This window comes from Rhizobium leucaenae USDA 9039 (genome assembly GCF_000426285.1).
Lineage (GTDB): Bacteria > Pseudomonadota > Alphaproteobacteria > Rhizobiales > Rhizobiaceae > Rhizobium > Rhizobium leucaenae.
The window spans coordinates 228,822-276,595 of sequence record NZ_AUFB01000008.1 but is presented as its reverse complement, the minus strand read 5'-3'; the positions used below and the strand labels follow the sequence as shown (position 1 = coordinate 276,595).

Genomic DNA, 47,774 nt, shown 5'->3' with positions numbered 1-47,774 from the left:
CTAAAGAGGCATCATAACGGGCTTGCTGAAGTTCCAGCTCGATCATCCGCTGTTGCTCTGCCTGACCTTCCATGTACGTCCTCTCCGCCGTAAGCGCCGCTTCGACCGCCATGGGCTCGACGGCACGGATGAGCTCAGAAGCGATCACTCTATCGGTACGTTGCCCCGCAAAACTCATACAGCGCGTCGAGTTGTAGACATCCGCGCCGAAGCATTGGTAGATGGGGTAAGGATAGCGCCCTCTATACCCAACCTTCAAGCGGCGTCCGCATCGACCGCAAGCCATTAATCCAATCAGTAAGGATCGCCCACCTCTACCGGACTTCGGCCCACCCCGACGGCCGAAATCGTTGAGGGAAAGCTGCTTCTGGTTGCGTTCGTACTCGGACCAATCGATGTAGCCCTCATGGTGGCCCTTTAGAAGAATCTCGCAATCGCTGAGGGCGCGAGGATGTTTATAGGTTTTGTGGGCGCGTCCGTCGATGATCTCAGTGCGTTTCTCAGTCTTCCCGTAGGCATAGGCTCCCGCATAAAATGGGTTCTTCAAAACCGAGATGACGTTACGATAGCGGATCGGCGTCCAATCAAACGACACTGACCGCTTACCGTCGGATGGGCGGGGGAAGTGAACTCGCTCCGCGCTGAGAGCGCGGTAGACCTGGCGACCACTTCCCTGTTGGCGAAAGCGCTCGAATATTTGACGAATGGCTTCTTGAACCCGAAGGTCAGGATCAAAACCGAGGCCAACTTCCCGGTGCCAGATGTAGCCGATTGGCACCGGAATACGCAGTTCGCCGCGACGCGCCTTGGATCGAGCCGCATCGAGCATCCTTGATCGCAAGATACCAAGTTCAAACTCGCTGATGCTGCCCTTCATTCCCAGAAGCAGCCTATCGTTCGGGCGGCAAGGGTTGTACACGCCTTCAAGATCAATGACCCTTGCCTCAACCAGCCCGCAGAGCTCAAGTAAATGATGCCAGTCACGCCCATTGCGAGCCAAACGCGACGCATCCAGGCAGAGAACGGCGCCCACATTGCCGGCACATAGCCCAGCGACGAGTTTATCAAATCCTGGGCGAGCGACCGTTCCGCTAGCAGAACGGCCAAGGTCATCGTCGATAACTTCAACGTCTCGGAATCCGCGCCGGCGGGCCTCATCGACCAGCTCATACTGCCGCCGCTGGCTCTCAAGGTTGTTTTGGACCTGGGCTTGCGTCGATTGGCGAACATAAACCACGGCTTTGCGCTTCAATATCGAAGGCGGCAAAATATCGACGTCAGTCATTGCCGCTCTCCACCGTTATCGCGCCGGCGGCCTCCATGAGAAGCCGCGCCAACCTTACGGTGACCGCGCTTCGTTCGATGGCCTTGATCCCCTTCAGCTCCGGCGGGTCCAACAAGATGCAGAGCTGGCGCGGCCGGCGGGGCGTTAACATCAGGTCGAATGACTTCCTCATGACGGTCCTCCTGGACGACGGTGCTGTCGTCTGAAGAACTTCGCCTGAGTCTATGCCCTTCAAGCAAGCGACATAGATCTGCGAGACCCTCAATGTTTACGTGGGGCTCCCCGATCTGCATGACCGCACAAATTATCGGATCGAAGATCCAAGCCGGCAAGCAAAGCGCCACCCCAGGCGCCACTTCGGCGACGATCGTCTCCATACCTCGCCGCGTCTCATCATAAAACCGCCGCACACGACGCCCGTAAAGCGCGTGCCAGCGATAATGGACTACAAGCTCTTGCTCGATATGGGCAGAATGTCCGCCCGACCGCTATCGTCGTCTCCTTACCGGCGATTACCGGCTTTACGAGCCGTGACGGCACCGTCAATGCCCGCTTCGCTATCGTCAACGCCCCCATCGACGGCGTGATTGCGGGAGAGCCCGCCAAAGTCGGAGTTCCCGTTAAAGAGGGCCAGACGCTTGCGGAAATCAGCAATCCGCGCGTCAACAGGGCAATCCTTGCGTCTCTCGAGGCGGATCGCAACACAGCGCGCGACCGCGTCGTGGCGCTGAAGGCGGAGCGAGACGCGCTGACCGCTCTTCGCGAGCAGCTATCCAAACGCTTGGATATTTTCCGAGAAGCCACAATTTCCAATCTGGAACGCGAAGTGGAGATTCTGAAAAAGAAGGTCCAAGTTTCGCAAGCTCAGGATCTTGCCGCCCAGGTCGACCTGAGCCGCCGGATGGACCTGGAGTCAAAAGGCATTCTCACGCAGCGCATGGTCGATGCCGCTCGAGCCGCAGGAGCCGCGACTGGCGGCGAGGTCGAAATCAGCAATTTGACTGTCGATCAGTTGGAACAACGGCTCACTGCGCTTCGCCAGGGCATTTTCGCGTTCGGCGACGGACAAAACGACGTGCCTTATTCGCGGCAACGCCAGGACGAGGTCATCGTCCGGATCGGTGACTTGAACTCGCGCATAGCGGAAAATCAGACACGAGCTGCCGAAGTTGAAAAACAATTGATCGTAGAACGGAGTCGCGTCGACACCCTTGAATCCGCAACCGCGACAGCGCCATTCGACGGTGTGGTTTGGAGCAGGACGATCGTCAACGGCTCGAATGTCGTGCTCAACAGCGAGCTGATGCGTCTCCTCGACTGCCGGGAAATGTTTGTCGATATTCTCGTTCCCGAGGTCGACTATGACGAGATTTATCCTGGGCTTTCTGCGCAGGTGCGGCTGTTCGGGCGCAGCGACGTCTTCAATGGCACGGTAGCGTCTGTAAAAGGCAGCTCAGCGGCGGTCGAAAGCGATTCCTTTGCGGCCAGTCTACCGGCTTCGTCCCAACGCAATGCCCGCATTCGGGTTCGCCTGGAGCCATCCTTCATGAACGACGATTTTGCGAACTTTTGCCAGGTCGGTCGAACGGTCCAGGTACGATTTCCCAAACACGGTATTGGCTTGTCGAATTGGGTTAAAAGCCTGTGGTTCAGTATCTTCTAGCGCTGGCGCCGACCTTTGTCGTTTTCGCCCTTTTTCTGCTGGGGCCCTTCAATTGGTCGCGTCACCATACTTGGACACGGGCAATTACCTGCGCCTTTGTCGGAGCGATCGCGTTACGCTATATGCTTTGGCGGCTGACCGAAACCGTTCTTCCCTACCCCTATGACGGCGTCAATTTTTATTGGGTATGGTTTGTCTTCATCATCGAGATCTTGGCATTTACTGAGGTCGTGCTTTTCCTTGTGCTGATGAGCCGCTACGTCGATCGGAGCGCGGAAGCTGACAAACTGGCGCGGGCCTTCTTTGCACGCGACGAGCAAGAACTGCCGACGGTGGATATCTTCATTCCAACCTACAACGAGCCGCTCGACGTGCTTGAAAGAACCATCGTCGGTGCGTTGTCGCTCGATTACCCCTCCGACAAGCTGAAGGTATATGTCCTCGACGACAAGCGCCGCGATTGGCTCAAGAGTTTCTGCGAGGAAAAGAACGCAATTCACGTCACGCGCGGCGATAATGCGCACGCCAAAGCCGGCAACATGAACAACGGGCTGAAGGTCAGCTCAGGAGACTTCATTGCCGTCTTCGACGCGGATTTCGTGCCCTATCGACATTTTCTGCGCCGGACGCTGCCGTTCTTTTCCGATGAAAGCATTGGCATCGTCCAGACGCCACAACATTTTTTCAATGCCGATCCGGTGCAGTCGAACCTGGGTCTGGAGAAAATCTGGCCGGACGAGCAGCGTTTGTTTTTTGACGAGATCGCTCCCAGCAGAGACGTGTGGGACGTCAGTTTTTGTTGTGGCTCGTGCTCGATCGCCCGCCGCAAGGCTGTCGACGCGATTGGTGGCTTTCCGACGGAATCCATCACCGAGGATTTGCTGACAACGCTGTCCATGCTCAACATGGGCTACAAGACGCGTTATTTGAACGAGCGCTTGTCAATGGGATTGGCCGCCGAGAATCTCACCGGCTATTTCGTGCAGCGCGAACGGTGGTGTCAGGGCGGTATTCAGACGTTGTTTCTGCATAACGGCCCGCTGCGCGGTCCGGGTTTGTCGCTGTTTCAGCGAATCATGTTCCTGCCGGCATCGTGGCTGGTGCAATATCTGGTCCGTTTCATGATATTGATCGTCCCGATCGTCTATCTGTGGTTCGGGCTGCTGCCGCTATATTTCACCGATATTTCCGATTACGTCTCCTATCAACTGCCGCTGCTGACGGCCTATTTCCTGCTCATGCTCTGGATAACGCCGACGCGTTACCTGCCGATAATTTCAAGCGCGGTCGGTACATTTGCGACGTTCCGAATGCTGCCGACTGTTGTGTCCAGCCTTATTCGGCCGTTCGGCAAGCCGTTCAGGGTGACGCCGAAGGGCAGCGGCAACGAGGCGAACCAGTTCGACAAATATACTTTTACCTGCATCTCAAGCCTGATCGCGATCACCGTCGTCGGCCTGTTGATCAATATCGTGCCGGAGACAACCCATGTTCAAGGCCAGTTTTCGCCGATCGCTGCCCTATGGGCCGGCATCAATGTCATCGTTTTGGGTATAGCGTCTCTGATCTGCTTTGAAAAACCCCGACGGTTGTTTGATGCGTTCAAACTTGATGAGACCGCCAAGGTGGACGATATCCCTGGCCAGGTCGTCAGTCTGGCGCTGGACAAGGCAGTTGTCGCAGTGCCCACCGAAGCCCGTTTTCAGTCCAGCCTGGTTGCGTTGAAGCTTGATGACTTCGCGCCGTTCAAAGCAGAACTCAAACAGGTCACCCAACGGCGAAGCAGCATAGCCCGTGGGGGCGACAGGCAAGCTTATTATCTTCACCTGCATTTCGATCTCAGCAAGTCTGATCGCGACAAAATGATCGTGAAGCTCTACACCGGTCAATATTCGCAGGACATCCGCGACATCGACAAGGTCGCCGTCTCAATCAATCTGCTGCTGCGGTCATTCGGGCGAACGCGCACGTTATAGCCGACACTCGAACCTCAAGAGAGAGCCGATAGGACGTGGCGGCAAATGGCCAGCCTCTCACCATCAATGACTGAAATCGCGGTCGACTTCGTACATCCAATGGCGCAGATGGTCGAGCAGTAGCGCCACATCATATCGCCATTCCAAAGCCAACAGCTTCAAGTCCATGGAACCTGATTGGAGCCGCAGGTCCAGCGCTTGCCTGAGCTGAGCAAGCTCGTCAGCCGTTGGCGAATGTTGTAGTGAGTGCCTCAGCTTGCGCCCACGGGAAAGGCGCTTGGCAAACAATTCCAGATCCTCATTCAATTTCGTAGTCGTCTCGGTCATTACGTCATCCTCCGACCTTTAAAATATGTCGTAATACGATATATTTCAATCCACCTCGACGCGGTAATTTGGGGAGGATCAGCAAGCCATCGGAACTATACGGGTTCGCCTTAAGGAGAATACTCCCATATCGGGACAGCGCCTGCTGCGAGCACGCGACGGAACGGGACGCTTAGGTGCTGTTCTGAAAAGGCACGAGGACGCCTCAATCTCTCGCATCACTGAGTATTAGGACCAGCATCTTGGCCACGTTTTATTCAAATCGTGGCTGGAAAGACGTAGGCAGCCCCGCTCCAGCATCCTGGCATGGGCGATATCACGCAAGATCGTTGCCTAGCGCGCCAACCTTCTTTTCCAGCTTGGCCAACTCAGTCCTTAGCGATCAATCCGTGGAGAATGACATCCATATGCGCTTCGAAAAATGCGTCGACGTCCTGGGGTATGCGATCCGCGAAAATCATCTTCGATACGCATAGCGTCACGGCCGCTCCTATCACGGTATCGGGGATCTTGATTGCCGGCGCATCTCGCAGTTCGCCGGCGGCGACCCCGTCTTCAAAAAGCTTTTGTGTCGCATCCATAAGCGGGACGATGAATTCTTCATGATGGCGATCCACGACCTGAGGAAATCGTGACCCCTCGGCGATTACGAAGCGCAGGAGTTCCCGCGTATTCCGGTCCAGTACGATGCGATCGTAGGCCATGCGGAGAAAGGCCCTGATCCTCTCAGAGTAGGGTCCGGTCAGTGTCTTGGCGTAGGCGCTGACATCGGAGAACGAAACAGAGATCCTGCGAAGCATTTCCTCGAACAGTCGCTCCTTCGTGTCGAAATAGAAATAGATCGTCCCCTTCGTAACGCCGACGCGACTGGCTATGTCCTCGACGCGTGTCGCCACGTAGCCCCGCTCGACGAATTCCTCGAAGGCCGCATCAAGGATCTCGTTGGGACGTTGCGCTTTCCGCTGCGCTCGCAAACCCACCTGTTTTCCTGCTGACATCTTACGTCCTCCCTGGCTCGGGATACTTCGCCACAATCGCTTCCATAGTCATCAATTATTTCATTGACTAATCAGTCAGTCAATAATATTTGGCTGGGCACGAACATGAATCCGCGACCGAGGGGATGAAATGGGTAAATGGGCAATCATCATGGGGTTGGCGCTGACGCTCGCGCTCGCTTCATGCGATCAGAACAAGAAGCAGGTCACGCAGGTGCCGCAGAGCGTCAGAACCGTTGAGGCAGCGCTCAGCAAGCCCACGGCAAAGACGACCGTCACCGGCGAAGTGAAGGCCCGGATTGAATCGGAGCTTTCATTCCGCGTCAGTGGTCGGATCATCGAGCGAAACGTCGATGTCGGAGCGAAGGTCAAAGCGGGCGACCTGCTGGCTAAGATAGATCCGCAAGAACAGCAGGCGGACGTTGATGTGGCGACGGCAAGCCTTCAGGCAGCCGAAGCACAGTTGACGCAGGCACAGCTAGCGGATGCACGCCAGGAAAGCCTCTTCAAGAATCAAGTCACCACCCGTGCCGCCTACGATGCCGCCCGGGAGACGCTTCTAACCGCCCAGGGGACAGAGGAAGCAGCCAAGGCTCAGCTTGAAACCGCTAAGGATGCCCTTTCCTACACCGAGCTTCGCGCCGACGCGGACGGGATCATCACGGAACGCAACGCCGAGGTCGGCCAGGTAGCACAGGCGGCGCAGTCGGTATTCACGCTCGCCCACGATGGTCCGCGCGATGCCGTCTTCAATGTCTTCGAGTCCCTGTTTCTCAAAGAGCAGCCCGACAGGCAGGTCGAAGTTGCCCTGATTTCCAATGCCTCCAAGCGGGTATCGGCGACAGTGCGAGAAATATCGCCGACGATCGACGCCGCAACCGGCACGATAAGGGTCAAGGTCGGGCTGGAAGATGGCGCCGGCATGCCGCTCGGAGCGGCTGTCACCGGAACATTCAGCATGCCCACGGCAGAAGCAATCATCCTTCCATGGGGCGCCATGGCATCGGCGGGTGGGCAGCCCGCGGTCTGGGTCGTTGACCCAGCCACGAGCGAAGTCTCCCTACGAAAAGTTCAGGTCGCGGAATATGACACCGGGCAGTTCGCGGTCAGCGCCGGGCTCAAGCCACATGAAATCGTGGTCGCCGAAGGCGGCAAATTCCTGCGCCCCGGCCAGCACGTCGACCATTCCCAAGAGGCCGCTAAATGAGAAACTTCCTGATAGCAGCATCGCTGCTGCTGGCGACGTCGATGCTGACCTCCTGCGACGCGAAGCCCGCCGAATCCGAACAGAAAATACGGCCGGTTCTATCGACGATCATCAAGCCAGAGCCCGTCATCAGCCTAAAGCTGCCTGGCACGATCGAACCAAGAATCGAAACGGAACTGGGCTTTCGAGTCCTAGGCAGAGTGGTCGCGCGTGACGTCAATGTCGGCGATCTCGTCACAAAGGGACAGGTGGTCGCGGCGATCGATCCCCTTTCACTTGAGCTTGCCGTCCGCAGCGCCCGCGCCGACCTTTCAAACAGCCAGGCGCAATTGACCAATGCTTCGACATCGGAAGACCGCCAGCGCGCGCTTGCCGAATCCCGATCGGGCAGCGAAGCCGCTCTCGAAAGTGCCGAGCAGGCACAGAAGTCAGCCGCCGCCTCTGTCGCCAAGGCGCAAGCCAATCTGGCGAAGGCGGAAGAACAGCTCGGCTATGCTCAGTTGAAGGCGGAGTTCGATGGCGTCGTCACCGCGACATCAGCGGAGATCGGACAAGTCGTTTCGGCGGGGCAGACTGTGCTGACCGTTGCGCGTCCGGACGTCCGCGAAGCGGTCATCGACATTCCGGAAGCGAGCCTCGACGGCCTGAAGCCGGGTTCGCCGTTCGAGATCGCTCTGCAGCTTGATCCGACCATAAGGGTCACCGGCATCGTGCGCGAAATTGCGCCTGAAGCCGAGGCGACCACGCGGACGAGGCGAACCAAGATAACGCTGACCAACCCTCCGGATGCTTTCCGCCTGGGCTCGATCATCACGGCAAGCGCTGTCGTCGACAGCGCGCCGACCATCTCTCTCCCGTCTACCGCCATTCTCGACAAAGACGGCCAGCCGTGTGTCTGGGTGATCGACCCTGAGAAAGCGACGGTATTCCGCAAGCCAGTAACCCTGGATCGCTCCTTCAGCGATCCGGACCGGGTGCGAATCCTCGGCGGCCTCAAGATCGGCGATCGCGTTGCGACAGCCGGCGTTCATCACCTGACCGAAGGCCAGAAGGTCAAACTCACACAGGAGAACCAACTTTGAAGACCTTCAATCTCTCCGACTGGGCACTCGAACACCGTTCGATGATCTGGTACTTCATGATCGTCTTCATTCTCGCCGGCGTGTTTTCCTATATGGGACTCGGCCGCGAAGAAGACCCCTCCTTCACCATCAAGACCATGGTCATCCAGGCGCAATGGCCGGGCGCTTCCGCTGAGGAAGTCACCAAGCAGGTGACCGATCGCATCGAGAAGAAGCTTGAAGAGCTCGAATCCCTCGACTACACCCGCAGTGTCACCACAGCGGGGCAGACGACCATTTTTGTCGAACTGCTTCCGACGACAAAAGCCAAGAATGTGGAGAGCACCTGGGTCCGCGTCCGCAACATGGTCGCGGACATTAAGGGCGATTTTCCGTCAGGGGTGGTAGGGCCGTTCTTCAACGACCGCTTCGGCGACGTCTATGGAAATATCTTCGCCTTCACGAGCGACGGCCTCTCGCAAAGGCAGCTTCGCGATCTCGTAGAAGATGCGCGCGCCCGAATTCTCACCGTTCCGAACGTCGGCAAGGTCGATATCATCGGTGCGCAGAACGAGGCGGTCTATCTCGAATTCTCCACCCGTAAGATCGCAGCGCTCGGCATCGATCGCCAGTCCATCATCTCGACGCTGCAGGCACAAAACGCCGTTACCCAATCCGGCTTCGTGGAGGCCGGACCCGAGCGCATCGCGCTTCGCGTCGGCGGCCAGTTCGCTTCGGAGGATAGCCTGCGAGCGATCAATCTCCGCGTCAACGACCGCTTCTTTCCGCTGACCGATGTCGCGACGATCAAGCGCGGCTATGTCGATCCGCCGTCGGCGCTTTTCCGCTTCAACGGCCAGCCGGCCATCGGCGTGGCGATCGGCATGAAGCAGGGCGCCAATCTGCTGGAGTTCGGCAAAGCCCTGGATAAGAAGGTCGACGAGATCGTCGGCGTTTTGCCGGTGGGTGTCGACGTTCATCAGGTTTCCGATCAGCCGGCCGTCGTCGATGAGGCTGTTTCCGGCTTTACCCGCGCGCTTTTCGAAGCAATCGCCATCGTGCTTGCAATCAGCTTCATCAGTCTCGGGCTGAGGGCAGGCCTGGTTGTTGCGATCTCCATTCCGCTCGTCCTTGCCATTACATTCCTGGTGATGACCTATGCGGGCATTTCGCTGCAGCGCATCTCGCTCGGCGCCCTGATCATCGCCCTCGGCCTGTTGGTCGACGACGCCATGATTGCCGTCGAGATGATGGTGGCACGGCTGGAGGTCGGCGACGACCTGCGCAAGGCGGCGACCTACGTTTACACCTCGACGGCCTTCCCCATGCTGACCGGCACGCTTGTCACCGTTGCGGGCTTCATTCCGATCGGCCTCAACGACAGTGCCGCCGGCGAGTTCACCTTCACGCTCTTCGTCGTGATCGCCGTATCGCTGGTCGTTTCCTGGATCGTCGCGGTTCTCTTCACCCCGCTGTTAGGGGTGACGATCCTGCCCAAAACCATGAAGAAGCATCACGAGAAGAAGGGCTGGTTCGCTTCGCTGTTCTCGGGAACTCTCGCGGTCGCGATGCGCTTCCGTTGGGCGACCATCGCTCTGACCATCCTTGCTTTTGGATTTTCCATCTTCGGCATGGGCTATGTGCAGCAGCAGTTCTTCCCGTCCTCGGACCGTCCGGAACTGATCGTCGACTGGAACCTGCCGCACAACAGCTCGATCACCGAAACGAACCGCCAGATGGCTCAGTTCGAACGGGAAATGCTGGCCAACAATCCGAGCGTTGATCACTGGTCCAGCTATGTCGGCCAGGGTGCGCCCCGTTTCATCCTCTCCTTCGATGTGCAGACGCCTGACGTGACTTTCGGCCAGACCGTCATCGTGACGAAGGGGCTGGATGTGCGCGACAAGGTGCGGGCGGCGCTTCAGGATTACCTCAAGAAGACCTTCCCCGGAACGGATGCATTCGTGAAACTGCTGGATATCGGTCCGCCGGTCGGCAAGCCTGTTCAATACAGGATCAGCGGTCCGGACATTCAAAAGGTCCGCAGCATCGCGCAGGACTTTGCGGGCATCATGGGTGAAAACCCATTGCTCAACGGCATCAACTTCGACTGGAACGAGCCCGCCCGCGTCATCAAGGTCGACGTTCTGCAGGACAAGGCGCGCCAGCTCGGCGTCTCGTCCGAAGACATCGCCACTGCGCTCAACGGCATTGTCGAAGGATCAAGCAGCACCCAAATCCGCGATGACATCTACCTGATCGATGTGATCGGACGGGCCCAGACGTCGGAACGCGGCTCCATCGAAACGCTGCAGAACCTGCAATTGCCGGCCTCGAACGGAAAGGCAGTTCCTCTGTCGGCCGTAGCGACCTTCCGCTACGAGCTGGAGCAGCCGACCATCTGGCGCCGTTCACGCACCCCGACGATCACGATCAAGGCAGGCGTGACAGGCGACGTCCAGCCCGCGACCGTCGTCCAGCAACTCGACGCAAAGGTCGAGCAATTCAGGAAGACTCTGCCGGTCGGCTACTCGGTCATCGTCGGCGGTGCGGTCGAGGAAAGTGCCAAGGCACAGGGACCGATCGCCGCTGTCGCTCCCATGATGATTTTCGTCATGGCGACGATCCTCATGATCCAGTTGCAGAGCTTCAGCCGGCTGTTCCTTGTCTTTGCGGTCGCCCCCACGGCTCTCATCGGCGTCGTTGCCGCGCTGCTGATGAGCAATGCACCGCTCGGTTTCGTGGCGATATTGGGCGTGCTGGCGCTGATCGGCATCCTGATCCGAAACTCGGTCATTCTCGTCGTCCAGATCGAGGATCTCAGACGATCGGGGGTTGGCGCCTGGCATGCCGTGATCGAGGCAACCGAACACCGCATGCGGCCGATCATGCTGACGGCTGCCGCCGCCACCCTGGCCTTGATCCCCATTTCCCGCGAGGTGTTCTGGGGACCGATGGCCTACGCCATGATGGGCGGCATCGTGGTCGGTACGGTCCTGACGCTGCTGTTCCTGCCCGCCCTCTACGTGACGTGGTTCCGGATACCGAGAGAAACCGCAAAAGAAAAATCGGCATAAGCGAAGCATAGGATCTGCGCCGGTCTATTCGGCCGGCGCAGATCCGTGTCTAGGCAGGTCTACTTATGAGGCTCAACATTCAAGACCACGCCGATTGGCTGATCCAACAGGGTATGGCCTGCAACGATATTGCGCAGCTTGTCGCCGGACTTTGTCGGCGGCTGATCGCAGACGGATTGCCGATATGGCAGGCGAGCATCGCAATGCCGTCAATTCATCCCGTTTACCGCGGAGTCATGGCAAGCTTTACGAGAGGTGCGGAGACCGTCACCGAGAATGATGAATATGGGAGCTCCAGCGAGGAGAGCTTTGCCCGCACAACGGTCTTTCATCTTTTGGAAAATGATCTGCTCTTCGGCAGGTGGCAAATCTCGCGGGGAGAAGGTGTCGAGCTATATCCTGACCTGGCTGAGCTGCTGCAAAAAGGCGGCACCGATCATGTCGTCAATCTCGTAGCCTTTCCCACCGAAGTTGCTCTGCGCGGCATGGCCTTCTCGGTGACCACCGATTGTCTCACCGGGTTCTCCGATCTGCATCTTGAAACGCTAAAGGCATTGCTGCCAAGCCTAGGGCTCACCTGTTACCGCATGGCCGCGTCCAAGACGGCGACGGACATGCTGGCAGTCTATACCGGCGCAAGAACCAGCGTGCACATTCTGGGTGGCGAGACGCAAAGGGGCGCAGGCGGCGCGCTTCACGCGGCAATCCTTATGGCCGACCTCAGCAACTTCACCGCCCGGACGGAATCGCATTCGCGTGAAGAGATCGTCGCCATGCTCAACCAGCGCTTCGAACTGGTCGGCCAAAATGTCGAGGAACACAATGGCGAGATACTGAAGTTCATGGGAGATAGCATCCTTGCAATGTTCCCCGCCGATATCGAAAGCCCCAACGAGGCGTGCCGGAATGCCATTGCGTCCGCCCGGCACATTCTTTCCGCAAACGCAGCCCTGAACAATGACCGTCTCCGCCGATCCGGTCCGCCCGTCGACATCGATGTGGTACTGCATCTCGGCGAAGTTTTTTACGGCAATATCGGCGCACGCGGACGACTGGACTTCACGGTGATTGGGCCAGCGGCCAACGAGACATCGAGGCTCGAAAAACTCTGCGATGAACTGCAGGAGCTCTCCTGCTTTCCGAAAGCTTCGCGTCGGCCTGCGGCCTTGCATGCGAGCGATTGGGAGACTTCAAACTGCGCGGGGTTTCAAAACCTGCGAGAGTGTTCAAGCTCGCCTGAAGCATCCCGCCGCGATGAGCATAGGAATTGCGTTCAATTATTGAAGTGGACGACGACGCTAGGCTTGACCATGCCAGCCAGTTCCTCAGCGTCCCAGTTGGTAAGGCGCACGCAGCCGTGCGACTGCCCCTTGTCGATGAGTTCCGGATCGGGCGTTCCATGAATTCCATAGGTGGGCTTGTCCAGATCGATCCACACGCTTCCGACAGGCCCATTCGGCCCCTTCGGTATAGTCAGAATCTTGTTGTTCTTGCCCTGCTTGAAGTTGAGTTTCGGATTGTAACGATAGACCGGCATCCTTGCGACGCCTTTCACCTTGTGAGTCCCTGACGGAGAAGGATTGTCCTCGCTGCCGATCGTCGCCGGATAGACCGCGAGCAGCGCGCCGCTTTCATCATAGGCAAGAACCTGACTGGTCTTCTTGTTGATCTCGATGCGCTTGGCATGACCCTCCTTCGGCGGACCGGGTGCTACGACCAAAACCGTCTTGCCAGGAGCAAAGTCCGAGCCCGGATTGAGCTTGTTCAGCAGGCCAATAGCCATATGGAACCGTTCCGACAGCCGCTCCGCCACGCTGGTATATCCCATGCTCTTCATTTTCGCTTTTTCACCGTAATCGTCCGGAATGTGGTCGACGAGTCCGGTGGCATCCTCTGGCGTGACAAGGTAAGTCTGGGTGATCGGAGCATCAGTCTCGAGGCGGGCGATGACGTCGGGATCGAGCTTTCCATCGACGGCGAGATGATTCATTGCCTCGAACCCCGCTATGGCCTTGCTGACATTGTCTCCATAGAAACCGTCGATCACGCCGGGAGAGGCGCCTGCTCGGTCGAGCAGCACCTGAAGCCGGATGATCGCGGGATCCGGCTCTTTGGACGTCTTGGCCGTATGCTTCGGCGCGACAGTTGTAAGGGACGCTGTGTTGATCGTCTCAGGACCGAACTCTTGCGCGGCTGCACCGCCGAATGCGGGCATGAGCGTGAGAATTGCGATCACAGCATAGATTTTCATGGAACATCAAATGGTCAAAAGAGGATCTTGTTCCAACCGCGCGCCCTAACATGTTTTGAAGGCCTCGGTTGCGGTGATCTCCGGGTGGCGCAGGAAGCCTCCCGTTACTTATACCTATCAAAATTTCTAATTGAGATTGCAGCCGGAAGATGGTCCTATGCGGTCCACGTAGCTGACTGCCCTCGCCCTCCTTCCGATTTTTGACCGAGCGGCCCATGTCGATTTCAGATGCGATCTACCATCCCTTCGAGAAGCTGATTCGGCCGCTCGATATCCCCTACCGGCCACTGCCTTCCAGTGGGCCTATGGCCGTGCTTTTGCACTTCATTTCGATGTTCCGCGGCGTTCTCTTCGCTTTGGCGCTCTCCTCCATGGCGGTCGAGACCATCAATCTGACGATCGTCTGGGGACTTTCGGTTATCGTTGATGGCGTGACGCAAAAGGGTGCCGTCGCGTTCCTGCATGGTGAATGGCCGTTGCTTGCTGTCCTCGGCCTGCTCATCTTTCCGGCCATGCCCGTTGCCTCATTCCTTTTGAACACGCTCACCTCGCATACCCTCACTGTCGGCATGCCTGCCGCTATCCAATGGCAGGGTCACAAAGCGGTGGAGCGGCAGGATCTCGCCTTTTTCCATGACCTTTTTGCCGGACAGGTCGCCTCGCGCCTGTCGCAGGTGGCATCCGCAGTCCAGCAGCAGATCATTGCCGCCTTCCAATCGGTGCCACGCTTCCTTTTGCAAATGGTCGGCTCAATGATCCTGCTGAGTGCCCTGTCCTGGCAGCTCGCACTGCCGGTCCTGGTATGGATCGTGCTCAACATTGCCCTTGCCGTCCGATTGGTACCAACCTTCGCGGAACGCTCGCGTCGCTCCGCCAAGCAGCGCAGCCTCGTTTCCGGCGCCATTACCGATCTCTACAGCAATATGCAGATGATCAAACAGTTCGCGGCCGAAGACAGTGAGGCGGGCGCCATCCGCCGCATCATTCAAAAGGCGGTCTGGACGCAACATAGGTAACAGCGCATCTACCGAACAGCGGAACTGACCGTCGTGGCGCTCAACATGGCGCTCTGGCTGGCTATGATTTCCATAGGTTTTTCGGGCCTCGTCAAAGGCTTTCTGACAGTCGGGCAGTTCGTCGCGTCGGTCTACATCCTCCAGCGACTGTCCGGGCACACCTTTACCTTTTTGCAGATGGGCCAGCAGATCTTCCAGGCGATAGGCACCATCAAGGACGCCATGCCGGTGATGACGACGCCACCCACCATAATCGATCGAGCAGACGGGGCCGACCTGAAGGTCAGCGGCGGAGAAATCCGTTTCGAAGGTGTGCGCTTCGCCTACAAGTCCGGCAAGCAGGTGATCAATGAGCTGTCGCTGACGGTCCGGCCCGGCGAAAAGGTTGGCTTGGTCGGCCTTTCAGGCGCCGGCAAGACGACCCTGGTCAGCCTGCTATTGCGCTTTTACGACATAGGGGACGGCGCGATCTTGATCGACGGGCAGAACATCCGCACGGTCACGCAGGCGAGCCTTCGCCGCAATATAGGGGTCATCGCGCAGGACGTCGCGTTGCTGCATCGTTCGGTCGGGGACAATATCCGGTACGGCCGGCCGGAGGCGACGGAGGACGAGATCGAACAGGCGGCGATGATGGCAAGTGCCGATGCCTTCATTGCCGATCTTGCGGACGGTGAAGGCCGCAAAGGCTATGACGCCTTCGTGGGCGACCGCGGCATCAAGCTTTCCGGTGGGCAGCGCCAGCGCGTCGCCATTGCGCGCGTTCTGTTGAAGAGTGCGCCGATCCTGGTGCTGGACGAGGCGACCTCTTCCCTCGACAGCGAATTCGAAGCCGCTATCCAGGAAAAGCTCGACCTTGTGATGGAGAGAAAGACAGTGATTGCCATCGCACACCGCCTTTCAACCATCGCCAGGATGGACAGGATCGTCGTGCTCGATCAAGGGAGCATCATAGAAGAAGGCAGGCCCGATGAACTGATCGAACAGGATGGGCTATTTGCCCGCCTGTGGAAACGCCAGACCGGTGGCTTTATTCCTGACGAAATCAATTAGCCCTGTCGGAATCATCGACGATCCGATGCCACAGCGACTGACTTTGGAAAGGCCGGAGACCTCGATCATTTTGCCGTTTGAGCTGGAGAAAGACGGCTTGCCTCATATTTCAGCAGGGAATGGAAAATGAAGAGCGAAGGGAGTTATGCAATGGCAAAGAACACGATCTGCCTGTGGTACGACAAAGACGCGGAGGCTGCCGCCCGCTTTTATGCGGAGACTTTTCCCGACAGTGCGGTCGGCGCCATCATTCCTGCACCAGGAAACTATCCGGCCGGCCAGCAGGGGGACGTCCTGGTTGTTGAATTCACCGTTGCAGGCATCCCTTGCATTGGCCTGAACGGCGGTTCCGGGATCACGCACAACGAGGCCTTCTCATTTCAGATCGCAACGGACACTCAGGAAGAAACCGATCGCTACTGGAACGCCATTGTCGGCAATGGCGGCCAGGAAAGCGCCTGTGGCTGGTGCAAAGACAAATGGGGCGTGTCGTGGCAGATCACACCGCGCGTATTGATGGAAGCGGTCGCCGCGGGCGGTGATCAGGCAAAGCGTGCTTTCGATGCGATGATGACCATGAAGAAGATTGACGTTGCGGTAATCGAAGCGGCGCGGCGCGGCTGAGCACCAGCAGATAGGGGAGATATAGTGCCAGAGCGTCCGCTTTTTACCAAACAGCAGACGCACCCGTACGGCATTCGAAAAAAATTTCGGCGTGCGCGACACAAATGGTAGGATTCGGCGTTAAGGTGTGCATCCCGGATGCAAGGTGCGTTTCGGATGAGATCAGAGGAGGACTTGATGAAAAAGCTGCTTATCATAGCCCTGACTTCCTTAGGGGCGTTGACCACAATCGTTTCGACTGCTGACGCAGCTCAAGGATGCGGTGCCGGATTTCACCGCGGTCCCTACGGCGCCTGCCGTCCGAACGTTGCACGCGGCGGCACGGTGGTTGTGGTGCCGGGAGGTCCGAGAGTCGGTGTTTATTATCATGGACGCGGCTACTGGGATGGCCGCCGGTATTGGGTGCATCGTGAGCGGTACCATCGTGGTTGGCGCTACTACTGATCGCAGCTCTGCTGGGCCGGTTAATCGACCGGCCCAGCTTCCAAGTGGGGATAGCACAGGCTGGAGTGCCCCAAATCAGCCGACATGATCACGGCACCTTTACCGCGCTTCCGGTCGGCGCGGATACGTTTACGATCCTTTTGGAGTTCCCGCGCCGGAGCTTGGCATTACGCTTCGTCGAGCGCCTGACCGAGATCGGCGATGAGATCGTCAGGATGCTCGATGCCGATTGAAAGACGGATTGTCGATTCCAGGACTCCGATGCGCTGACGTACTTCGGCCGGCACGCCCGAATGCGTCATCGTCGCAGGATGGGAGGCCAGCGATTCCGTCCCGCCGAGGCTGACGGCGAGTTTGAAGACCTGCAATGCGTTCAGAAACCTGAACGAGGCAGGTTGGCCCCCTTTGATATCGAAGGAGAAGGTCGAGCCGGCGCCGCTGCATTGGGCTGCGAACGTGCGGCCTGTGGCCGAGTTCGCATCAGCATAGGACAAGTAGTGAATGTGTTCGACCTTTGCATGGTTGCGCAGGAAGTCCGCCACGGCCGTTGCATTGCTGTTTGCGCGCTCCATGCGGATCTGCAGCGTCTCCAAAGATCGCCCGAGCATCCAGCATGAATGCGGATCGAGCTGGGTGCCGATCGAGCCTCTAAGTGCCTTTACTTGGGCAACAATCGCTTTTTTGCCGAGCACGGCGCCCGCGATCAGATCGGAATGGCCGCCGACATACTTCGTCAGCGAGTACAGCGATATGTCCGCACCGTGTTCGATCGGCCGCTGGAAAACGGGGCCAAGAAGCGTGTTGTCGCACACGAAGATCGGCCGGTGCCCCTGCTTCTCGCCGATCGCATCCGCTATACGTCTGATCATCGCGATATCGACCAGAGTGTTGGTCGGATTGGCGGGCGTCTCGATGAGAATGATGGAAACGCGTCCCTTGGCCATCGCTTCCTCCGCGACGGCCCAGACAGAAGCTTCGTCGATACCGTCAGCGAATCCGGCGGCTGAGACGCCAAGATTGAGAAACGTCTTGGCAAGCAAGGTTTCCGTGCCGCCATAGAGCGGCTGGGAGTGGAGAATGGCATCACCGGGGCGGACGAATGTCAGCAGGGTTGTGGCGATGGCCGACATGCCGGAAGAGAACACGGCGCCACTTTCCGTGCCCTCATAAACTGCGAGACGATCCTCGACGATTTCGCTGTTCGGATGATTGAAGCGCGAGTAGACGAGACCGGCGCCTCTTCCCTCCGGCGGCACCTTCCGACCTGAGACGTAATCGAAGAAGTCGCGGCCATCCTCGGCCGACTTGAAGACGAAGGTCGATGTGAGAAAGACGGGCGGCTTCACGGCCCCTTCGGAGAGTTCGGGATCATAGCCGTAGTTGAGCATCTGGGTTTCGGGATGCAGGATCTGGTTTCCCACGCGGGTTTTCGACGGGTGCGGCGCAGTCATGGGGCGTCTCCTTGATCAGGGTCACGGGCTCGGATCGTGGACCAAGACAATCCGGGCGAGCAGTGATTCATATTTGGAGCGGCGACGCGCAGTGAAAAGGTGAGCGCTTCTACGCCAAGAGGATGACGCAGCGAGGATAGGAGGCGAATGTCCCGGTCTGTTTTGCGGTCTTGCTGAACACCGATTTTTGACATGCCCGAACCGCAGAGATTCGAGTAGGATGGGCTGGCATTCTCGCTCAAAAAGGAACTGGTATGACGGATCGGAAAATTTCAGCAAAGTTGCTGGCGGCGGCTATTCTGGTGGTCGCGAACCAAGGACTTGCTTTTGCACAGATGCCGCCCCAACAGCCGGATGCGAAAGCCTTCAAACTGGGCAAGCTCGACATTGTCGCCCTGCACGACGCCCAGTTTGTCCAACCCAATGACGGCAAGATTTTTGGTCTTGATCATAGCCCGACCGAAGTCGCGGATTTGCTTAAGGCGGCGGGCGCACCGACCGATACGGTCACCCTTAGCGTCGACGCCCTGCTGGTGAAGTCGGACCAGCACCTCATCCTGATCGATACCGGTGTTGGCGGCGCACTTCAGGACAGTCTCGCAAAGGCTGGTTACCGCACCGATGCGGTCGATGAAATCCTGATCACCCATTCTCACCCTGATCACGTTGGTGGGCTGGTTTCGAACGGAAAGCTCGCTTTTCCAAATGCCACGATTCGCATGTCGGAAACGGAGTGGTCCTATGCCAAGACAAACAAACAGCAGGCCGACTTGATCAAGGTCATTTCCGGCCATATCAAGACGTTCAAACCTGGCGGTGAGGTCGTTCCCGGTATCACCTCGGTGGCCATGAGCGGTCACACTCCCGGCCATGTCGGCTACCAGATCACCTCGGGAGAAGAGAAGCTGTTCGACGTCGGCGACACCGTTCACAGCTCCATCATTTCGCTTGCCAAGCCGGATTGGGCGCTATCCTTCGACGGCGATAAGCCCGAAGCCGAGCAGAACCGCGTGAAAACGCTGAACGCGCTCGCCAAGAGCCATGAGAGAATTTTCGCGCCGCACTTTCCGTTCCCGGGCGTGGGGTATGTCGCGGCAGAAGGCGATCACTTCAAATGGGTTCCGGACGACAAGTCCGAATAGCTCGGGAATATAACCGGATCGGTGGCAGAAAGGTCTTTGATTGCCTCGTCTTGCGCTTGATGCAGGACCCTGCCGATGGTTAAGTCGATGAGGACGTGGGGTGAATTTCGGCAGCTCGTCTCATGACCGTTCGAAGACCCGGGAAAGAATGCGAGCACGTGACGACCAGCATCAGACATATCGCCAAACTCGCGGGAACGTCGGTATCGTCGGTATCGCGCGTGCTCAACAACAGCGGCTATGCCTCGCCCGAACTCAGGGACCGCGTGGAAGCGGCCATTCGGGCGCTGAATTACACGCCGAGCAAAGGCGCACGCATGCTGCGGGGTGCGCCGAGCCGGATGATCGGACTGATGCTGCCCTCGATCGACGTGCCCTTCTTCGGGATTCTCGCCCATGCCATCGAACAGGAATTGTTCCAGCGGGGCTACCAGACGCTGATCTGCAGCACGGCGGAGAACATGGATCACGAGGTGCGCTACATGTCCATGCTGCTTGCTCAGCGCGTCGATGGCGTCATCGTGGCCAGCGCCTTTGGCAGCATCGAGCACTTCGAGATCCTGCGGGAGGCCCATATATCTATCGTCGGGATCGACCGCGAACTGAGCGGCATCGCCGATGACGCGGTCATGGCCGATCATGAAGAAGGTGGACGCCTGATGGCGCGTCACCTGATCAGCCTCGGCCACCGGTCGATCGCCATCGTCGGCGCACCGGCCCATAGCCAGCCCGTTCAGCTTCGCCTGCGGGGTATTTCGGCGGAAATGGCAAAACAAGGGGTCGCGCCCGCCGCCGTGACAATGGCCGAGGAGCACAGCTTCGCCGCGACCTATCCGCTGGCGCATGATCTACTCGCGGCGCATCCCGAGATCACGGCGATTATCGGCACGAGCGATATTTCAGCAATTGCGGCAATCCATGCGATCCAGGATCGCGGTTTTTCCGTTCCAGGCGATTATTCGGTGATCGGTTTCGACGATCTGCCGGAGGCAGCCTATGTCTTTCCTCGGCTGACGACGATCGCACAGCCGATCCGCGATGTCGGGCAGCGGGCGGCGCAGCGACTAGAAGCGCTGATCGCGGAACAGCACACGGGGCAGGAATCGCGACCGGGCGCCGTCGTGAAAGTGCCGGTCACCCTCATTCACAGGGACTCGACGGGACCCGTCCGCGGCTGAAGCGGAGCAGGTCGTGGTAACCATCGGCTAGGGTCGGATGATGACCTTGATCTCACCAGGCAATGGCGCGCTGCCCACGACCTCCGCGACCTCTTCGAGACCGATGGTCTTGGTTACCAGCATATCCAGCTCCAGCGCCCCGCTCGCGACCAAAGCCGCAGCCCGCGAATGGGTGAACGGATTGAGATAGGCCGGCCTTATATCCACTTCGTTGACGAGCAGATCGAAGGGCAGGACAGGCACCTCGACACCTCTAGGCGTCACTCCGAAAAGCACGAAGTTGCCGCCGCGCCGCGTCATTTGCAGACCGGTCTGCAAGGTCTCGGGAACACCGGCGCACTCGATCACGACATCCGCGCCACCATGGGTGATGTCTCGAACAGCCGCGATGGCGTCCGAAGCGGTCGGGTCGAACGCATGCGTCGCGCCCAAGCGCAGCGCAGTCTGCCGCCTCGAGAGCTGCCGCGTAATCAAAATCACCTGGCTTGCGCCAGCCAGGCGGGCCAATTGCACCATGAGTAGACCAATGACGCCCCCTCCGAGTATTGCGACGCTCTCGCCAGCACGGATCTCGGCCTTGTCGATGGCATGAAGGCAGCAGGCAAGCGGCTCACTGAAGGCACCATGCACGGGATTGAGATCGGCCGGCAGCGTGAATGCCTGCCGGCACGGCACCGCCACATATTCGGCAAAACCGCCGTCTCGCGTCACGCCGATCGCGGTCAAACCCTCGCACAAGTTCACCCGCCCGCGCGTGCAGGCATGGCAGCGGCCACAGGCGATATTGGGGTCTACGGTCACGAGCTCACCGCCGGTAAAGCCTGTGACCTCCTCGCCGACCACTTCCACGATGCCACAGAATTCATGGCCCATCGTGACCGGAATCGCCGTCGGATACTCGCCCTTGTACATGTGGCGATCGGAGCCGCAGATGCCGGCGGCAAGGACCCGGACAAGCAATTCGCCCGGCCGCGCAACCGGTTTCTCGACGCTGCGCATGGTCATGGACGCGATCGACTCCAAGCGGACAGCTTTCATTCCTCTCCTCCTCGCTAACGCTTTCATATGGCAGGCCTGGGAAGGTCCCGCCTAAACGATCAGCCCATGACGTTGCCGCCATCGACATTGTAGCACTGTGCTACGATATATGCCGCATCCGGCCCGGCCAGAAAGGCGGCCATGGCAGCCTGCTCCTCTGGCCTACCAAATCGCCCGGCTGGAACGGCGGCAGCCACACGGCGCTTCACCTCGCCAGGCTGCAAACCTTCACGGCTCCCGAGTTTCGCATCGACGACGTCCCACATCGGCGTATCGACCACGCCGGGAGCAATGGCGTTCACGTTGATCCCGTAACGGATCAGCTCCAGAGCGCAGCTTTGCGTGATGCTGATGACGGCCGCTTTGGAGGCGCAGTAAGCCACCGCCGGCCCTTCGCCGCGTCGACCGGCCTGGGACGAGAAGTTGATAATGCGTCCACCCTCAGCTCTTTCCACCATATGCCGGGCGACGGCCTGCGTCATGAAAATCACGCCTTCGATATTGACCTCGAAGACCCTAGCAGTGCGCTCGCGCGATATCTCCAGGATGGATTGGACTTCATAAATGCCTGCAGCGTTCACCAGGATATCAATCTGGCCGGCGGCTTCCAACGAAAAGCGCACGGCAGCGTCGATGCTTTCCTGGCTGGTAACGTCGAGCGCCACCCCCCAGACATCGGGGCCAATCGCCTTCGCGAGCCCAGTGCATCGTTCGCCGTCCAGATCTGCCACGACGACCTTGGCGCCTTCCGCCGCGAAACGCTCGCACACAGCCTTGCCGATGCCGCTCGCGCCTCCCGTGACCAGTGCCACTTTTCCGGAAAGTCGGGATGTCTGTATAGAGGTCATCGCGTCAACTCCTTCATGTCCTCCAACAGGACCGTCATATTGGGAATGCCGTCCGTGGCCGTCGCGCCCGCCAGGCAATGCGCAGCCGCACCATGGGCGGCGGCGCAGATATGCTCGACAGGCCAGTTCTCATGCAGGCCGTAGAGCACCGCGGCACAGAAGGCATCTCCTGCGCCGACGGTGCTGACGATATCATGCGGGTCAACGGGCCTCGAACGCGTGAGGATCGGCGGGGCGCTAGGTGCAAACCAGCAACAGATTTCCGGAGCATGGATGATCGCCGCTTTACTCACGCCAGCCGCAAGCAGGCGTTCGCCCGCCTCTAAAAGCCCTGCCTCAACCAGATCCCCCTTCGCATCCCGAACGGCAACGCCCGTTGCCCGGCCCGCCTCAATCTCGTTGATGATCAGGAAATCGCAGAAGGGCAGAGCGACGCCAACCTTGGCGGCGAATTCCGGGTCTTCGCTCGATACGAAATCCACGCAGGTCGTAAGCCCCGCGCGCCGCGCGGCTTCCAACAGGCGCGACGCCCCCGAACGGCCGTCCGGGCCGATCTGGTCGAGCCCGGGCAGTAGCATCAGATAGCCGAGGTAGAAGAGCCGGTAACCGGTCTTGGCGAAGATCTCAGGCGAGACATGCGCATCCATGAGCGCATCATTGGCGCCCCCATGATAGAAGAAGGTGCGGTTCTGGCCCGGCACGTTCATGACATGCGTGTGCGCCGTCACTCGATCGGCGAGCGCCAGAAGTTCGCCGACATCGATGCCGGCATCCGCAAGACGGGCCTTGACGATCTCTCCGTCCGGATCGGCGCCGATGCACCCGGCCGCAGCTAGCTTTCCGGGAAATCCAAGCGAGGCGAGGTCGGCAACGACGTTCGCCGCTCCGCCGCCAACACCCAAATCCTGGTGCAGGATATAGGCGAGATTTCCCTGTTCCGGCCAATAAGACAGGGTGTGGACGCGATCGACGATGAAATTTCCCGCGCAGACGATGCCGCCCTGCTTTTGGCTGTCGCGATGGTGGACCTCCTCCCCGGCTCGCATCAGTCGCCTCCCTCGTTCCATAGGGGCCTGAGCGGCGGCTCATCTTCCTCGATCGCGGCAAACCGCCCGATCGGCTCCAGAAAGAAGTTGTCGCTGTTGTCGTCGTTGACCTGGCTGACCTCGCCGACAAGCACGGGCCCGCCGCCTTTCCTGCCGTAGAAGCGATGATAAAGCCCGGTGCCGATCGTCACGCTCTGGCCGGGCACCAGCACCAGCGGCTCCCAAGCGGCAAGCGTACGCGGCAATCCATCGACCGGCACCGTCACGTCATCGTTTGTTGCATTGCCATCAGCATCGGCTACGGCGAATTCGATGACGAGATCGCCGCCGGCGCGATTGATGATGTCTTCCATCTTCGCGGCGTGACGATGCGTCGGCGTTACCTGGCCCTCCTCGACGAAGAGCAGCTTTTCGGCATAGGTGCGCTCGCCCTCAACACCGACGATGCCGTTGCGCAGGCAGAACAGCACGAGACCGTATTCGGCGAAGCGGTTGGAGCCGAAATCGGTAACATCCCAACCGAGCTGATGGGCGCGCAGATAGCTTGCGGCCTGCGGACGAGCGGCAAACTCCGCCGCCGTCCAATATCCCCACTCCGGAAGGGACCAATGCCAGCGTTCAAGGGTCTCGCTTGCGCGCCGCAGTGCGGCGTTGATTTCGGAGCGCTTCATCAGATTGTCGCTCCGTCATAATCGACCGACACGACGGCATCCTCGCGGCCGGATTTGAGCGCGGCCGTCAGCACCGCGTGGTGCGCCTGCGCCTCGGCCGGCGTGGCGCAGGCAAAGCCGTTCGCATTTCGTCCGGCAAGCTCGTCGACGAAGGCTGCCCACATCTGCTGTATGGCATCGGCAAAGCCGAATTCGAAGATCTTGCCGGTGATCGCCGGAAACAGCGAACCATATCCGAGATCCTCGGTGCTCCAGGCTTGCGCGCCGCCATTATAGTCCATCCACTGCCATTGGCGCGGCGACTTGGTGCTGAAGAATGCGCTCTTCTTCATGCCGAGAATGCGAATGTACCAGGTGTTGGATTCCCCGGGCGCAATACGCCAGGTCTTCAGCACCATCGGGAAATCCTGATCGCCAGTGCGCACGCGGCTGCTGATCGTGGCATTGTCCCACGTGGTGCAGGGCAGCATGCCGCCCTTGCCGTCAGGACGTTCGGTGACCTTCTTGACCAGTTGCGCATGCAGCGTTTGCGGGCGCCAGCCAAGGCGCAGCGGCACATGCAGCACGTGCATGCCGAGATCGCCCATGCAGCCGTATTCGCCGTTGATATCGGCCATGCGCTTCCAGTTGATCGGCTTTTGCCGGTCGATATCCGAGGAATGCAGGAAACCCGCCTCCACTTCGAGGATATCCCCCATCTCACCGCTTTTTGCGAGCGCGATGACCTTCTGCGCACCGGGGAAGAAAGGCATTTCCGACGAGCAGCGGACGAGGAGTTCGGGATGCTCGGCGAGTTCCGCCATGATTTCCCGATTTTGGGCCGCATCCATGCCGAACGGCTTTTCGCCGAGAAGATGCTTTCCAGCCTTCAAGACATCGATGTAGAATTGCTGGTGCAGCACGTGCGGGACAGCGCAGTAGATCGCGTCGACCTCGGGATTGGCCAGAAGCTCCTTATAGTCGGCCGTGAATTGCCGGACGGTCGGCACGTTGTCCCTGAACCAGTCGAGCAGCGTCGTGTTGGTGTCGCAGACAGCGATGATTTCCGGCCGTGCCTTCATATCGGCTAAATGCAGCCAGCGTGCCGCAGCACTTGCGAACTCACGCCCCATCAGACCGCAGCCGATGACGCCGAAACGGAATATTTTCGTCATGATATTTCCTCCCTAAGAATGCGTCAGGCGAGGTGCCCGGAGGCTTGTTCGACAGATGCCTTGTCATGGACGATCGCCATCAAGGCGCGCGTCATACCGCCGGGATTATTGTGCTGAATGACGTTGCGTCCGTAGACGATGCCGCGGGCGCCCTGCTCCATCAACTGCTTTGTGCGGGTCAGGATTTCCTGATCCGAAACACGGCCACCGCCGCGCACCAGCACAGGCAGCCCCTGGGCGATTTCTACCACACGGTGATATTCATCGACATTGTCGCACGGATCGGCCTTGATGATGTCTGCGCCGAGTTCGGCCGCCTGACGCACCAGCGGCAGGATCTTGTCGATCGCGCCATCGACCATGTAGGCGCCCTTGGAATTGTCCTGCATGACCAGCGGCTCGACCATCAACGGCATGCCATAGATCTCGCATTCGCGCTTCAGGCTGTTCACGTTGCGCACGCAAGCGCGATAGACTTCGGGCTGTTCCGGCAGCATCAGAAGATTGACGACGACGCAGGCAGCATCCAGGGCGACCGCCTGTTCCACGCCCCGGTCGATCATTTCGGAAAAGAGCGCCGAAGGCAGCGGGTTTCCATAGATGTTGGCAATATCGGTGCGCAGGACCAATGCGGGACGTTGCTTGCCGGGGATCGCCTGCAGCATTGGTGCTGTACCCGGCGGTAGCTGAATAGCATCGGGTGCGGCATCGGCGATCACCCTGATGGCCGTCTTCATGTTCTCGATGCCGGCGAGAAAAGTCCGCTCGTTGAACATGCCGTGATCGATGGCTACGTCGAAGCAATTTCCAGACACGCCGAAAAGGCGATTGAGCCGCGCGGATTTCATTCGGTTCCTCCCGTATGTGGTAACGTTTCCACCCGAAAAAATATCCGGATCGGAATGCCGAGTCAATAAATGTGGTAACGTTTCCATATGCAGCTCATGAAACGAGGTAGAACCTCATGGCCCGACGAAAAATGACGTCTTCGCCGATCGTACTGCACGCGTCGGAAGCAGGAGAAGGAGTCTATCACAGACTAGAGTTCGAAATGGCGCATCAGATGCGAGATTTCGGGACTATATGCGCCGACATTAGGACGTCCCGCGGCAATCGAGGCGGCAGACTTAGCTGGCTTTTGACATTTCGCCCGGCCGCGATGCCACCTGCACATTGTTGCGTCCGCTTCTCTTTGCGCTGTAAAGCGCGGCGTCGGCCGCGGCAACAATTTCCGCTGGCGCATTGCAGGCATGGTGCGCCACGGCGAGGCCAAAGCTGGCCGTCAGTCGTAGAGATGGCCCGGCATGCGTCTCGACCGAAAGTTCCTGAATGGAGCGCCTCAGGCTTTCCGCGCGCTCGATCGCCTGTTGCTGCGAGCAGTCTTCCAGGACAATGACGAACTCCTCGCCGCCATACCGTGCAATCAGGCTGTTGGCGTGCCAGGGCAAGCTGGCCAGCACATTGGCGACGGCTGCAAGAGCTCTGTCGCCAACCAGATGGCCGAACGTGTCATTCACCGATTTGAAGTGATCGACGTCGATCATAACAACCGCGAGATCAGGGGCGGCTCGTCGGCTCAAGGCCGCCGTGAGATAGTTCTCGAAGGTCCGGCGGTTTGCCAGACCGGTCAACGGATCCTGTTCCGCCAAGCCATGCAGAATGGCATTGGTTCGGTGCAGATCGTCGGAGACCTGTCCGTAGGCGACGATTGCCGCATCGATCATTGCCAATTCAGCAAGGAGCGGAGCGCGCTTTAGACCGACCACCCGCTCATGTTTTCCAATTCGCTCCAGATTATCGATCGCGGCAACGATAGGCGCCGTAAGATGATGTCTGGCTGCGATCAGCAAGGCAGTGGCAAAGAGGCTGGGAACGAGCAGGATCAAAATCCACCCAATCTGCATGTGACCCGCGCTGCGCTGGATTTCACGTGCGAGATCGTCAGCGACGACAGCCGCATCGCCGCTTAACTGCGAGGCCATCGCATCGATGGTGTGCATGGCTCGGTCGTAAGCCTGTGTCGTCAGTTTATCGGCGTCGTCGGCATCCGTCGTGTCCGCAGGGGACGACGATGCCTGGCCTTCGCGCAGGTCACGGGCTTCCTGACGAAGTTTTGCGATTATCTTGGTTTCCTCGGCAACTTGCCGTGCCCCTTCGACAAGACGGGCATTTTGATCGAATGAGAACCCCTGCGCGAGAGCCTGAATCTGCAATTGGATCTGCCGCTCCAATCTGCGGTCCTTCGCAAGATAGATGGAGCGCAGGAGAGAGGAGAGACGTTCGATTTTTACGGCGTTTCGCGTCTGCGTCAGGATGAGCGGAATTTGCGTATCACGGGTAAAGTTTGCCTGAGTCTCGATTCTATTCAGCAGGACGAGCGAAATCCCCGCGGCGACCAGCGAGTAGCCGACGACGACGAGGAGAACCAGCCGACCGACAAAGCTGAGCGAGAGCTGGCGCCTTCTCGACCCTTTGATGTCATCCATGCCGTGGCTCAATAAATGCTGAAGGGGAAGTAGGCATCGTTGATGCGGTCATAGACGCCGCTGAGCTTGATTTGCTTCAAGGCGTCGTTCACCTTCTGAATGAGAGCGACATTTCCCTTTTTTGCAGTGATATGCGCCGAGCTCTGCAGAAAGTCCGTAGAAATGGGATCGCCGACATAACCGTAGCGCGCACCTTCCGGCGTCTGCAGGAAGGTGAGAAGCTCAATGGCATCGCCAATCAAAAGGTCCGCTTGATTATCGAGAAGCAAGTGCTGAGCAGCCGGCTGGTCTTTCGCCAGCACAACTTTGCTGGTGCCATAGGCTTTCTGCAGATACTCAGCCTGAATGGTCCCCGTTGCGGCCGCAATGCGAACGCCAGTCAGGGCCGCCGGCGCGCTGTCCTGAAACTTTTCCGAGTCGCCTATCAGCACTGAATGAGAACGGTAGTAGGGTTCCGAGAACTCCATTTTCTGAGCTCTCTCGTCAGTAAAAGCCATGCTGGCGACGATGAGATCGTATTTGTCATCTGCCAAACCCTGAATGATCTCGGTCCACGGCACGGCGACCAGCGAGCATTCGGTCTTCATCTGCTGGCAAAGCGCCTTGGCGATGTCGACATCGAAGCCGGCGAGATGCCCGGACGTGTCCTTGAAATTGAAGGGCGGGTATGCGCCTTCGGTGGCGATGCGAAGCTGATCGCCCGCCGTTGCCAAGCCAAGCGAGCCTGCAAAGAATAAGGCAATAAGCACAAGCCGAGCGATCATCTGTTCCCCCACGATCGTATTTTGAACATTTTAAGAGGAAACCGATAACAAAGAGTGATGGCGCCCGATCAATTTCGATGCTTTCGAGGGGTGCGCGGCACCAGAAAACATCACTTCGAAAGACGCGATGGCGCATCGGTCATGAGACCGTCAAGTGCTGCCGCAAGTTCATCGATCCGGTATGGCTTTGGAAGGACTTGAATGCCTTCCGTCGCAGCAGCATCCTTTGCCGCCTCGGCATATCCGCTTGTGAGCAGAACCGGCAAGCCGCGACGGCGATTACGGATTTCACGGGCGAGTTCGATGCCGTTCATGTCTCCCGGCATCATAATGTCAGACAGCACCAGATCGATGGCGCGGCCATCGGAAAGTGCACCAAGGGCTGCTACGGCACTCGCCGCACGCAGCACCTGGTAGCCGAGTTGCTTCAGCATCTCCGTGACGAGCGCAGCCACCTCATCGTCATCCTCGACCAGCAACACCGAACCAAGCTCGGGTGACGTCCGCGTCTGCACATGAAGATCGACCAGCGGCCGCTCGGTGCGCAGCGGCGGCTCCGACGAACGTGGCAAGAGCAGGGAGACGGTCGTGCCGTGGCCAAGTTCACTTTCGATCTGCACGGCGCCCCCCGATTGCTTGGCAAAGCCGTGGACCTGGGCAAGGCCGAGACCCGAGCCGCGCCCCACCTCTTTGGTTGTGTAGAAGGGCTCGAAGACGTGTGCCCTGACCTCGTCCGACATGCCGGTGCCCTCATCGGTCACGCTGAGGCGTACGTAATCTCCGGCTAGCTCGGTATCGCGGTATGCACGGAGATTTTCCGCCCTGATTTCGATCAGGCCGCCACGCGGCATCGCGTCTCGGGCATTGACCGCAAGATTGAGGACGACGAGTTCCAATTCGCCGGGATCGACGGAAATCGGCCAGAGATCGTCGGCGAAGTGCAACGCCACATGCACGTCGCCGCGCAAGCTGCGATCGAGGAGCTCACGCATGCCCCCGATCTGCACGCGCAGGTCGACCGGCTCGGGCCTCAAAGCCGACCGCCGCGAAAACGCCAGGAGCTGGCGTGTGAGCGCGGCGCCACGTTGCGCAGCCTGGTGCATGCCCTCCAGCAGCCGGCGCCGGCGCATAGGGTCGGTCTGGCGCTCCAGCATTTCCAAACCGCCCGATATCACCATCAGCAAATTGTTGAAGTCATGCGCGACGCCGCCCGTCAGCTGCCCGATCGCTTCAATCTTTTGGGCCTGTCGCAACGCCTCTTCCATTCGGGTCCGCTCGGCCATCTGCTCGCGCAGCTCCGCATTTTTAGCGGCAAGTTCCATCGTACGCGCCTTGATTTTTGCTTCGAGTTCTTCAGCGGCGCGTGCCTGAGTCTGAAGCAACGCCCGAATTTCGTACTGACGATTGCGAGCGCGAACCGCCGTCCTCATCGTGCTTGTCAGCGTCATGATCTGTACCGGTCGCTCCAGCAGCGAGGCATTGCGCAGCTCCGCCATGAGCTTCGTACGCCATGGGCCGATGGCCGGCTGTTCCTGTCGACTGGTGAGCACGACGAATGGCAGCTCAGACCACGGCGGCTGATTGGCGACCCAATCGGTCAATATCGAGAAATCCTGACCAAATAATCCCTCCTCGGCGATCAGAACCGCGGCAGCTCCGCGCGCAATCTCGCGCACGAGCTCCGGCAACTCGCTGCAGACGAAGGTGGCAAGGTCGGCGCGACGAATGACATCTGCCGCCGCCGGACCGTCGCGGCCCACCGGGGCAAAGACGAGGACACGGCGGTCGAGATCATCCGTCTCTGTCATCAGCATCACCGAATAGCGGCGCGATGTCGCCGATGTATTGCGGCGTGCCCGAGAGCACGCCGGCGAACTGTGTCAGAGGCGGGCCGAGTCGAACGCCCTTGGAGGTGAGGCTGAACTCCCGCACGGTATGCTCATGATGGCCGCTGCGCTTCTTGACGACGGAAAGGGCACGCCGGACTTTCCCCGCCACCTCGAAATAGCGGATCATGATGACGGCGTCACTCAGATAGCTCATATCAACGGGCGTATCCATGGGACCCACCAACCCGTGTTGGGCAAGCACCAGAATGGTAAGGATACCCTGCTGGCCGAGGTAACTGAGCAGTTCATGCATCTGCAGGATCAGAAAGCGCTCATCCGGCATGGCATTCAGATAGCCGTTGAGGCTGTCGATTATGACGACCCTGGCGCGATCGGCCTCAACGCTCTGCCTGACATTTTCGGCGAATTCGCCGGGCGACATTTCGGCAGGATCGATCTGCTGGATGCGCAACAGTCCCGAATCCAAGCAGGACTGCAGGGGCAGTCCCAGGGTACGTGCGCGCGCCTCGATCGTGCCGCGCCCCTCGTCGAAGGCGTAGAAGACGGCATGTTCGCCCCGCTTGGCGGCGGCGATGGCATAGGTGAGCGCCAACGAGGATTTGCCGACACCAGCCGCCCCGATGAACAGAGCGTTGGTGCCGCGTTCCAGGCCTCCTCCAAGCATCTGGTCAAGCGCCGGATCACCGCTCGATGTGAAGTCGCCGGAAAAATCGCGATGATGTTCGGCGGCAATCAGACGCGGGTAAATTCGCAAGCCGCCGGTCTCGATCGTAAAATCATGAAAGCCGCCGCGAAAAGCGATGCCGCGCATCTTCACCACCCGCAGGCGACGGCGTTCGGCGCCGTAGTCGATGGCATGCTGTTCGAGCGTGACAACACCATGTGCGATGGAATGCAGTTGCAGATCATCCTGGTGAGCGGTGAGATCGTCGAGCAGCACGACGGTGCATTGCCGCTCCGCGAAGAAATGCTTCAACGCGAGCACTTGGCGACGGTATCTAAGCGGGCTCTGCGCCAGGAGGCGCAGCTCGGACAGGCTGTCAATGACCACACGAGTGGCATTGAGCCTCGAAACTTCATTGACGATCAGCTTCGTCGTCTCGCCGAGTTCGATCTCGGCGGGATGAAAGACTGTCAGCTCCCGCTCCGGATCCAAGGTCGTCTCCGGGGGCACCAACTCGAAAAGGCTCACCCCTTCGAGGGACCAATGGTGTCGCTTGGCGACCAGCCGCAATTCGCGCGATGTTTCAGACAATGTGACGTAAAGCACGGGCTCCCGTTGACGGGCTCCTTCCAGCAGGAATTGGAGAGCCAAAGTCGTCTTTCCAGTTCCTGGCCGCCCCTCGTAAAGATAGACCCGGTTTGGATCCAAACCGCCGCCAAGTATGTCGTCGAGGCCGGAACTACCGGTGGAGATTCGCGGTTCTTCCGGCTCCGGTGTGATCGAGTCCAGTTCAGTCATCGGTTGTCCTTTCATGGCTGCCATTGCCAAGAGATGCCTGCAGACGAGTTGGCCAAGCTGCGGTTGGCGGCATCATCCCCTGCCCCCTTGATCCAGAACATCTCTGACGCGCGAGGCCAGTTGCTCGAAGGTAAAGGGTTTCGAGACGAGTTGAACGCCTGGATCTAGCCGCCCCTGATGAACGATCGCATTTCGCGAGTAACCGGTGGTGAACAGAACTTTTAAGGCGGGGCGCAACTCTGAAGCGGCATCGGCCAACATGCGCCCGGTTTTGCCAGGCAGAATCACGTCGGTGAACAGCAGATCGATGCGCCGGTCCGTCCGCAGAATAGCCAATGCGGCCTCTGCTTCGGCCGCTTCGAGAACAGTGTATCCGAGTTCCGTCAGGATCGTGGTGCTGTAGGCCCGCACGTCATCATTATCCTCGACGACGAGAACGACTTCGCCTTCGCTACTCGTCGGAACGGCTTTCGCCGGCAAGCCAGCCGTGGAATCGGTACTTCCGAAGTAGCGCGGGAAATAGAGCTTGACCCTGGTGCCCTGGCCTTCCTCGCTATACACGGTGACGTGGCCGCCAGATTGCTTCACAAACCCATATACCATGCTAAGTCCAAGGCCGGTGCCGCGGCCGGCTTCCTTGGTCGTGAAAAAGGGCTCGAATACGCGTGCGACGGTCGCCGTCGCCATGCCGCTGCCGTTATCGCTTACCGCGATCATGACATATTGGCCCGGAACCACCTCCGAATCGACCGCGGCGTAGGTCTCGTCCAGCACAATATTGGCGGTTTCGATGGTGAGCCTGCCGCCGTCCGGCATCGCATCCCGGGCATTGACCGCGAGGTTCAGGATCGCATTCTCGAGCTGGTTCTGATCGGCTTCGATGCTCCAGAGACGGGGCGCCAGAACGCCTTCGAGCTCTATCTCCTCGCCAAGTGTCCTATGCAGGAGTTCAGTCATTTCGCGAACGAGCACGTTAAGGTCCAACGGCTTTGGCTCGAGCGGCTGACGGCGCGAAAATGCGAGCAGACGGCCGGTAAGGCTTGCCGCGCGCTGCGCACCCTGCAAGGCCATATCCACCGCGCGAGCGATGCGCGCATGGTCCTCAGGCTTGCTGCGCTTGATCGTGTCCAGCCCGCCAATAATGATGGTAAGCAGGTTATTGAAATCGTGGGCCACCCCACCCGTGAGTTGACCCACGGCTTCCATTTTCTGCGCTTGCCGCAAGGCATCCTCGGCTTTTGCGCGTCGGGCGACCTCCGTCGCCACACGCTCTTCCAAATTGGCGTTCAGAGCCTGCAGTTCGCTCTCCGCCCGACGGCGCTGCTGAAGCTCCGAATCTGCCGCTTGGAAGAGACGCGCATTATCCAGTGCTATCGCTGCCTGGCTCGCCAAGCTCACAACCCGATCCTCGGCGATCTTGTCAAAAACTCCCGTCTCGGAGTGACCGAAGAACAGTCCGCCCAGAACCTCGCCCTCTCGCGATTTGACGGGTACGGCGAGGTAGCTGCGGACCGGCAGATGGCCTTTCGGCATGCCATGGTGCGGCGCCATTCGCCCGTAGCGGGGATCCTTGGTGATGTCGGGCGAACGAACCACAGCGGCGCCGGTAAACGTCGGCGCGAATACCTGCGTGTTTCGGGGCATCGGAAATTGCGAGAATGCCTCGCGAGGAGCACCCGAGAGGCTATAGAGGGTATAACGCTCTCCCAGCGTGTCGACGACATTGTAGAAGAAGGCCCCGAACTCCGCTCCGGTGATTTCGACCGCCGCGTCCGTAATCGTCTGAACCAATCTCTCCTGATCCAGATCTCCCGAGATCTCGCTTGCTGCACGATTGAGGACGGCCAGCGCTCTGGTCTGTTCCAGGAGTGCGGTGGCCGCCGCCTTTTCCTCGGTGACGTCGATGACGACTCCTGAAATTCGCTTGTGCCCATTGGAATCCGTCTCGACGCGACCGCGGGCGATGATCACACGTTCCTGCCCCAGGCTGTGGACGCGATACTCTGTTTCGTAGAGCTCACCTGTCTTGACGGAGCGGTTGAGGACGGACCTGACATATCTCAAATCCTCGGGACTGATGGCATGGAAAAAAGTTTCCAATGGCAGCCCGGCCTCTGCATCGGCAACGGCTACCCCGAACATCTCCGCCATTGGCCCCTGAATTGCAAACCGATCACTTTTGACCTCCCATTCGAACACCGCCACCCGTCCCGTCGACAGAGCGAGCTTCAACCGGTCCTGCGTCATCAGGTATCGCTGCTCGCTTTTGGACACGGCGCGGCTCGCCTCACGACGGACTTCGGCCATCTGAATATTGGAGTGAACCCGAGCCAGTAGCTCCCGTGCCGTAAACGGTTTGATCAGATAATCATCCGCTCCAGCTTCCAAGCCTTCAACTTTGGCCTCCTCGCCTGCCCTCGCCGACAACATGATGACCGGAGTGCCCATCAGAAGAGGATCGGTGCGTATCGACTTCAGCAATCCGAAGCCGTCGAGCTTCGGCATCATGACATCGGTGAGAATAAGATCCGGCGTCCTCCTCCGCGCCGCCGCGAGCGCAGCCTCCCCATCGGCCGCCATGTCGACCGTGTACCCCTGCGCATCCAGAAGGCGGTACACATAGGCCCGCATGTCGCCGTTGTCGTCGACGAGCAGGATGTGTTTTCCGGATCCTTGCTTGCGACGCCCCTCAGCGATTGCGCTGAGCCCGGCGACGGAAAATGCGTCGCGTTCTTCCAGTCGAGCGTCACCATCCGGCAACCAACGGAGAGCATCTTCCACGAATTCCCGCGCACGGACAGTTGCAAACTTGCTGGATTGATGAACTTCCTCATGCACGTGTTCGGCCGGCAAGTGCTCTTTGCCGAACGGCAGCGAGACGGTGAAAACCGTGCCGCGGTCGAGTGTACTCTCCACGGTGATGTCTCCGCCGTGCAGCTTCACCAATTCGTGCACCAAAGCCAAGCCGATTCCGCTTCCCTCGAAACTCCGCCCCTGGGCGCCTTCGATCCGATGGAAACGTTCAAAAAGCTTCGGTATCTCGTTTGCGGGAATACCGATACCTGTGTCGCCGACCTTCACCTTGGCGGTGTGGCCGTCGGCCGAGACATCGACCGAAACGGAAATTTCGCCCTCCAACGTAAACTTGAAGGCGTTTGACAGGAGATTGAGAAGAACCTTCTCCCACATGTCGCGATCGAGATAGACGGGCTGCGGGAGAGAGCGGCATTGCAGACTGAGCTGCAATCCAGCCTTTTCCGTCGCGGAACGGAAGCCTGAGGCGATTTCTGCGCTGAACGAGCTTAGATCCGTCGGTTCATATGTGGCGCGGACTCTCCCCGCCTCAATTCTGGAAAAGTCGAGCAGGTTGTTGACGAGCCGCAAAAGACGCGTTCCGTTGCGGTGGGCAAGTTCGACCTGTGTCCGCACTTCCTCGGCAGAAGCCTGGCCGGAAAGAACCTCTTCCAGCGGACCAAGCATCAGCGTCAAGGGGGTCCGGAATTCATGACTTATATTGGAAAAGAAGGCAGTCTTGGCGCGATCCAGCTCCGCTAGCGCCTCGACACGCCGACGCTCCTCTTCATAGGCGTCGGCGTTCGCGATTGCTGCCGCGATTTGACCAGCAGCCAGGCTGAGAAACCCCCGATAGCTTTCATCGAACAATCGATAAGGATTAAGTCCAACGACCAAAACACCCGAGCGGCCATTCTCTCCGGACGGAAGCACAGCAAGAACGGCGGCCCTGGTGGTCGCCTTATCCCAGGCCCCTTTTGGAAGAGCCTTTCCGGGAGAACCAGCCATATCCTCGATCAGAATTGTCTCGTGCCTGCGCAGTATTTCGGCGAGCGGCCAAGGCGTATTGCTCGCCACCGAAAGCGTCTTCGGCGCCAATGGATGCTCCTCGGGCAAGCCGTGGCAGGCACAGAGCGTCGCCGATTCGCCATTCGCCGGGATCATGTAGAGAAGTGCAAAAGTGATGTCCAGCGGATCGGTGGCCAGCGCCGCGATACTGCGTTGGCACGCTTCGCTCCATAACCGGGCATCGGTCGTTTCTGCCGCAAGCTCCCGGAGCAGCTTAAGTTGGCGTTCACCGATAACTCGCTGCGTATCGTCCGTATTCGCGCAGATGATCCCGCCGGGCGTTCCGTCGTCATCCGGAATTGGGCTGTACGAAAACGTGTAATAGGTCTCCTCTGGGTAGCCATGGCGCTCCATGATCAGAAGCTGCTCCTCGACATAGGTCCCCTCAAGACCTCCCATTGCAGTGCCCAGCATGGGTCCGATGTCCGGCCAGATTTCCTGCCAGACCTCCGCGGTCGGTCTTCCGAGCGCCCATGGATGCTTTCCCCCGATAATGGAGCGATAGGCGTCATTATAAAGATAAATCAATTCGCTGCCCCAGCCGATCCAGATTGGCTGCCGCGAGGTCAGCATGATCCGAACGGCGGTCTTCAGACTCTGGGGCCAAGTGTCCGGACTACCGAGCGGGGTCGCTGCCCACCTATGTCCGCGGATGAGCTCGCCCATGTCGCCGCCACCAGTGAGAAAGTTGAGCGAGCGGTAGTCAGGAGTAGTGGCAAGCAGCTCATGGTCGTTCATGGCATCCATTCATTTAAACTGAGAGCGGCAAAGTCGATGGCGGCAAGGCCCCGATCCGAAGGCGCTGATTTTTGCGAGACGCATGGTGTCACGCGCTGATAAGAGCGATCGGCCATTGCTAGCCCTCGCCGTTGAGAGCCGCCGAAAGGGCGGCTGCGAGTTCGTTTATATGAAAAGGTTTAGGCAGCACCGGTCTTTGGCGGAATTCCTCGGGGAGTGCCGATTCCCCGTAGCCGCTTGCGAAGGCGAAGGGGATGCCTTGCGTCGCCAGAAGCTCAGCAACCGGAAAGACCTTCTTGCCGACGAGATCGACATCAAGCAGGGCCAGGTCGAACCCGCCTGCCTGCACTTTCTCGATAGCCTCAGCAACGGTACTGGCACCGGCAGCGACGCTACAGCCAAGATCCTGGAGCATATCCTCGGTCAACATTGCGATCAGACCCTCGTCTTCCACAAGAAGTACGCGCAACCCCTCCAATGCCATCGTCAATCCTCTCGAAAATCGATAGTGGACAGCAGGCCCGGCGCCGATGGCCAGCTCAGCGGAGGTGATGCCGAGGCGCCACTGCATTCAATCGAATGCCCGTGCCATCTGTGCGCACGACCATTCTGGCATCGCCCCGTTGCGTTCGACAGGCGCGTGGTTCGCGTCGAAATCGGCGGAAGGTAAGGAGATTTTCCCGAAAGTACGCTGACACATCCGAGCGCGCGCACCGGTCCGCTGCCGACAGCGCTGAAGGAAATGGCGGCCGGAATCTCTCGAGAGGCTCTTGCGAGCGGATAAATGCCTGATTTTTGTTTTCCCTTAGACAGACTCGGCTGAGCCATTCATCGCCCGCCTCGGCGCTCCCTCTTGACCGGCATCGGTCCGGCGTTTTTAACGCGGCGGGACGCTGTTTGTTCCATCGCATGGCGCGCGCGGGGACTGGGGCGCAGTCGTTCTTCCGGAGATCACAGGCAAGTCGCCGCCGTCGGCTCACGCCCGAAGATTCGGTCCTGCGAACCTATGTCGCACAATAAGGGAGGTCTATGGCAGGTATCCGGCTGGCAGAAGTCCTTCGAACCGGCCAGTTTCGCTTACGGAGCGCATATCTTTGAACAGTCGCGAGATGAGACGGGGGCGGGATCCTGGCCTTTCGTCGATCAGCACGACCGACATCTTCTTTATCTCGATCGTGATCGTGCGCGCATCGTCCTGCCGGCGAAAAATCGCTGAATCGAGTGAATGGAACCCATTCTGGGCCGCCCATGCGGCTATCATGTCCGCGTTCATGACCATCCTGTCCAAGGAGATACGGGCGGACGCTTTCGGCGCTGTCCCGCCTATTCGAATCGCCTCTCAGTTCCAGGAATACCGCGACTGAATCGCATGAATCCAGCCGAAACCCTTCGAGGCTCGAATTACCCGTCGGGTGTTGCGGGAAAGACTCACGCGGTTGATCGTCGCTCGGATTCAATGCGGTGAAGGTGCGGTCAAATGCCCATCCGACGCGCTTCGGTCGCCAGCAACTGTCTAAGGCCGCGTACGCACGGGCGATCCAGGTCCCCTCATTGTGGGCCACGATGTTTGGGCAATTGCGTTTCGACGAAACGCGCTTTGTAATAGAGCCTATTTCAGCAAAAACTCTATCAGGGCGCAGGCGCATGGACCCCACACATTTGTTCGAACTCGTTATCGGCATGTTCGTAGCGATCATCGCGCTGCATTATGCCGCCCACAGGTTCGGACTGCCGCCGTCGGTGGCGCTGCTTGCCGGGGGCGCAATGCTTGCCTTCCTGCCTGGGCTGCCCGCAATCGCAGTCGACCCCGGTTTGGTGCTCGTCATCTTTCTTCCGCCGCTGCTTATGGACGGTGCCTGGTTTATTGCGCTTCGTCCATTGCGCCGTCACATGATCGGCATTGCCTCGCTCGCCATCGGCGCGGTGTTTTTCACATGCGCCGTCTTGGCTGTCGTAACCCATCTCCTCTTTCCATCGCTGCCCTGGGCAGCGTGCGCGGCGCTCGGCGCGATCGTTTCGCCGCCCGACGCAATTTCCGCCCGCGCCGTCCTGCAAAGGGTGAAATTGCCCCGGCGCCTGCAAATCCTGCTCGAAGGCGAAAGCCTGCTCAATGACGCTAGCGGTCTGGTGCTCTTCCGCCTCGCCGTCGCTGCCGGTGTCACCGGTGCTTTCAGCACTGTCGATGCGGCGGGAAGCTTTTTGCTCTTGGCGGCAGGCGGCGCCGTTGTCGGCATCGTCGTCGGGACAATCTGGGTCCTATTCGTAAAGCGGTTGCGCGATGAATATCTGATGATCGCTGCCACGACGCTGTTGGCTTGGACCTCTTATCTGCTTGGCGAACAAATCCATGTTTCCGGCGTCATCGCAACGGTGACCACAGGCCTGATCGCGAGCTGGCACCAACATACCGTCTTTTCCGCCTCAACACGCATGCGCGGCACGTCGTTCTGGACCGTGATCGTCTTTCTGATGGAAGCCGCGGTTTTCGTTTTGATCGGATTGTCGCTGCGGGGTGTTGTCGAACGTGGCGGCGGCTTTGGCGTAGTGACCGCAACGATGGGATTGCCCATACTGGTAATCCTGATTGCACTCACCCTGGCGCGCTTCGGCTGGGTCTTCGGATCCGACCTTGTGATCAAGCTTTGCAACATTTTGGGGCTCGATCGATATACGCCGCTCGGTATCCGCGGGGTTACCGTCATAAGCTGGGCGGGCGTTCGTGGCGTCGTCACTCTGGCGCTCGCGCTGAGCGTGCCCGAGGGCTTCCCCGGTCGCGACTTTATCCTGGTGACGTCGTTCGCCGTCATTGTCGGAACCGTGCTTATCCAAGGGACGACGCTTGGGCAGGTAATCACCTGGGCGAGGCTAACGGAGCCGGAGTCGGAAAAGGCGCGCTTCACCATGAGTCAAGCCGAAGCTGCCATGGCCCAGGCGCAATTTGCGACCGTCAAAGGACTGGCCTATGACGGCGAAGGGAAACTCATTCATCCGCAACTGCTGGAGCGATATCAGCGCAGAGCCGTTGCAATCGTCGACTATGCAGCGCGCACGGAACAATACTCGCCCATGCTCCAGGCGCATTTCGTTGTTGTTCTCGAAGCGGTTGCTACCGGGCGCCGCGAACTCATACGGCTTCACCGGGCCGGTGATATCGATGACGAGACACTGCGCGAACTGGAGCGAGACCTGGATCTTGAGGAGCTAAGCGCGATCTCCGCCAAGTCCTGATGGCAGGCGCACGGCTTGCTTCTAAAGTCGCGCGCTGAAGGCAGCGCGCATCTGCGGCGGGATATTGAGCAATGCGAGTGCTGCGACGAGGTCGTCGCTCCAGCCGGCCGGTATAGTGGATGGCTGCGCGAAATCGTTCGTGCCATTCAGAAAGTGATGAGCGGCGTGAAAGCCGAGCGCGCGATAGACTTCGAACTGCTCCTCGCTGAAAAACTGGTCGAGCGTGGTCTCGTGCGGAAACGTCGGATTCCGCCTCTTATAGTCCATGATGTAGTCGTTCTCGTCGCCGGTCAGCGATGACTTGATATAGAGCAATATGCCTTTTTCGTCCTCGCCATATTCTACGATACCGACGGCGGCATGCGGTCCCTTGGATCGTGCTGGCCCACCTGCGTTCGATGCCATCTCCCTCGTCACTTCCAGAGTTCTCTTCTGGATATCCTGCCAGGGGAGCTCGATGCGAATGCCAAGATCGATGCGCGCCATGACCTGGAGCTTCACGAAGGATTCAAACGTCATGCTCGGATCGGCTTCGGCATCGATGGCCAGAATGACTTTGCAGCGCCGGCGCAGCAATTCGTATATGCCGAGATTTTCTATATGGCCGCCGTCGGTCAGATAGACGTTCAGCCTCTTCTCGTCCAAACGGCCGGCGGTTTCATTGGCAAAGTACCATGTACCGAAATTCGACCACCGCCGGTTCCACCAGTGGCGCAAAGCGTCGAGTTTTGCCGGATTCGCCAGCCAATAGCCGAGCCGGACGTTAAGCAGCGAAAGGCTGAAGGTCAGTATTCTGACGGTATGGTTTCCCATGTTCGCCGACGCCGCCGCGCCGGATGTGGCCATCGCCGTTGCAAGGCTGAGGGACGGAACGGCCGCCTCCATCTCTTCCGTCGCCGCATAGCGCGTAGCCTGGCTGCCGATGTACAGCGGACTGAAGATGAAATTGTCGGCGTTGCGGCCGCGCTTGTTGAGCGCTTTCGACGCGATCAAATTGATCGTCGTGTTGACGAGCAGATAGGGCGCATAGGCTGCTCCGGAGTTCCAATGACCGCTCTCGGCATCGAACTGCTTCAACGACGAGAATTTCCAACGATCGACATCGATCGACGGCTTGCCGCTTCCAAGACGCACGCGCTCGAACAGGAAAGCGCGGCTGAGACGGTCGCGGTAAAGCTGGTTGAGCGAGTTAGAGTTTGGCCCGATGAAGAGGCAGACGAAGGCAAGCAGCAAGGCGACCCACAGGTAGAGCGAGCCGATCTCGCCTAACCTCCCGATGACAGGAAGATGGTTCGAGGCAAGCGTAGATACGGCAGAAAGCCATGATGGAGCCACGGGAGCCGGCCGAGGAGCGGAAGCCAGATCGGCTACAGGCATGATCGCCCAGAAACTGAGATAGAGATAGGAGACCCACAGCAGCAGCGGCACGACAAAGGCCGCAAGATAGAGGGCAACGCGGCTCGCATATTTCTGCAGCATTGCCGTCCAGGTCGCCTCTCCGAGCGTCGCTCTTGCGACATTCGCGAGCTTCTGAGCAGCACCTATCAACACAAGGGCGGCGGGAAGCAGGACGCTAGCAAGCGCTGGTACGATACGCGCGATCGCCAGAAAGACGCTCTTTATGCCGCTATTTCCGAGACCAGCGATTTCAGCCGTAGCGGTCGTTGCCCCTTTGAACATGCCGCTGAGGATGAGTGGCTGCAGTTCGATGAGAAAGGCACCGGCCATAGCCGCCACCAGCCAGCCGAGCATCCAGGCAAGTCGCTCGCGCGTCATGAGCCGGCTGGTCTGAAACGTTAGGGAGGTTGCGATCGCGCTGACGAACATCAAAGCCAGGACGACGGCTGTAACGTTGATCGTCAGTGTGAAGGCTTCGAGGCCGTTTATGGTGATCAACGGAAGCCATCCGCCGCTGAGTGGAAAGCCGAGGATATCCGGCTGCCCCAGATCGGTGGAGCGAGGATTGCAGGCGACGGTGAACACGGCAAGCAGAAGGAGGACGGGCAGGACGATCAGCGCGTTCACGAATAATCCGCGCATCAAAAGCGCAAAGCTCGTCAGATAGTCGATCGTACCGTTCGGGACGAGGAAGTTCGAATAGTTTCGCAGATGCTGGATTTCCGGCGTTTCCTGAGAATCGAGCTTGCTGGCGAAAGGGAAGGTATAGGGCTCCTGCATCATGCCGGAGACGATCGATGTCCCAATATAGCCGCCGCCGGACACCGTAGAGAGATAGTCGAAGGCATCGAAGACACGTGGCTCGCCGTCGCGCGTGAGTGCATCCAGCGCCTGCGACACGCCGAGGCAAAAGGCGGCCGAGCGGATGCCGCCGCCGGAAAACGAAAGCCCGGTCAGGTCGCTGCCGGTTTCCATTCGAATGGTGCCACGTTTGCCTGCCTCGGCATGGTCTTGCGATAGTTGCGCCGGGCGACGGGGGATATGAAATCTCGTACTCTCTGCGCGTTCAGTTGTGGAGCTGCGTTCCGCCCGATTGGGTTCCACTCCGCCATTTTGAAGTGACTGTCGCCGGAAGTTGACGACAGCCAACTCCCGTTTGAAGATCGCTTCGAAATCCAGGGTCATGCGTCCCATCCCATTGCCAAGAATGGTTGCTATTCAAATGCGCGCTGCAATTGTATCAGAAATGTTTCGCGGCGTAGGAAGCATTTTCCCATAGCGACTACGCTCGCTCGCGCCCACGCTGACAGCAGCTTCCGACAGCCCTAAAAAATATGACTGAAACGCTCTTGTTTTTGATGCCACTCAGGGGCTATACCGCCGGCATTTGCGCCCGGCCCTTCGGGTTACCGAACAATCAGGACCTTTCTTGTGACGCTATTGAAATCACTTTTCGCCGTTTCCGGCCTCTGCGCCGCGCTCAGCTTCACCGGAGCCTCGGCATTCGCTGCCACCAAATATCCGCTGACCATCGAAAATTGCGGCGCGCAGGTTACCTTCCAGAAGGCGCCCGAACGGGCGATCGGCCTTGGTCAGAACAGCGCGGAGATCCTGCTGTTGTTGGGCCTTCAGGACAAGATGGTCGGCACCGCCTTCTGGCCAAGCAAGGTATTGCCGCAGCTTGCTGAAGCCAATGCCAAGGTGAAACTGCTGACGGTCGAATTCCCGACCTTCGAATCCATCCTCGCGGAGAATCCCGATTTCGTAGCGGCTGCTTTGCCGAGCTTGATGGGGCCGAGCAGCAAGGTTGCCAAGCGCGAGGACTACGACAAGGTCGGCATCCCGACCTATCTTTCGCCCAGCACCTGCCTCAGCACCAAAGAGGTCAAGGACCAGTACGGCAGCCGCGCACAGCTATGGAACACGGACCTTCTCTACAAGGAAATCGATGAACTATCGCAAATCTTCGACGTCGCCGATCGCGGCCAGGCGCTGATTGCCGATTTCAAGGCGCGTGAGGCGGCGCTTCGCTCCAGCGTATCGAAAGACGGCAAGAATCTTTCCTACGTCTTTTGGTTCTCGAGCCCCAGCCCGTCCGCCGACGCCTATCTCGGCGGCAAGAATGCGGCTTCGGGCTTTATCGCCGACCTGCTCGGCGGGCACAATGCGGTCACGGCAGAAGCGGAATGGCCGACGCTCGGGTGGGAAAGCATCATCGCCGCCAATCCGGACGTCATCGTCGTCTCCAATCTCGACCGCAACCGTTGGGAACTCGACAAGTCCGAAGCCAAGATCAAGTTCTTGACCACCGATCCGGCCGTCAGCCAAATCTCGGCGGTCAAGAACAAAGCGATCGTCGTCATGGACGGCCAGGCCATGAACCCGACCGTTCGGACGGTTTATGGCGCCGAACAGGTGGCGGACCAGTTGAAGGCGCTTGGTCTTCTGAAGTGACCGAAACACATCGTCCTCTTCAGCAGTTTTCCGCCTTCGGCTTTCTGCTGCTGATTTCATTCGCCGCCATCGGTCTGGTTGTTGGGATCAGCGTCGGGATCGGCGATCTGCCGATCCCGCTCGCCACCACCTTTTCTGCTGTTACCAATCGAATCGGATGGACGGCGGTGGAGCTCAACAAAATCCATGAGGCGGTCATTTGGGATTACCGTCTCAGCCGGGCGCTGGTGGCGGTCTTCTGCGGCGCAGGCCTGGCGCTTTCAGGCGCGATCATGCAGTCGCTGCTGCGCAACCCGCTTGCCGAACCCTATGTTCTCGGCATCTCGGCCGGCGCGTCTACCGGCGCCGTCGCGATTGTCATCCTCGGCGTCGGCGCGGGCGCCGTATCCCTATCTGCCGGGGCTTTTGCCGGCGCCTTCGCGGCTTTCCTCCTGGTGGCCTTGCTGTCGAACGGCACGCGTGGCGGCGCCGACCGCACAATCCTTGCCGGTGTCGCCACATCGCAGCTCTTTAATGCCGCGACCTCCTACATCGTGACGACGTCGGGCAATGCGCAGCAAGCCCGCGATGTGATGTTCTGGCTGCTTGGCAGTTTCGGCGGCGTGCGGTGGCCGGAATTCATGCTGGTCTCGATCGTCGTCGGCTTCGGGCTCGTCGCCTGCCTGTTTTATGCCCGCGTGCTGGATGCCTTTGCCTTCGGCGACGAAGCGGCATCCTCGCTCGGCGTCAATGTCGCCAGAGCACGGATCGTGCTGTTCATTCTGACGGCAATGATGACGGCGACGATCGTCAGCATCGTGGGCTCGATCGGTTTTTTCGGCCTCGTTGTGCCGCATGCGGCACGCTTTCTCGTCGGGCCGCTGCATATCCGTCTGCTTCCGACCTGCGCCGTGGCAGGCGCGATCCTCATGGTACTTGCGGATATAGCGTCGCGTGTCCTCGTTCCGCATCAGGTGCTGCCGATCGGCGTTGTCACGGCACTGGTGGGCGTGCCCATTTTCTCGATCATTCTCTACCGGTTCCAGCGTGCGTCATGACTATCAAGGCAGATAACCTCGTCTGGAAAATTGGGAAGAAGACCATTCTTGACGGCGTCTCGTTTGAGGCACAGCCGGGCAAGATGCTCGGCCTGCTCGGGCCGAATGGCTCCGGCAAGACCTCGCTTCTCCGTCTTCTCGCCGGTCTGAAGCGGCCACATTCCGGCCGCATCACGCTCGACCAAAGAGATATCACGACGATCGGCCGGCGCTCGATCGCCCGGCGCGTCGCTTTCGTCGAGCAGCACGGGACGACCAATGCCAATCTGCGGGTCATCGACGTTGTAAAACTCGGCCGGTTTCCGCACCTGTCGATGTTTTCGGGCTGGACCGCGGCCGACGAAAAGGCTGTAGAGGGTGCGCTCGAACGCGCCGGCATGATGGAGAAACGCAACGACCGCTGGCAGAGCCTGTCGGGTGGCGAAAAACAGCGCACGCACCTAGCAAGAGCCCTGGCGCAGTCCCCGCAGGAACTGATCCTCGACGAACCGACCAATCATCTCGATATCCAGTATCAAATCAGCCTGATGCGGCTTGTCAGCGACCTTCCGGTTACCAGCATCATCGCTTTGCATGACCTGAACCACGCCGCCATGTTCTGCGACCAACTGATCATCATGCAGCAAGGCAGGGTCGTCGCGCTCGGTGCGCCGGAAGCCGTGTTGACCGAAGAGCTTCTGAGAAATGTCTTTTCGGTCGAAGCCCGCGTAGAGGTTTCGCCTCACCACTCACGGCCGCATATCCACTATCTTCGCTGAGGGGCGCCTGAGCGGCATCCGGTTCCGCAAGCCGCACCGTGAAATCACCGACGACTTCATCGAACTTGCCGTCGATCCCCGCTGGCCACCGCAAAGCTTCGTAATATATTGAAGCGGACGGGGAATCAGAGACGCCGGAGGGACCTTGTCATCGAATTCGTCCACGCTCGCACCGCTTAAGCATGAGATCTTTCGCAGGATCTGGTTCGCGAGCCTTGCCTCGAATTTCGGCGGGCTGGTCCAGGCCGTCGGTGCCGCTTGGATGATGACGACCATCACGGCGTCGGAAGACATGGTGGCGCTGGTGCAAACCTCGACCGCCTTGCCGATCATGCTGTTCTCACTGATTTCCGGGGCGCTTGCGGACAATTTCGACCGCCGACGGGTGATGCTGATCGCGCAGTGTCTGATGCTGACCTTTTCCGCGATCCTGACATTGTGTGCTCTGCTGGGCTGGATCACGCCCGGGCTGCTTCTGCTCTTTACCTTCCTGATTGGCTGCGGAACCGCGCTCAACAATCCATCCTGGCAGGCGTCGGTCGGAGACATGGTGCCCCGCGAGGATCTGCCGAATGCCGTGACGCTGAATAGCATGGGTTTCAACATGACCCGAAGCGTAGGCCCGGCGCTCGGCGGCATCATCGTCGCGGCTGCCGGCGCTGCGGCCGCTTTTGCAGTCAATACCGTCAGCTATTTTGCACTCATCTATGCGCTGATACGCTGGAAACCGGCTCTCCCCACATCGACGCTGCCGCGCGAAAAGCTGGGCAGCGCGATCTTTGCCGGGCTCCGCTATATCTCGATGTCGCCGAATCTCGAAAAAGTGCTCGTTCGCGGTTTCGTCTTCGGCGTCGGAGCCAGTTCGGTGCTCGCCCTTCTGCCAATCGTCGCGATCGATCTCGTTGCTGGGGGACCGCTGACCTACGGCTTCATGTTGGGATCCTTCGGCATCGGAGCGATCGGCGGCGGTGCTCTCAATGCTCGGCTCCGAGAGGCGCTGAGCAGCGAGACGATCATCCGCTATGCCTTCGCTGGATTTGCGGGCAGCATGGCGCTGACCGCATCGAGCCCCTTCGTAACCCTCACCTGCGCCGGCCTGCTCGTTTCGGGAGCCTGCTGGGTGCTGGCGCTTTCACTGTTCAATACGATCGTCCAGTTGTCGACACCGCGCTGGGTCGTCGGCCGCGCTCTGTCGCTTTATCAGACGGTGACGTTCGGCGGCATTGCCGGAGGCAGTTGGCTCTGGGGTATTGCGGCCGATCAATACGGTGTTGCGAACGCGCTCTACGGCTCGGCCGTGGTCATGCTGATCGGCATCGTCATTGGTGTGCGTTTTCCGATGCCAGCCTTCGCTTCGCTTAACCTTGATCCGTTGAACCGCTTCATCGAACCCGCGCTTGGCCTGGACATCAAACCGCGCAGCGGCCCGATCGTCATCCTTGTCGATTATCAGATCGGCGATGCGGATCTGCCGGAGTTTTTAAAGCTGATGGCCGAGCGGCGGCGGATCCGTATCCGCGACGGCGCCAGAAACTGGGCGCTGATGCGCGATCTGGAAAATCCCGGCATCTGGACGGAAACCTACCACACGCCGACCTGGGTTGAATATATCCGCCACAACCAACGGCGCACCCAGGCGGATGCAGAAAATATGGATCGGCTGAGGGCGCTCCATAACGGCAATGAGCCGCCGCATGTGCATCGCATGATCGAGCGCCAGGCCATTCCACCCTCGGACGACGTGTTCCACAAAGCACCGATCGACCTGCATCATTGAGAGCGGCATGATCACCGACCGGCTTTGCGCGCCACGACAAAAAAGCCCTCCACTAGCGCCGACAGAGGGAGATTAGGTCATATCGCTCGTCTCGTCCGGCATGACCCGGAGCCGGACTTTGCGGTGGCGAACAAACGCACGTCATTTAAATATTTAAGACGGCTGACTGGTTTGTGCGGGCTTGAAGCATATGTAGCGTTGCGCGATCAACGCTCCCGCTGCGAGGCTTCGATCCGTTGCAGGCGTACAGCGAGTGCCTCAGCAAGAGCATTATGAAAGGTGATCACCATGAGCCGTGTTTTCGTTACAGGGTCCACCGACGGTCTCGGTTTGGCGGCGGCGAGCGCCCTCATGGGTGAAGGCCATGAAGTCATCTTGCATGCGCGCTCAAGCGATCGAGCTTCGGCTGTCGCCGACCTGAAATCCAGGGCTCTGGCAGTCGTCATCGGCG

The 47,774-nt window shown here is 59.3% G+C and carries 35 protein-coding genes and 2 pseudogenes (1 of these 37 only partly in view); 17 read left to right on the top strand and 20 right to left on the bottom strand.

Annotation, left to right across the window (positions count from 1 at the left end; translation table 11 throughout):
- Positions 1 to 1,285 (bottom strand): recombinase family protein (locus K290_RS0115175; protein ID WP_028752706.1); only part of this gene is annotated, 1,285 nt, incomplete at its 3' end.
- Complete coding sequence (locus tag K290_RS0115170) at positions 1,278 to 1,457, bottom strand: hypothetical protein (protein WP_028752705.1); 180 nt, start codon at positions 1,455 to 1,457, stop codon at positions 1,278 to 1,280. The genes K290_RS0115170 and K290_RS0115175, both read right to left, overlap by 8 nt.
- Before the next feature lie 318 nt (positions 1,458 to 1,775).
- Here K290_RS0115170 and K290_RS34375 point away from each other — a divergent pair, with 318 nt between their 5' ends.
- Complete coding sequence (locus tag K290_RS34375; protein ID WP_051264094.1) at positions 1,776 to 2,948, top strand: HlyD family secretion protein; 1,173 nt, start codon at positions 1,776 to 1,778, stop codon at positions 2,946 to 2,948.
- On the top strand, positions 2,930 to 4,924 hold the full coding sequence (locus K290_RS0115160; RefSeq protein ID WP_028752704.1) for a glycosyltransferase: 1,995 nt from the start codon (positions 2,930 to 2,932) through the stop codon (positions 4,922 to 4,924). Before K290_RS34375 ends, K290_RS0115160 begins: the two co-directional genes overlap by 19 nt.
- Positions 4,925 to 4,987: 63 nt before the next feature.
- Here the strand turns inward: K290_RS0115160 and K290_RS34370 are convergent, their stop codons facing one another.
- Entirely contained in the window at positions 4,988 to 5,251 is a 264-nt protein-coding gene (locus K290_RS34370) for a hypothetical protein (RefSeq protein ID WP_037135462.1), read from the bottom strand.
- Between the two features lie 368 nt (positions 5,252 to 5,619).
- Positions 5,620 to 6,249, bottom strand: a complete 630-nt coding sequence (locus K290_RS0115150; protein ID WP_028752703.1) for a TetR/AcrR family transcriptional regulator — start codon at positions 6,247 to 6,249, stop codon at positions 5,620 to 5,622.
- A 130-nt stretch (positions 6,250 to 6,379) separates the two neighbouring features.
- Between K290_RS0115150 and K290_RS0115145 the strand changes: the two genes are divergently transcribed.
- From K290_RS0115145 to K290_RS36250, 4 genes and pseudogenes are all read left to right on the top strand, one after another.
- Entirely contained in the window at positions 6,380 to 7,456 is a 1,077-nt protein-coding gene (locus K290_RS0115145) for an efflux RND transporter periplasmic adaptor subunit (protein WP_037135460.1), read from the top strand.
- A complete protein-coding gene (locus K290_RS0115140; protein WP_028752701.1) occupies positions 7,453 to 8,538 on the top strand; it encodes an efflux RND transporter periplasmic adaptor subunit in 1,086 nt (361 codons plus the stop codon). The genes K290_RS0115145 and K290_RS0115140 overlap by 4 nt, the downstream gene beginning before the upstream one ends.
- Positions 8,535 to 11,594, top strand: coding sequence for an efflux RND transporter permease subunit (locus K290_RS0115135; protein WP_028752700.1), 3,060 nt, complete (start codon positions 8,535 to 8,537; stop codon positions 11,592 to 11,594). Before K290_RS0115140 ends, K290_RS0115135 begins: the two co-directional genes overlap by 4 nt.
- Before the next feature lie 65 nt (positions 11,595 to 11,659).
- Positions 11,660 to 12,649, top strand: a pseudogene (locus K290_RS36250) (adenylate/guanylate cyclase domain-containing protein); the annotation flags it as partial.
- A 218-nt stretch (positions 12,650 to 12,867) separates the two neighbouring features.
- Here K290_RS36250 and K290_RS0115120 read toward each other — a convergent pair.
- Positions 12,868 to 13,845 carry a L,D-transpeptidase family protein gene (locus K290_RS0115120; protein WP_028752698.1) on the bottom strand — a complete coding sequence of 326 codons (978 nt, stop codon included), beginning with the start codon at positions 13,843 to 13,845 and terminating at the stop codon, positions 12,868 to 12,870.
- 215 nt (positions 13,846 to 14,060) lie between these two features.
- Here K290_RS0115120 and K290_RS34365 point away from each other — a divergent pair.
- The 3 genes and pseudogenes from K290_RS34365 to K290_RS38945 all read left to right on the top strand — a co-directional run bounded on the left by K290_RS34365 (position 14,061) and on the right by K290_RS38945 (position 16,982).
- Positions 14,061 to 15,914: pseudogene (locus tag K290_RS34365) on the top strand (ABC transporter ATP-binding protein).
- 150 nt (positions 15,915 to 16,064) lie between these two features.
- Positions 16,065 to 16,538: a VOC family protein gene (locus K290_RS0115110; protein ID WP_028752697.1), complete on the top strand. Its 474-nt coding sequence runs from the start codon at positions 16,065 to 16,067 to the stop codon at positions 16,536 to 16,538.
- Positions 16,539 to 16,715: 177 nt separating this feature from the next.
- Complete coding sequence (locus K290_RS38945; RefSeq protein WP_081670325.1) at positions 16,716 to 16,982, top strand: GCG_CRPN prefix-to-repeats domain-containing protein; 267 nt, start codon at positions 16,716 to 16,718, stop codon at positions 16,980 to 16,982.
- Between the two features lie 167 nt (positions 16,983 to 17,149).
- On the opposite strand, the gene K290_RS0115105 is transcribed toward K290_RS38945, so the two are convergent.
- A complete protein-coding gene (locus tag K290_RS0115105) occupies positions 17,150 to 18,433 on the bottom strand; it encodes a cystathionine gamma-synthase family protein (protein WP_028752696.1) in 1,284 nt (427 codons plus the stop codon).
- Positions 18,434 to 18,687: 254 nt separating this feature from the next.
- Here K290_RS0115105 and K290_RS0115100 point away from each other — a divergent pair, with 254 nt between their 5' ends.
- Positions 18,688 to 19,575 carry an MBL fold metallo-hydrolase gene (locus tag K290_RS0115100; RefSeq protein WP_037135458.1) on the top strand — a complete coding sequence of 296 codons (888 nt, stop codon included), beginning with the start codon at positions 18,688 to 18,690 and terminating at the stop codon, positions 19,573 to 19,575.
- A 158-nt stretch (positions 19,576 to 19,733) separates the two neighbouring features.
- A complete protein-coding gene (locus K290_RS0115095; protein WP_028752694.1) occupies positions 19,734 to 20,753 on the top strand; it encodes a LacI family DNA-binding transcriptional regulator in 1,020 nt (339 codons plus the stop codon).
- Positions 20,754 to 20,780: 27 nt separating this feature from the next.
- Here the strand turns inward: K290_RS0115095 and K290_RS0115090 are convergent, their stop codons facing one another.
- The 13 genes from K290_RS0115090 to K290_RS38330 form a co-directional block, all read right to left on the bottom strand.
- The gene (locus K290_RS0115090) at positions 20,781 to 21,791 is read right to left on the bottom strand and encodes a zinc-dependent alcohol dehydrogenase family protein (protein ID WP_028752693.1); all 1,011 of its coding nucleotides are present in this window, start codon (positions 21,789 to 21,791) and stop codon (positions 20,781 to 20,783) included.
- 59 nt (positions 21,792 to 21,850) lie between these two features.
- Positions 21,851 to 22,639 carry an L-iditol 2-dehydrogenase gene (locus tag K290_RS0115085; RefSeq protein WP_028752692.1) on the bottom strand — a complete coding sequence of 263 codons (789 nt, stop codon included), beginning with the start codon at positions 22,637 to 22,639 and terminating at the stop codon, positions 21,851 to 21,853.
- Entirely contained in the window at positions 22,636 to 23,685 is a 1,050-nt protein-coding gene (locus K290_RS0115080; protein ID WP_028752691.1) for a carbohydrate kinase family protein, read from the bottom strand. Before K290_RS0115080 ends, K290_RS0115085 begins: the two co-directional genes overlap by 4 nt.
- Positions 23,685 to 24,356 (bottom strand): D-lyxose/D-mannose family sugar isomerase, encoded by a 672-nt coding sequence (locus tag K290_RS0115075; protein ID WP_028752690.1) that lies wholly within the window; start codon positions 24,354 to 24,356, stop codon positions 23,685 to 23,687. The genes K290_RS0115080 and K290_RS0115075 overlap by 1 nt, the downstream gene beginning before the upstream one ends.
- Positions 24,356 to 25,510 (bottom strand): Gfo/Idh/MocA family protein, encoded by a 1,155-nt coding sequence (locus K290_RS0115070; protein WP_028752689.1) that lies wholly within the window; start codon positions 25,508 to 25,510, stop codon positions 24,356 to 24,358. The genes K290_RS0115075 and K290_RS0115070 overlap by 1 nt, the downstream gene beginning before the upstream one ends.
- A gap of 23 nt (positions 25,511 to 25,533) precedes the next feature.
- Positions 25,534 to 26,358: a class I fructose-bisphosphate aldolase gene (locus K290_RS0115065; protein ID WP_028752688.1), complete on the bottom strand. Its 825-nt coding sequence runs from the start codon at positions 26,356 to 26,358 to the stop codon at positions 25,534 to 25,536.
- Between the two features lie 279 nt (positions 26,359 to 26,637).
- Complete coding sequence (locus K290_RS0115060; protein ID WP_028752687.1) at positions 26,638 to 27,996, bottom strand: GGDEF domain-containing protein; 1,359 nt, start codon at positions 27,994 to 27,996, stop codon at positions 26,638 to 26,640.
- An 8-nt stretch (positions 27,997 to 28,004) separates the two neighbouring features.
- On the bottom strand, positions 28,005 to 28,760 hold the full coding sequence (locus K290_RS0115055; protein WP_028752686.1) for a transporter substrate-binding domain-containing protein: 756 nt from the start codon (positions 28,758 to 28,760) through the stop codon (positions 28,005 to 28,007).
- Between the two features lie 110 nt (positions 28,761 to 28,870).
- Positions 28,871 to 30,568 (bottom strand): ATP-binding protein, encoded by a 1,698-nt coding sequence (locus tag K290_RS0115050; protein WP_028752685.1) that lies wholly within the window; start codon positions 30,566 to 30,568, stop codon positions 28,871 to 28,873.
- The gene (locus K290_RS0115045) at positions 30,552 to 32,072 is read right to left on the bottom strand and encodes an ATPase domain-containing protein (protein WP_028752684.1); all 1,521 of its coding nucleotides are present in this window, start codon (positions 32,070 to 32,072) and stop codon (positions 30,552 to 30,554) included. The genes K290_RS0115050 and K290_RS0115045 overlap by 17 nt, the downstream gene beginning before the upstream one ends.
- A gap of 72 nt (positions 32,073 to 32,144) precedes the next feature.
- Positions 32,145 to 36,671 carry an ATP-binding protein gene (locus K290_RS38335; protein ID WP_028752683.1) on the bottom strand — a complete coding sequence of 1,509 codons (4,527 nt, stop codon included), beginning with the start codon at positions 36,669 to 36,671 and terminating at the stop codon, positions 32,145 to 32,147.
- A 118-nt stretch (positions 36,672 to 36,789) separates the two neighbouring features.
- Positions 36,790 to 37,242 (bottom strand): response regulator, encoded by a 453-nt coding sequence (locus tag K290_RS0115035; protein WP_245276548.1) that lies wholly within the window; start codon positions 37,240 to 37,242, stop codon positions 36,790 to 36,792.
- A gap of 456 nt (positions 37,243 to 37,698) precedes the next feature.
- On the bottom strand, positions 37,699 to 37,944 hold the full coding sequence (locus tag K290_RS38330) for a hypothetical protein (RefSeq protein ID WP_028752681.1): 246 nt from the start codon (positions 37,942 to 37,944) through the stop codon (positions 37,699 to 37,701).
- Between the two features lie 371 nt (positions 37,945 to 38,315).
- Here K290_RS38330 and K290_RS0115025 point away from each other — a divergent pair, with 371 nt between their 5' ends.
- Positions 38,316 to 39,899, top strand: coding sequence for a Na+/H+ antiporter (locus tag K290_RS0115025; RefSeq protein WP_028752680.1), 1,584 nt, complete (start codon positions 38,316 to 38,318; stop codon positions 39,897 to 39,899).
- A 21-nt stretch (positions 39,900 to 39,920) separates the two neighbouring features.
- Here K290_RS0115025 and K290_RS0115020 read toward each other — a convergent pair whose 3' ends face one another.
- Positions 39,921 to 42,482, bottom strand: a complete 2,562-nt coding sequence (locus K290_RS0115020) for a patatin-like phospholipase family protein (RefSeq protein WP_154668611.1) — start codon at positions 42,480 to 42,482, stop codon at positions 39,921 to 39,923.
- 246 nt (positions 42,483 to 42,728) lie between these two features.
- Between K290_RS0115020 and K290_RS0115015 the strand changes: the two genes are divergently transcribed.
- From K290_RS0115015 to K290_RS0114995, 5 genes are all read left to right on the top strand, one after another.
- On the top strand, positions 42,729 to 43,751 hold the full coding sequence (locus K290_RS0115015) for an ABC transporter substrate-binding protein (RefSeq protein WP_028752678.1): 1,023 nt from the start codon (positions 42,729 to 42,731) through the stop codon (positions 43,749 to 43,751).
- On the top strand, positions 43,748 to 44,788 hold the full coding sequence (locus K290_RS0115010) for a FecCD family ABC transporter permease (protein WP_028752677.1): 1,041 nt from the start codon (positions 43,748 to 43,750) through the stop codon (positions 44,786 to 44,788). The genes K290_RS0115015 and K290_RS0115010 overlap by 4 nt, the downstream gene beginning before the upstream one ends.
- On the top strand, positions 44,785 to 45,546 hold the full coding sequence (locus K290_RS0115005; RefSeq protein ID WP_028752676.1) for an ABC transporter ATP-binding protein: 762 nt from the start codon (positions 44,785 to 44,787) through the stop codon (positions 45,544 to 45,546). Before K290_RS0115010 ends, K290_RS0115005 begins: the two co-directional genes overlap by 4 nt.
- A gap of 145 nt (positions 45,547 to 45,691) precedes the next feature.
- A complete protein-coding gene (locus K290_RS0115000; protein ID WP_037135455.1) occupies positions 45,692 to 47,323 on the top strand; it encodes an MFS transporter in 1,632 nt (543 codons plus the stop codon).
- Between the two features lie 288 nt (positions 47,324 to 47,611).
- Positions 47,612 to 47,774: the 5' portion of an SDR family NAD(P)-dependent oxidoreductase gene (locus K290_RS0114995; protein WP_028752674.1), read on the top strand. 611 nt of this gene lie beyond the right edge of the window; 163 of the gene's 774 nt are visible here — the first part of the coding sequence; the start codon lies at positions 47,612 to 47,614; its stop codon lies beyond the right edge, outside the window.

Coding starts and splice junctions, on each gene's coding strand:
- K290_RS0115170 (WP_028752705.1), bottom strand. CDS start 1,457: ATGAGGAAGTCATTCGACCTGATGTTAACGCCCCGCCGGCCGCGCCAG.
- K290_RS34370 (WP_037135462.1), bottom strand. CDS start 5,251: ATGACCGAGACGACTACGAAATTGAATGAGGATCTGGAATTGTTTGCC.
- K290_RS0115150 (WP_028752703.1), bottom strand. CDS start 6,249: ATGTCAGCAGGAAAACAGGTGGGTTTGCGAGCGCAGCGGAAAGCGCAA.
- K290_RS0115145 (WP_037135460.1), top strand. CDS start 6,380: ATGGGTAAATGGGCAATCATCATGGGGTTGGCGCTGACGCTCGCGCTC.
- K290_RS0115140 (WP_028752701.1), top strand. CDS start 7,453: ATGAGAAACTTCCTGATAGCAGCATCGCTGCTGCTGGCGACGTCGATG.
- K290_RS0115120 (WP_028752698.1), bottom strand. CDS start 13,845: ATGAAAATCTATGCTGTGATCGCAATTCTCACGCTCATGCCCGCATTC.
- K290_RS0115110 (WP_028752697.1), top strand. CDS start 16,065: ATGGCAAAGAACACGATCTGCCTGTGGTACGACAAAGACGCGGAGGCT.
- K290_RS38945 (WP_081670325.1), top strand. CDS start 16,716: ATGAAAAAGCTGCTTATCATAGCCCTGACTTCCTTAGGGGCGTTGACC.
- K290_RS0115105 (WP_028752696.1), bottom strand. CDS start 18,433: ATGACTGCGCCGCACCCGTCGAAAACCCGCGTGGGAAACCAGATCCTG.
- K290_RS0115100 (WP_037135458.1), top strand. CDS start 18,688: ATGACGGATCGGAAAATTTCAGCAAAGTTGCTGGCGGCGGCTATTCTG.
- K290_RS0115090 (WP_028752693.1), bottom strand. CDS start 21,791: ATGAAAGCTGTCCGCTTGGAGTCGATCGCGTCCATGACCATGCGCAGC.
- K290_RS0115085 (WP_028752692.1), bottom strand. CDS start 22,639: ATGACCTCTATACAGACATCCCGACTTTCCGGAAAAGTGGCACTGGTC.
- K290_RS0115080 (WP_028752691.1), bottom strand. CDS start 23,685: ATGCGAGCCGGGGAGGAGGTCCACCATCGCGACAGCCAAAAGCAGGGC.
- K290_RS0115075 (WP_028752690.1), bottom strand. CDS start 24,356: ATGAAGCGCTCCGAAATCAACGCCGCACTGCGGCGCGCAAGCGAGACC.
- K290_RS0115070 (WP_028752689.1), bottom strand. CDS start 25,510: ATGACGAAAATATTCCGTTTCGGCGTCATCGGCTGCGGTCTGATGGGG.
- K290_RS0115065 (WP_028752688.1), bottom strand. CDS start 26,358: ATGAAATCCGCGCGGCTCAATCGCCTTTTCGGCGTGTCTGGAAATTGC.
- K290_RS0115060 (WP_028752687.1), bottom strand. CDS start 27,996: ATGGATGACATCAAAGGGTCGAGAAGGCGCCAGCTCTCGCTCAGCTTT.
- K290_RS0115055 (WP_028752686.1), bottom strand. CDS start 28,760: ATGATCGCTCGGCTTGTGCTTATTGCCTTATTCTTTGCAGGCTCGCTT.
- K290_RS0115050 (WP_028752685.1), bottom strand. CDS start 30,568: ATGACAGAGACGGATGATCTCGACCGCCGTGTCCTCGTCTTTGCCCCG.
- K290_RS0115045 (WP_028752684.1), bottom strand. CDS start 32,072: ATGACTGAACTGGACTCGATCACACCGGAGCCGGAAGAACCGCGAATC.
- K290_RS38335 (WP_028752683.1), bottom strand. CDS start 36,671: ATGAACGACCATGAGCTGCTTGCCACTACTCCTGACTACCGCTCGCTC.
- K290_RS0115035 (WP_245276548.1), bottom strand. CDS start 37,242: ATGCAGTGGCGCCTCGGCATCACCTCCGCTGAGCTGGCCATCGGCGCC.
- K290_RS38330 (WP_028752681.1), bottom strand. CDS start 37,944: ATGAACGCGGACATGATAGCCGCATGGGCGGCCCAGAATGGGTTCCAT.
- K290_RS0115025 (WP_028752680.1), top strand. CDS start 38,316: ATGGACCCCACACATTTGTTCGAACTCGTTATCGGCATGTTCGTAGCG.
- K290_RS0115020 (WP_154668611.1), bottom strand. CDS start 42,482: ATGACCCTGGATTTCGAAGCGATCTTCAAACGGGAGTTGGCTGTCGTC.
- K290_RS0115005 (WP_028752676.1), top strand. CDS start 44,785: ATGACTATCAAGGCAGATAACCTCGTCTGGAAAATTGGGAAGAAGACC.